This window comes from Paenibacillus puerhi (assembly GCF_009846885.1).
Lineage (GTDB): Bacteria > Bacillota > Bacilli > Paenibacillales > NBRC-103111 > Paenibacillus_G > Paenibacillus_G puerhi.
Window position 1 is genome coordinate 1 of sequence record NZ_WUWM01000043.1, and the last position, 45,211, is coordinate 45,211.

Genomic DNA, 45,211 nt, shown 5'->3' on the forward strand with positions numbered 1-45,211 from the left:
GGCGCGACGGGTGAAACTGGCGCAACGGGTGAAACTGGAGCGACGGGAGCCACAGGCGCGACGGGTGAAACTGGAGCGACAGGTGAAACTGGTGCGACGGGTGAAACTGGAGCGACGGGTGAAACTGGAGCGACGGGTGAAACTGGCGCAACGGGCGACACTGGCGCGACAGGTGCCACAGGCGCGACGGGTGAAACTGGTGCGACAGGCGACACGGGCGCGACGGGTGCCACAGGAGCGACGGGCGACACTGGCGCGACAGGTGAAACTGGCGCAACGGGTGAAACTGGAGCGACAGGTGCCACAGGAGCGACGGGCGAAACTGGCGCAACGGGAGAAACTGGAGCGACGGGTGAAACTGGCGCGACGGGAGAAACTGGAGCGACGGGCGAAACTGGCGCAACGGGTGAAACTGGCGCAACGGGAGAAACTGGAGCGACAGGTGCCACAGGAGCGACAGGTGAAACTGGCGCGACGGGTGCCACTGGAGCGACGGGCGACCCAGGCGCGACAGGTGAAACTGGAGCGACAGGTGAAACTGGTGCGACAGGCGAAACAGGAGCGACAGGTGCCACAGGCGAAACTGGCGCAACTGGAGCAACTGGAGCAACTGGAGCAACTGGAGCAACTGGCCCGACGGGCGATACTGGTTCGATCTCCTCTGCTTATGGCTATGTCTACAGACTTGGAGCAACCGGCGTAACTGGCGATGGGGATGTTATTTTCACCAATAGCGGCCTGGTGACTGGAGGCGTCACGTTTGCCCCTGGCGATACAGAGGTTCATGTTGCAGAAGCGGGGAACTACCATGTTCAATGGAGTGTTACGGTAGACGGAGGGGCCGCTGTCGAAACGGCATTTGGTATTGCATTGAATGACGCCCTGCTTCCACAGACGGTGTTTGGAATGGGCACTATTTCTCCAACCGGCTCCTTCCAAACAACAGGACATTCTATTATAAGCATTCCCGCAGCTTCAACCTTGGCTCTCCGTAATGCAGGAACCGATAAGGCACTGGAGGCTGCTTCAGACGGCCAACCTATTGTAAATGCATCACTAGAGATTATTAAACTAACTCCCTAATCTCAGTTCAAGATTTCAAGTAATAGGGCGTCCGTCATAAGGATGCCCTATTATTTTCGTATCGTCTCAATACTTATAGGAGGTAGCCATGATAACCATTAGCCTCTGTATGATTGTCCGAAATGAAGAGGATACCTTGCAACGCTGTTTGGATTCGATCCGCGGGGTTGCTGACGAGATCATTATTGTCGATACCGGCTCGACGGACCGCACGCGCGAGATAGCTTCGGAATTTACGCCGCATGTCTATGACTTTACGTGGATCGATGATTTTGCCGCCGCGCGCAACTATTCCTTTTCCCAAGCAACTCAGGAATACATCCTGTGGCTGGATGCCGACGATGAGGTGGAGGAGCAGGACAGGGAGAAGCTTCTTCGGTTGAAAGAAACGTTGAATCCCGCCGTCAACAGTGTTTCGATGCTGTATCATTTGGTTTTCGATGGTCAGGGGAACCCCACCTACACGCTGCGCCGAAACCGGCTGGTGCGCAGAGATCAGCATTTTCAATGGATCGGTATGGTCCACGAATATTTGGATGTGCGGGGGCCGTATGTACAATCCGATGTCGCCATACGTCACAAAAAGAAGAAGGCATATACCGACCGCAATCTGCGCATCTATCAGAAGCGGCACGAGGCGGGGGAATGGTTCTCCCCGAGGGACATGTATTATTATGCCAATGAATTAAAGGATCATGGCCGGTACGAAGAGGCTATCGAGCAATACGAGCAATTCTGGGCATGGGGGCAAGGCTGGGTCGAGGACCGTATCGCTTCCTGTCAGAAGCTTGCTTTCTGTTACGCACAAACGGGCGAGCACGAGAAGCGGGCGCAGACGCTGCTGCGATCCTTCCTGCTATCCAACCCGCGGCCTGAGATCAGCTGTCAATTGGGAGCTTTCTTCATGGAAAGACGCCAGTGGGCACAGGCCAAGTATTGGTATGAACAGGCGCTCGTGCCGGCTAATCAGCAGGACGGAGGTGGAATGGTGGACGTTGCCTCACGCACGTGGCTTCCCCATCTTCAACTCTGTGTCTGCTGGGATAGATTAGGGGACAGCGAGCGGGCATTTCTGCACAATGAAAAGGCAGCCGCCTTCAAGCCGGATCATCCCAGCATCCTGTACAATCGGAGTTACTTCGACAAGCTGCGGAATCAAGCCTGAAGCCATGCCCCGGTGTTCGCCAGGGACCTTGCATGGCCTTCGAGGGAATAAAGCTTATAACAAACGTACCGTTTTCTGCTCTTATTTGCTCACGTACACATAAGGAATGCGAATGGTGCTGTACGTGCCCTCCAGCATTTCGCCGGTAATGATGTCCGCTTTGAGCAGAGCCGATATTTTGGCAGGGTCCACTTTGGATATATTTTTCCAGAGCTCGGGATCGGGCAAGGCCTCGAATAACAATTGATCGTTAAACTGTTTTTTCTCCTGATAAATGATCTTCAGGGTGTAGTCGTTGATTTTTACCTCGGACGTCTCTGCATACATGGCCACGATATCTTTGCGAATCGACTCCAGTTCATCTTCCAGACGCTTCTGCTGTTCCTTCAACTCACAGTAACGGGCCAATTTGTTGAAATCCATCTCGAATCACTCCATCTCCCGATTGTATAGGGTTCTCGTTACAGGATATGCCCGAGCGCCAGCGGATAGACTTGGACCACTTGTGCCCGCCCCGGTCCTATGGCAGGAAGCCACCAAGCAGCTTTCTTACGAGCATATGCCCGCATTCTACAATGCCGGATTTCTGGAAGTCCTGGCGTGAGGAGCTTGCCCAGTTGGGGACTGCATGCAGGCTGCATATCGAGGCCACGAGACTCCCGAACAAACCAGGGGAGACTGGGTGGATGCGTGATTCGAGGCAGAGACTCAGGGATGACAGGAGAGGAGGAAGAGATTTGTATACTCAGGTATCGGTGCTGATCCCCTATATGTCGGACGAAGGGGGGCTGAGGGATGCCTCGTTTAACTGGGTATGTCGGTTCTACGAAGCTTTATTTCCCGGTATTCAGCTTTGCATCGGGGAGCTGGCGGATGAACCCTTCAGCCGTTCCAAGGCGATCAATACGGCCGCCCGCCAGGCGAAGAGGGATATTTTTGTTATTGCCGACAGCGACCTTATCTTTGCCCCTTGGCTGCTGGGGAAGTCCATGTCTCTGCTGGATCATTACGGCTGGGTTATTCCGTATAACCGGATACACAGGCTTTCCCGTTCCAGTACGGAGGTGCTGCTGGGGCAGCGTCCGAAGTGGCCGCCGGACATTATGCCCGACCAGGCTCCCGAGAATGCGAGGCGGTACACGGGCGGGTTAACCGTACTAAAGAGAACCGCATTCGAAGCGGTACAGGGATTCGACGAAAGATTCATCGGGTGGGGGGCCGAGGATGATGCATTCGCCTGCTCGCTGGATACGTTAAGCGGCCCCCGTATCCGGCTAGACGAGGCGCTGACGCATCTGTGGCATCCGCCGGGATCGGGAAGCAATCCGAATTATGCTAACAATTATGCGCTCTTTCTCCGGTATTGGGAGGTACGGGGGAATGTGGGGGGAACGAGGCGGCTGATCGCTGAGCGTACCGCGGGCTCTCGTTAAGGCGACGGATGCGACTGAAGGGGCAGGAGGGTGTTTGCTGACAAGCAAGCAGGCGCCCTTGCCGACTTCACGGCGTAAGTCAGGGAGGGCCGCGCTTCCGTGTATGGATGGCCGCAGCCGAGCAACCACTTCAATCCGCTTTGATTCCTTGAATACCCGAGTTAGGCTGTATCTTCCGGCGTTCTTCCTGCAGCTGTCATTTCCGGAACCCGTTTCTCTTGCGGAGATTAGGGGTAATGGGGACAGAACGAATGACAATAACCGGGAGGTAGCAAGGGATGAAAGCAAAGAAAAGGTCAGGTTCGGTAGTAGTCGGGTCATTCCTATGCGGCGCGCTATTTTTTTCTGGTCTGGGCTATGCGGCGTCCACGCAAATTGAGGTGAATTTGGAGAAGCTGTCCTTTTACGTGAAGGGCAAGCAGGTAGAGAATGCCGAAGGCGAGTATTCGAATAACGGCACCGTCGTACCCGAGGCATTCGTCTATCAGGGAACCACTTACGTCACGCTGCGTCAGGCGGCGGAGCTGGTGGAGCAGCCTTTGTACTGGGACGGGCTGAGCCGCTCCGTATCTGTCGGTCATCCGACCGTCGTGCTGTATGATCTGAGAGGGGAACGAATCGGCCATGCCGAGCTCATCCCGGAGAAGGATGGAGTCAAGGTTATCCTCGAAGTAAGCGGCCTTCCTCCGGGTACTCACGGCTTCCATATCCATGAGAAGGCCTTCACGGGGATGGATTTGGCTTCCGCAGGCGGTCACTTCAATCCGGAGGGCAAGCAGCATGGCCACAATAACGAAGCGGGTGCCCATCTGGGGGACCTGCCTAATCTCGAGGTCGGGGCGGACGGAAAGGGACGGGTCGAGTATGTCATTCCCGGAGCTGCGCTTGACGGAGGCAGCCACTCCATTCTTGGGCGGTCGCTGATTATTCATGCGGCAGCCGATGATGGAAAGTCCGACCCGGCCGGTAATTCCGGCGACCGGATCGCAGGCGGCATTATTCCTCAGTAGCGGTGCCAAGGCTACACTTGAAGAGGCGGATGATGAGCAGGCTAAAGCTTTACCAGCAGAGGCTATCCCCGGCAGCAAAGCTGTCCAGGGGATAGCCTTTTTGTGCGCGGGTCATCCGGCAACAATCGAACAGGGAACTAGTCGTTAGTAAAATCGACGTCGTATAAGGTATTCAACTGACGGCGCTGGAGGAAGGGGGGCGTAAGCTTCATCGCGCTGTTGCGCAGCCGGCAGAGCAAGGGACTCTCCAACTGAGCGAGCTTGCCGACGGTCCATGAGAGTCGCGAGACGAGGCTGTTCCTCGCCACCCTTGCGGTCTCATAGGCGCGGAAGGCATCCGGGACGGAAGTGTGACGCGTCAGGCAGCGGCCAAGCTCCACAGCGTCCTCGATGGCTTGGCAGGCGCCTTGTCCCAGATTAGGAGTCAGGGCATGAGCGGCATCCCCGAGCAGTAGCGTTCTGCCGGATACGAACGGGCCGATTCGGTCCAGATCGAAGATGTCGTTGTGAATCATCTGACTGGGCGAGGTGGCGGACAGGATGGAGGCGACCGGCGCATGGTAGCCGCCGAACGTATCCAGCAGTTCGGGAATGCCGTACGCCAGGTAACGCTGGTCGTGAGGAGCGGCATTTTTTACCGCAAACCAGTAGGTCTGTTCATGGGCCAGCGGGATGACGCCGAAGCGCCCCAGCGGTCCCCATGATTCGGTGAACAAGGAGTCGCTGCCTGTACCGGGCCAGCAGTCCGCTACCCCTCGCCAGCATGTATATCCCGCATAGCGAAGCCGGACAGAGGGGAACAGTTTGCCCCGGATGACGGAATGCAGGCCGTCGGCAGCCAGCACATAACTGCCGTGAACCTCTTCGTTATCGGAGAAGCGCACCGTGACGCCCCGATCATCCTGGCGCATATCCAGGCAAGCCTTGCCGAAGCTGACCGTTCCAGGCGGGAGCGAATGGAGCAGTATGCGGTACAGCTCAGCCCGATGAATCGCTACGGTGGCATAGACGTCTCCGCCGGCAGGCATTGCGGACAAGACCGCTCCCTTCTCATCGAGAATCGCCATTCCGCCGGGGCTGCTGAAGCCTTGCTCCCGGATCAGCTTGGTCAACCCGAGCGTCTCCAGCGCCCTCAGCGCATTAGGCGCGAGCATAATTCCGGCTCCCGCCGGGCGTACGGTCGGGTAACGCTCAAACACGCGCACCTCCTTGCCGATTTGCCGAAGGGCGATCGCAGCCGTCAAACCGCCAATCCCTCCGCCGACTATCAAAAACGTGTCATGTCCCGTCATGCTTCATTCCCCCATTAGCAGCGCGGCAACAAAACTCATGCACAACCAGAAACAGAGCGGAGTGAACACATAGTTGTCATGCCGTGCAAAGCGCGAGCCGCGCACCCGCTTGAACATTCCGACATATCGGAAATCCCCGATGCTGCGCAGACCGAACACCGCGGCGCATACCCAGCAGCCTGGCCGCACGATCCCTATAAGCGGGAATGGATGGGAGGAATCCTCCCTGAACAGCCAGCAAGAGCCCTGCGCCGAAGAGGAGCAAGGCAACGAGAAGCGTAACCGCTATGCCCGGCTGGAATACTGGCTGCTCGTTCGGACGGGAGGGCAGGACAGCCTGAGCTCCCCAGGCTCCGCCGAATGCCCAGTACACGTGGACTCCCGCTATGCCGAGCAGCAGAACAACCGATAAAGCGAGGAGTATCGTCATGCTTCTCGCGCCTCCCAGGAGCGGATTCCTTGCCATATCACATCGAATTGACGCATGAAAACCGCTTCCAGTTCTACTCCCCTTTTATCGGAGGAGGCCCAGGTCAGCAGTGAGTTGAAATAGATCGAGACCAAAATCGCGGCTAAATCCGCACTGTCCGCATGCTCCATCAGCAGCCGATCCCGTTTCGCTTGTTCCAGCAGGGCCGCAACAAGCTCCTGGAACCTGTGAACGATCTGTAGCTCTTGCTCCACATGCAGCCTGGAGCGCATCAGCTCTGTGATTGTTAGACGGATCAGCTGAGGCCGTTCCGTATAGCGGGCAAAAAGCTCGCGGAATAGAAGCAGCAGCCGGTCTCTCAGATGTGGAATTTCTCCGCAGCGCGCCGCGATCACACGCACGGTCTCGAGCTGCGAACTGCCCAGATGCAGCAGTATTTCTTCTTTCTTTGCAAAGTAGTTATAAAAGGTGCCTTTCGCAATGCCGCATGCCTTCGTAATTTCCTCCACAGTGACCTGGTCGAAGCCTTTGATCTCAAATAACTGCATAGCTTGAGTAAAGATTTGCTCCTGCAATTCCCGTTTCCTGATTTCGCGTAACAACATGAGAAACGCCGCCTTTTAAGGGAGAATAGTGACCTTGGTCATCGAATGACTACGGTCACTATTTTAGACTAGAAATCCCTTTATGGCAATAGTTTACAATATATAGTAAAGAACAGGAAAAAAGCGACAAATTAAGGAGGATGACGGTGAGGATCGGGAAAAAGATAGGGACATGGTTCGGCATCGCACTATTTTTGGCTCTGGTCAATTCACTGCTCGGCTGGAAGAGCTTTGAATGGGATTTTTTAACTATGATGAAGACTCTTCTTCCGGCGGTATTGATCAGCACGCTTTGTATTTATTTTTTATTCAAGACGAAATGATGCCAATCTAATTGACCGATTAACTCGCATTGCAAAAAAAAGGTCCTGGCGAGCAGATGCTCGCAGGACCTTCTTGGCGTGCTGCAGCGGCGCGCCAACTAAAGGCTAGCGGCCTTGCTTATAAATCCAGACCAGCAGCTCCGGCAGCTTGATCCACAACCGGATATGGGTCGTAACATAGACGACGGCCGCTTCCTCTTCGGCGCTCGTCGTCGTACCGGAGCCGGGTTTGGGCAAGGGCTTGCCTCCGAACAGGAAGTCCAGCACATGCGGATTGTGCTGCATGGCTTGACGATAAGGCGCGTTTAGCTCAGGCGTAACCTTGCCGAGTTTTTTGTAAGCGAAGATCAGCCGGTCGTAGACGAAGGTGACGGACTGGTCGTCGGTGTAGGTCTGCAGCAGCCGCCCGGCTTCCTCCAGCCGGTTCTGTTCCAGGTATGCGGCCAGCAGCAAGTAGCGGGCACCCAGCGGGTCCGCCGGGTCCAGCTTGAGCAGCTCTTCGAGAGGAATCGCTGTCTCCTCGGGCTCCTTCAGCTCCCAGCAAGCTTCGGCATAGGCCAGCTTCGTACGCATGTACGGGCGTGCCTCAGCGCGCAGCCAAACATCCGGTGAGCCGCCCTGAGGACAAGACTCGGCTAGATCGCGCTCGCCCGCCGCGATTCCCTCGGCCAGCAGCCGCTTCTTGTCAGCAGGGTCCTCGGTAAGACCGGCAAGCACTCCATAGGCATCGGCGCTGTGCGTATACAGCTCGAGAGCAGCGTGAGCCAGCTTGGCCGCCTCCTCCGCGCTCCCGGCTTCCATCGCGGCGTACAGCAGCTCCTGAGCCTCTTCCCGTACAGCAGGGGAGGAAGAAGCGGCAGCGACAATAACGGAGCCTGAAGCCTTCTTGCCGGCCGACGTGTCTAGGCCCGCTTCCGCCTCAGCTCCGGGCACGGAGGACGACTGCTTCTCCTGGTTCTGCTGACGACGAAGCGCCCGTTCGGCTTCGATCCCCGGAGGGAGCGTTCTTGAAGGCGAGCTTGTCGCTCCGCCCGATTGAGGATCGAAATAGCCGTCTGCAAACTGCAGCAGCTCCTGATAGCGCTTGGACAGGGTCGAGGACGATACCTCGTATTTGAGCGCCAGGTCATTCTGGGTAACGGGCAGCCCGTACGCCTGAACGACCATATATTCGAGCGCCGCACAGAACGCCCCTTCCTTCTTGAACGAAGGCCGCTTCTCGCGGGAGAAGTTATCCCATACGGAGAGAGCCTCTCCGATATGTCTCGGCTCATAGACATCCGCCATATGTGAGATAAGCTGATGCGCCAGATGGGCGTAAGCTTCGCTTTCCCAGCGGATGCCGGTTTCTGCGATTCTCTTGATTTCTTCGAGCGTCGGTGCGGGGACGGGAGCTTGTACAGCTTCTGTCCTCAGGTCCACTGCTTCCGATGGCGCCTGGGTGTAACCAGTCGAAGCGATGGCCGGCTCCTGGCCTTTGCCCAGACAGCACCGTTTGTATTTTTTACCACTTCCACAGTAACAAGGTTCGTTTCTGCCAATCTTCAACAAGAAAGCTCCTCCTTCAACATGAACACGATCGTTGCTAGTAGTACTAGCATAACCGATTTTGATCCATATTCATAATCATTATCGTATTTTATGTCGTTTTTTTGTAGAAAGAGGAGCCGGAAGCGTCGGAAACGGGCCAAACGGGCTTGTTCGCAGCTTGAATTAAAGGTACAAGGACCCTTGATAAGTCTGCCGAACGCGGAAGGAGGAAGGTAATGGTCGGTTCGTTGTTTCAGAACCCCTTCGGCGAAGTGATACAATAACAAGAGGTAGGCAAGGTAACATGTCCTTTATCCGAAAGATGCTCGGGAAGAGCGCGAGCCTTTTTTGAGAGTCGTCACTTCCTGCGGGATGGTTACACGGGGGCGTTATCGGATAAAATCGAGATAATGGGTATAGCAGTGGGGTTGACAAAAGTTTTTAATATGTCATAATGAAATTATCAAAATGAAAGTATTAATTTTATTTTTGCATACATTCACTCTGAGGAGGCTGTATACGATGAAAGCTTTGATTGTGATTGATTACACGGTGGATTTTATTGTCGGAAAGCTGCCTTGCGGACAACCCGGCATCGATATCGAGACAAGGATAGCCCAGCTGACCCGGGAATTTGCCGAAGCGGGGGAACTGGTGGTGATGGCCGTGGATCTTCATGACGAATCGGATCAGTACCATCCGGAGCATAAGCTGTTCCCGCCCCATAATCTGCGGGGAACGGAGGGGCGGCATCTGTATGGCGCGCTGGATGATGCTTACCGGGAATGGCAGGATGCCATCTACTGGATGGATAAGACGCGCTACAGCGCCTTCTGCGGAACCGATCTGGAGCTCCGGCTGCGGAGCCGGGGGATCGAAGAAGTGCATCTGGTCGGCGTCTGTACCGATATTTGCGTGCTTCATACGGCCGTCGATGCCTACAACAAAGGCTTCGCTATCGTTGTTCATGAGGATGCGGTGGCTTCCTTCAATCCGGCGGGGCATGAGTGGGCGCTAGGACATTTCAAGCATACGCTGGGGGCTGCCGTCGTGCATGGCGGCGATGGGGAGAAGCAGTCGCTGTAAGCGCTCTGGGGCAGCCCCGGTAATCCCTTGAATCATGGAGATATAAAAACTTGCTGCCGAAAACGAGGAGGCGAAGACGATGCATGATCAAGAGCTGACCCTGCATACGGACAAATATCAGATCAATATGATGTACGCCCATTGGAAGCATGGCTCGCAGGATAAGCGCGCGGTGTTCGAAGCGTACTTCCGCAAGCTTCCGTTCGGCAACGGATTTGCGGTAGCGGCCGGGCTGGAACGCATCATTCGCTATATCCGGGCGCTGCGCTTCAGTCCGGCGGAGATCGACTACCTCCGCACGCAGGAGGAGCAATACGAGGAAGGCTTCCTGGAGGCGCTGCGCGAGTTCCGGTTTACCGGAAGCCTGTTCGCATTGCCGGAGGGCACGCTCGTTTTTCCGAATGTTCCGTTGGTCCGGGTAGAGGCGAGGGTGTTCGAGGCGCAGCTGATCGAAACCGCTTTGTTGAATATTTTGAACTACCAGACTCTGATCGCTACCAAGGCAGCCCGCATCAAGCAGGTAACCGGCGACGATACGCTGCTCGAGTTCGGGACGCGGCGGGCCCAGGAGGCGGATGCGGCCGTATGGGGCGCTCGGGCCGCTTACCTGGCGGGCTTTGACGCCACGAGCAATATGCGGGCCGGCATGATGTTCGGCATCCCGACCAAGGGGACGCATGCCCACGCCTGGGTGCAGGGGCATGAGTCCGAGAAGGAGGCGTTCCGGCTGTTTGCCGAGGCGCTGCCGGATCAAGTCACGCTGCTCGTCGATACGTACGACACGCTGCGCAGCGGACTGCCGAATGCCATTGATACGGCCAAGCGTCTGGAGGCGCAGGGCAAGCGCATGCAGGCGATACGGCTGGACAGCGGCGATACGGCCTATTTGTCCAAGAAAGCGCGCGAGATGCTGGATGAGGCCGGACTGCCCTACGTCAAGATCGTTGCGTCGAACGACTTGGATGAGAACATTATTTTCAACCTGAAGGCGCAAGGAGCCCGCGTCGATAGCTGGGGAATCGGCACGCAGCTGATCACGGGCGGCGATCAGCCCGCGCTCGGCGGCGTATATAAGCTGGTGGCCCGGGAGCGTGACGGGGAGCTTGTGCCGGTCATCAAAATATCGGGCAATCCCGAGAAGGTGACGAATCCCGGGCTTAAGGAGGCCTACCGGATCGTCAACAATCAAACCGGGAAGGCCGAAGCGGACTATATCGCCTTGATGCACGAGGAGGATGTTCGGCGTGGAGAGCGGATCAAGCTGTTCGATCCGGTTCACCCGTATATTCACAAATTTATCGATGACTATGAGGCGATCCCGTTGCTTAAGCCGATTTTTGAACAGGGCGAGCTAGTCTATGAGCTGCCGACCCTGGAGGAAATCCGCCGCTATCATCGAAGCCAGCTGGCGCTGTTCTGGCCGGAATATTTGCGCAAGCTGCATCCCGAGGGCTATCCGGTAGACCTCAGCATGGCGGCTTGGCAGCTGAAGATGGATCTGATCGCGAAGCATAAGGCTTAGGCATAGGGAAGCTCGGAAGGTTGGAGGGTTGGAAGGAAAACGGAAAACGGCAAACGCCTGCGAGCGTCTGCCGTTTTTTCATCGTTTAGAACAGCTCCTGATCGAGCCAGGTGCGTGACAGGTTGCGGGGGAGATCGATAATCGTATTCGTGCCGGAACGGATCAGGAATAATTCATGCCCGGAGCCCATGTAAAGCTGTCCGTCGTCCGGATAATTTAATTTGCTCGCGTTCAGCTTCGTGTCGAGTCGGTAGAGGCCCCATTCCTCCTTAGGCAGGCGATTTTGTCCAGGACCCGACCAATTATCCGTCAACTGCACGATTAGACTGCCGTCCGCTGAGGCCGGATTATCCAGCTGTTGGTTCAGCGACCCCAGCGTGACGATATCGGAGCTAAGAAGCGTGTTGTTGACGTCATGCAGCATACCCTTCGTATCCAGCAGGTACAGCATAGCCGGACCGTAGCGCTGCTCGTTGTAGCTCTTGGCGATCCAAACGGTTCCGTCCGGATTCGGGAGCACGCGCTCCGGACGGAAGTACGATAGATCGCTGCTGAATTCCGTCAAGGCTCCGGCATTGTCCATATAATGATGGTAGCTGCCCGGAGGCGGACCGATCTTCGGTACGGACCAGTAGATGTGCAAGGAGACCAAGGACCTCTTGTCATCGATTGGGAAGCGGACTGCTTCATAGATAGGCGGGTACTCACCCAGCGATCGGCTCTCCTCTTCGGTGAGCTTGTGCAGCAGGGTGTCGCTGTCGCCGATATACAGCTCATTTCCCCTTTGCTCCAGCGTAACGGGCTCTGACCCGACGTCTCGTCTGCCGGTATACATCTTCTCCTCCAGAGGCCGGCTCTCAGCTTCGGTCAGCCAGATGGGCTGTCCCTGCAGCGTCTTCGGAATTTTCAAGACCCGATGTGCAGCGTCGAGGGACAACCGGGGATACGCGTACAAGTAATCGGCATCGTCGTAAAATACATACCCGATCAGCTCCTGTCCGCCCGTAATGGCGAGTCCCTTCGCCCCGTCCCATTGAATCTCAAGCCCGAGCAGCTCACGGGAAAACCGCCAAGTCAGCGGCATGTAGGTCACATCGCGAAACTCCAGGAACGGATAGGGCTCGCTTGCCTGGTCCAGACGCCCGACTCTAGGCATACTAACGGGATAGTCCGCGATGGACGCTTGGTACTTGCGATGAGGCGCATGGGAGCCGGATAAATCCTGCTGTACGCCCGCAGGCTTCCAGTCGCCGCCTCCGCCTCCGGAATGCTTTTTGTAGATGGAGAGCCCTTCTGAACCATTCCAATCCGCTTGCAGCCCAAGCGCCTGCGTGTTGTCCCAGGTTAGCGGCAGATAGGTGATGTCCCGATAGACAAGAAACGGGTATCGCTGACGGGCGTTATCGATCAAGACACCGTTCACCTGAACGGTGAATCCCGGTACGGAGACGGCTGCCGCCGTTCTGGCTTCTGCCTGCTGCGCGGGGAGAGAGCTCCACACCAGCGACATGACAAGCCCTGCGCTCAGGATGCGCTTGATGCTTGCCCGATAGAAATAGCTGCTCACGGTTACTTTGGCCTCCTTCGGATGACAGGCTGGCTGTCTTGGTTGACCTCTAGACGATCCGTGGAGGACAGAAGTTGCTTAGAGCGGCGGCAAAGTTAGTCCACTGCCCCGACCCTGCAAGATGCTTGCGGCGTAAGAACCCCGATGACCCGTCTTCCTTCGGGAGGGCATGCATGCAGAAGTTGGAAAGCCTGCGTTCCCGCATGGTATAGTCATCTGGAGAATGGAAATAGAAAGAGGAGAGTGTCGAACGATGTTCATCGAAACGAAGCGGTTTACCGTCAAGGAGGGCACCTCGGATTTGGTCGTGCAGCGCTTCAGCGGCCCAGGGCATATCGAGCAGTCCGAGGGCTTCATCGATATGAGCGTACTGGTGAAGAGAACGCGCAGAGGCGATGAGGAGGTGCTTCTGATGATTCGCTGGGAGTCGGAGGAAGCTTGGAAGAAGTGGGAGACCAGCGAGGTGCATATTCAAGGGCACCGGGACAGCCGGGGGAAGCCGAAGCCGGAGCATATTTTATCGGTGGAGCACGGGGTGTACGACGTGAAGGCATCCAAGGGGGCGTCAGCATCTGCGTCCGTGTCTGCGTCTGCTGGCGAATAGCAGCGGCAGATGGGCCAAGAAGCGGCTCTTCTTGTGTTTACGGCAGGGCCGGCCCGCATGGAGGCCATTGATTGAGGTAGAGGCCCAGCCGCGTTCCGATAGCTTTGCTGGCAGCCGTATCCGACTTGACCGGATACGGTTGTTTGCTTCTGGCATTCGTTGTACCATGAAAGTAGAACAAGCCGGGATGCTCACGCAAACGGCGAGGGAGGAGAGGGCTGCAGGATGAATGCTCGGGGGGAAAACGGGACTCCGGAGGTCGGCGGGACCGGGAAAAGACGGCAGAGACACACTCGGAGACGGTCCGGGCTGCCAATTATCGGCTTGTGCGCAATCGTATTGGGGGCTGGGCTGGCCGCCTATCTCAACTGGCCGGACGCAGATGCCGGTTCCGGCCAGAGCCGGGAGCCCGTCGCCAGTTCACAGCCGCCGGCTCCCCGCTATAAGGAAGCGGTGGACTTCCGAATGCTTGATCTCGATCAAGGCTGGGTGCGCTATACGGATGGCATCCAAATGACGACGGACAGCGGTCTGACGTGGACCGAGACCGACCGGCTGCCGGAGGAGACCATCCCCTACGCTGGGGCGGGCGTTGTGTCCGCACCTTCTCCGGAAGCGGGTTCGCCCCCGAAGGAGCCGGACGGGTACTCGTGGCTTCGGCTGAATACCGAGCCTCCTTCCGTTGTCTCTCTGAGCCATCAGGGGGCGGACTACGCGGTGAAGCGGGCTCAGTTCATGACGGACCGGATCGGCTGGGCGCTCGCTCAGGACAGCGGCGAGCTGGGCGGCAAGCTGCTGGTAACGACCGATGGCGGCGCCACCTGGCAGGCCGAGGTAACCGATGCCGTACGGACGGCCATCGCGGAAGAGAAGGAGCTCGCGCGGAAGCGACAGCTGGAAGCGGCGCAATATGCCTCGGAGGAGCAAGCCAAGCAGGCATTCCGTTCGGATTGGGTGCTTTTGCCGGATCAAGCAAGTCCGGGAGATACGGTGCTGGTCCGGCACAGCCGGGCGGGCGAGGTGCAGTGGCAGGGGAAGTCGTACCCGCTGCAGCCTTATGGCGCCGGGTATTTTACTTATCTGCCGATTGGGATGGGAGTAAAGCCGGGCAGCTATACCATCGGCGACCAGAGTCTGAAGGTCGTGGCCAAAAGCTTCGAGACTCAATATCTGAAGGTCACGGAAGAAATGAACAGCATGCGCCAGGATACAAAGCGGATTGAGGCGGATCAGCAGAAAATCAACGCCGCCCGCAGCAAGTCCGAGCCGGAGTTTCTGTTCGACGCTCCGTTCGTCGTCCCGGTGGAGGGCAGGCTGACTACGCCTTACGGCTATACGCGGTATGTGAACGGCAAGCTGAGCGGCTCGCACATGGCGATTGATCTGGCGGCCAAGGAAGGGACGCCGATCAAGGCTACCAATGACGGAATCGTCGCTTTGGCGGATAGCTTGTACTTGACGGGCGGTTCGATCTATCTGGATCATGGAATGGGCTTGTTCTCACAATACGCCCATCTATCGAAGCTGAACGTTAAGACGGGTGACCGCGTGAAGCGAGGCGACATCATCGGCCTCGTCGGCTCGACGGGCTTTTCCACGGGGCCCCATCTTCACTTTACGTTCTGGGTGCATAATGTACAGGCCAACCCGAATTTGTTCATGGACGCAACTCCGTTCCAGTGGGGTGGGGAAGACAAGCCAAAGCCTTGACGCTGGTCGATGTCGGCGATTCGATTACCCGCAACCGGCGTCATTCACAAGATCACAAAAAACGGCTCTCTTGCGCCCGATAGCGAGAGAGCCGTTTAGCTTTGCGTGGGAATACTCCATCTTGCTTTCCCCCCCCCCCCATCTTCCGGCTTTCAGGGTTGGCGGAGGAGGGATTAACTTTCGTAACCGGCGGCATTTACGATTGCTTCCACACGTCGGCATATTCGGCATGCCTCTTGAATTGAACGGCTGCGTAGGAGCAGGTAGGAACGATTTTCTTTCCTTCGCTCCGGGCCTCCTCCGCGACGCGGCGCAGCAGGCGTTGGGCGATATCGCGGCCTCGGTACTCGGGCGTAACATACGTATGGTTCAGCACCCAGGTGAACGAATCGATAGGCGCATACGTAATTTCCCCGATCCGTTTGCCTGCTTCGCGGATGACAAATCCATTGCCCGCCTTCTCCAGCTCCAGCTCAAGCGTGTTAACCAGTTGATGATCCGGAACGGACGTGGACGCGGCCACCTTGGCCGCAGCCGCAGCCCCTGTGCTTTTCAACTCTTCCTTGGCCTGGGCGACAGAGGCTTTCATCTCCTGAACGGACTCCTTGACCTTGCCGATCTTTTCCTTCATTTCCGCAGCCGTGTCTTTGGCAGCCTCCATCGTGACTTGGGCCTGATCCTTGATCTGATCGATGGACTGCTTGATGCGCTCCATATTCTCCTTAATTCCGTTAACGTTTTCCTTCAGGGTAGCCATATGTGTCTCCTCCTCTGGGTATGAAGTTCTGTTAGTTATTACCCCGATCGAGCCGAGTAGATTCACGAACAAGAGGAGGGCAGGACATAGATGGACCGGCAGGTGTGGAAAATAGGGGCTGGAGCGGCAAAAGACCCGCGCGGGGAGGCGGCTTGCGGGCCGCTTATCCGCGAGTGTCCGGCGAATGTCCGGCAACAGGCTAGTAGAGCGAACTGAAAGAAAGGTAATCATGGAGCAACATAGGAGCGGCGTCGGGGTTACGGTTAACGGACATTTTCTTTATACGATTATTCGTACAAAAATGGCTCATTTTTACCTTAGGCAGGAATGTATGTACGATTTTTCATATAAAACGCAAGCTTCGAGCAACGATATGCGCCTCTTTATACGATTTTTCGCACAAAAACGGCTCACTTTCACCTTAGGCGGGGATATATGTACGGTTTTTCGTATAAAATCGTTAGCGTTGGGATTGACTTGGATATGAGTGCAAGAGACATAATCCGTTAGCCGATCCTGATACCGATGCAGGTATAGGGGACAAGCAACGTTACTTCGGGAACGTTCTACAGGGGCAGCCCAACAAGTCTGGCCGTACCTCTCTCAGAAGTACGGCCAGACTTATGAGTAAAAAGCGTCTTAGGCTACGCGTATGCCCGAATCTCCACGACCTCGGCCCGCGGGGCGCCATGGGTCGATTCGATCACCAGCCGGATTGCCTCGCAGGGTCCTGGATTGCCCAGGAGATGCACCCGTTTGCGTTTACGGTTGCCTTGCTCGTAGACAAGGGTTTGCCAGTGTCCGCCGATCAGGGCTTCGATCCGGTAATCCTTGACCAGCTCGGGGATGATTTCGAAGTCGGTACGGTGATGGTGCAGGTTGATCAGGTCCTCATTCACATCGTCGTTGAAAATGAGCTCTACGCGGCCAAGCTGCTGCGGATCGTCCCAGCGAAGCTCCAGCCACTCGGGCTTGCCCGGCGCCAAGGATTCCGAGCTCCACAGATGCGGTCCGCCGTATGGCCGGTTGTACCCGTCGGTGACGCATTCGGGGCGGAATGCTTGCGTTGGCGCTTCGGCCGCCAGGCGGAAGCAGAACGGCTGCCGGGCCAAGCGGCGCATGCTCCATTTCACAATCGGCTGCTCGGGCGAATGATCCTCAAGCGTCGAAGCCGCGGCATGGGCTTTCTGCTCGTAGAAGGGCAGCACGCCGGACTGAGGCTCGTCGGACAGGTGGACGGCAGCATGGGCATTGGCCCGGATGATGATAAAGGCATTCTGCGCCTGCTCCGGAGCCCACGCGAGGTCGAAGCGCACCCATTGCTCCCGTCCGGCGGAGACGCTCGCGGAAGCGGAGGCTTGCAGGGTATGCGGGACATAATTCTCGCCGCGTCCGGTATCCCAGGCTTCAACGGTCAGCGTGGTATCCTGCTCGGCATCGAGGAGCAGCTCCAGCCCGTTCAGCGCGGGATCGACGGGAAGCAGCAGAGCCACATCGCCGGAAGCGAGCGGATAAGTCCCGGCAGAGCGAGTGACGGCAAGCCGGGTCAGCGTGCTGGAGGCTGACGCTTGGGCCCGCTTCGCCAGATCGAGCGGGTCCTGTCCGGCGATACCGATGAGGGAAGCATCCTGACGGAGCAAGGTTTGCAGCAGCTCCTCCAGATGCTCCGCATGCAGCGTGCGCGGCGAGACTTTCTTTTGTACGCACAGCGCCGCCCCGGTTCCTGCCGCTTCCCCGCCTACTGCGCAGGTAGCCATAACGCGCGTCGTGCCGAAGGCGACATGGGTCGCGCTGATGTTGCGCCCGGCGAACAGCAGGTTGCTCACATTGACCGAGTACAGCGAGCGGAACGGGATATGATAGATGCCGTCGGCATGCAGGTGCTTCGAGCCGCTCTCGGTGGAAAATACCCCTTGCGGCGGATGAAGATCGATCGACCAGCCGCCGAAGCCTATGCGGTCCTCGAACGGACGCTGAGCGAGAATATCATGCTGGTTCAGCACATAATCTCCGACGAAGCGGCGGTATTCCCGTTTGCCCGGCAGCGAGCCGACCCATTCCAGAGTCATATTCTCGGAGTCGAAGTTGCCGGAGTTTTTGATATAATCCCAGATGCCGTAAATCACCGCCCACAGCTCATCGCGGATGCGTTCGTTGTCATGCACCGTGTCGAGCTCGCCGCCCCACTCGATCCACCAGTAGGCGCAGCCGTTGTCGCCGCTTTTGATGATGCGCTTCAATGGAATATTCGTGCTCGCGATATCGATGGCGAAGGAGGGCTTGTGGTACTTGACGGGATGCCCGGCATCCTTCGTATAGAACAGCAGCGTGCTGCCAAGCGTAATGTCGTCAGCGACCTCGGGCGCCCAATCCTCGTTATATTCACTGCGGGCTTCGCGTCCGATCCGGTACTTGGCGCCCGCCAGGAAGCCGACCAGACCGTCGCCCGTGCAGTCGAGGAACACTTCGCTTTCCAGGCGGATACGGCGTTCGGAGCCCATCATCCAGCCCGTTACCGACAGGATACGACGGTCGTCGGCATCGCCCTCCGCTTCCACCTCATGTACATCCGTATTCAGCAGCAGCCGGATATTCGGCTCGGCCCGGACGGCCTCCAGCAGGACGAGGTCCCAGAAATACGGGTTGCCGTCGATATTGCGGAACTGGTTCTCCACAAACAGCTCGCCCATGATGCCGGTCTCCCGCGCGTAGCGGTTTGTTCCGTGAGCGGTTGCTCCGCATACCCAGACGCGCACCTCGCTGCTGGAGTTTCCTCCAAGCACCGGACGGTTATGAACCAGGACGACCGACTGGCCCAGTCTGGCGGCTGCGATGGCTGCGCTGATCCCGGATAGTCCCCCGCCTACTACGGTAATATCGGCTTTTATCGTTTCCTGAAGCATAGTGAACACCTCTTCTGGATTAGTATGATATCTATAATTTCATAATAGAACATTCATAAATCCGATGTAATGCATGGAATTTCAAAATGGTTTATACTTAATTTCAAATAAAGAGGGAGGCGCTGCCTGTGCGAAATGTCCGGCTGATATCCCATATGTATTGGCATCGCAAGCACCAATTCGCCTTAGAGTACGATACGTACCGGTATTGGACGATGTTTGTCCCGGAGGAAGGCCGCTTTGCCTTCCGGATCGGCGGGCATGCGGGCGAGGCGGGCGCAGGGGATGTGGTCCTCTGCCCGCCGAAGGTTCGTTTCCACCGGCAGGTGGTGGAGCCGGTGTCGTTTCATTTCCTCCATCTGGAGCTGGAGGAGCAGGCAAGGGAGGACGCGGATGGATCATCCGGAAGTTCCCGGGCTGTCAGCTCGCTCTCCGGCCGAGCCGCCGATGAGGCGGCAGCATCGCTGCCCGATATGGCGGGCCGGTGGACATTTCGGGACAAGCAGCGGCTGGCCGCCGATTGCATGCTGCTGCACGGCAGAGGAGGGGGGACGCCGGAAGACGTCGAGCTGCTGAAGCGTCATGCCGTAAACGACATATGGCTGTGGACGCTGCTGGAAAAGGCTCCAGAGTCCCCGGAGCAGCCGTCCGGGGATTCCCTGCCGCCATCCGGCGATCCCTTGATGGACCGGGCAAGGAGCTATATGGCCCGTCATGCCTGCGAGACGCTGCAGCTTCGCGAGCTCGCCGAGCTGCTGCACATGACGCCGGTCCAGCTCACGAGGCGGTTCCGGGCCGCTTTCGCCATGACCCCGATCGAGTATGTGACAGAGCTGCGTCTGGCCCGAACTTGCCGTCTGCTGGAAGAAACATCGCTGAGCCTGGAGCAGATGGCTCCCCAATGCGGCTATGAGAACGGCTACTACCTCAGCCGCGTCTTCTCCAAGAAGAAGGGCATGTCTCCTTCCGCTTATCGGAAGCTGCACCGGATATGAGCGGCTGCTAGACTCGCTGGAGGATTTGCACCCGAGTACAAGTCGTCTGTAGTCATGCTTCTGGAGTGGATCCCTTTCAAGAGAAGGTCGTGTTACAATAGGTAAAGTGTGCAAGGCAAAGGCAAAGCAAGCAGAAAATCAGGCGCAAAAGGACGGGTGAAGGATGGACGGGAACAAGGGGAGTAAGATCAGATTCGGGATTATCGGCTGCGGCAATGTCACCGAAGTAAAGAGCGGGCCCGGCTTTCAAAAAGCCGAGGGCTCGGAGCTCGTCGCCGTGATGCGGCGAAGCGGGGAGCTGGCTGAGGATTATGCCCGCAGGCATGGAGTGCCGAGGTGGTATACGGATGCACAGGCGCTGATCGACGACCCGGAGGTGGACGCCGTCTACATAGCGACGCCGCCCGGCTCGCATCTGGCTTACACGCTGGCGGCGGCCAAGGCCGGCAAGCCGGTCTATGTCGAGAAGCCGATGGCGCTGAACGAGGCGGAGTGCCAGCAGATGATCGCCGCTTGCCGCGAGGCGCAGGTGCCGCTCTACGTAGCCTATTACCGCCGGGGACTGCCCCGATTTCTCAAGATCAAGGAGCTGCTGGAAGCCGGGGCCATCGGCGAGGTGCGCTTCGTCTCGACCGTTCAGCTGCAGCCCTCGCCTCAGCTTCAGGACGGCAAGGTTCCGTGGCGTCTGCAGCCCGAGCAGTCGGGCGGCGGCCTGTTCTTCGACCTGGCCAGCCATACGCTGGATGTGCTGGACTTCCTGCTGGGCCCAATCGTGGAGGCCAAGGGGCTGGCTGCCAATCAGGAGGGCCGCTTCGCAGGCGTAGAGGACACCGTGACCGGCACGTACCGGTTCGAGAGCGGCGTTCAGGGCAGCGGAAGCTGGTGCTTTTCCGCCTATGCTTATGAGGACCGCAATGAGATCATAGGGTCCAAGGGCAAGCTCGTATTCTCTACGTTCGGCCATGAGCCGATCCGGCTGGAGACGGCGGAGGGCGTGCAGTCGCTGGCATTCGACGCTCCCGCTCATATCCAGCAGCCGCTCATCCAGACGATGGTGAACGAACTGCTCGGTACCGGGCGCTGTGCCAGCACCGGCGAATCGGCCGCCCGGACCAGCCGGGTACTGGATGAGCTGACCCGCGGATTTTATTCGCGTCCATGACGGGAACCCGCAAGAGGACCACGGCAGCACAGCCTGGCTTGGTAACCACGCAAGCCGGAAAGCTTTTGTAAAACGGTTTTTTCCCGAGCGCTTTTCGGGGCGGCAGGCTATACTGAGTTTACATTCTGATGAAAAGGAGGCCGATCGACATGATTGACGTTTTGCTGAGTACCTTGCATCCTATGGACTTAATCTCATACGCGGGCGCGTCGCATCGGCCTTGCCGGACCACATAGAACCAGGGCTTATCCCGGGGCAGGGGAAGGCCGTGCATCTGCTGCTGCGCCCGCTCCTTACCCGATTCAGCCGCTTGTTCTTTATAACCGTAGGCGATGAGGCTTACGGTTATTTGTGTTATCCGATTACAGAGAGGAATGTATACATTATATGATAGTTCGACCTTACACAGAGCAGGCTGAGGAAGCCTGCTACCGAGAACTGCAGCTGCCTGCGGGCAAGCTGCATGTATATGCGAGCGAGGAAATATTCCGTTCGCTGGATTACCGGGTTTTCGCCATGGCTAATAACAATTTGCAAATTCCAGGCTTGACCTATATGAGCTACACCCCGGACGTGCATGTCGGGGAAGGGACCTGCATCGGCACGACGGCGGTCTGGAATACCGATGGAGGCTATGTATCCCCATCGATCGTCGGCAGCGATATCGGCTGCGGGATGAGGCTGCATCTGACCAATATGCATCGCGACGAGCTGCGGGACATCCGACTGCGCCGCAAGCTGGTGCGGGCCATCGATCACTATTTGCCTGCCGAAGAGCATGCGAGGGGGCATTACTCGGACATTCGGCTGGAGCATGTTCTGATCAAAGGACTGCGCGGTCTTCCGAACAAATACGTGCCGGACCATTACACGCCCAAGCAATCGACGTCGCTTACCCATGTGGAGTGTGCCCGGTATCGCTTCGACGAAGGCGTGCTTGACCGGTTCCCCGACCGGGTATGGCATCGTGCGCATCGCCAGTTGGGGACGCTCGGCGGAGGTAATCACTTTGCCGAGCTGCAGGCAGTAGAGATCGATGAGCGCAGCCGGGAGCTGGCGGAGCGCTGGGGACTTTTTGATGGCCAGGTAGTCGTCATGATCCACTCCGGCTCCCGTGCCTGGGGCGGCGCGGTGAGCCGGTACGGCACGACCGAGCTGCTGAAGGTGATGCGCAGGCTTGGCCTTGGCACGGCCGACCCTAAGCTGGTCTATGCGCCGCTCTCCGACCCATCCGCACAGGCTTATGTGCAGCTGCTGTATTCCGCGTTGAACTATGCGGTCGCAAGCCGCCACCTGATCGCCTACGCGATCCGACAAGCTTGCCGGGAGGTGCTCGGAACGGCGTTCGAGATGCGGACGCTGTACGACCTGATGCACAATTATGCTTGGGAGGAGCAACATGACGGCAGCTCGCGCTTCATCCACCGCAAAGGAGCCACCCGAGCGCTGCCGGCTCAGCATCCCGACAATCCTTCGCCCTATCTGGAGACCGGCCATCCGGCCCTGATCCCCGGCTCGATGGGGACCAGCTCGTATATTATGGTGGGCCAGCCGGGGGGACGCGATAATTATTATTCGATCTGCCATGGCGCCGGCCGTATTCGTTCGCGGAGCGCGACGAAGAAGCTGGTGTCGGTCCGGGACTTTGCGGCCGCTCTGGGCGTAGGGACCGAAGACGAGGTGGTGGTCAATCACCGTTCGTTGGATGCGCTCGTAGATGAATCGCCTCAGGCTTACAAGGATGTGGATCAAATTATCGATAGCGTTGCAGGGGCCGGTCTGGCTGTACCTGTAGCTGCATGCCGCCCGCTGGCGACTATCAAGGGGGTTTCGTCATGAGTCATAAGGAAGTCAATCGCCGTACGGAAGCTTTATTTATAGCAGCTGAGGCGTATGAGGATGTGTTGTACCGGATCCGCTTCGAATTGTCAGAGCTGTACGGATATGCGTTCGATGCCTATGTATGCGATGACGGAAGCGAGGATTACTGGCAGCTGCTGGAGCAGGATATCCGCACCGGGTATGAAGGCGCGGAGCATGTGGCGCGTATCTTCGATTTTGTCGAGTCCCGTGCCTTCGCTGTCGATTCGGATATCGCCGGCGGGGAAGAGGAAGGCGGGCGCTTCCGCGTCTACAGCTCGCTGCGCAACAATGTGTATGCTTATCCGGCCTGGGGCGTGGCGCTCGCCCGGGTGCCGGTGTTCCGCCAGCATGGCCTTAGCTGCGAGGATTTTTTATTTGCCCGCAACGATCAGGCTGTACAAGCGTTCCTCGGTTTCACGGCGAAGCGCCGCAGGGAGCAGGACCGCCGTCAGGTGACGGTGTTCACGGATACGAGGGATGGCATGGAGCGGCAGATCGAGCCGATTACCCGCGCTGTCGAACGGGAAGATGTCATCATGAACGAAGAGCTGAAGACGGAGATTTTTCGGGCCATCGATCAGTTTTTTGCCGGGGACCGGACGTTCTATCAGAAGTACGAGGTGCCTTACAAACGGGGGATTCTGCTGTACGGTAAGCCAGGCAACGGGAAAACGACGCTGGTCAAATCGATTGCGGGCAGCGTGCGCGCGCCTGTCGCCTACTGGCAGCTTACGGAGCATACGAGCAGCGCGTCGATCCAGGAGGTGTTCCAAGCCGCGGTCGCGATGGCGCCGATGGTATTGGTGGCGGAGGATATCGATTCGATGCCGCAGCATGCGCGGTCTTTTTTCCTGAACACGCTGGACGGAGCTACCTCCAAGGAAGGCATCTTCCTGATCGGGACGACCAACTTCCCGGAGCAGATCGATCCGGCCCTGATGAATCGTGCCGGGCGATTCGACCGGGCCTACGAGATTACGCTTCCGGATGAGGAGCTGCGCCTCGTTTATCTGCAGCGCAAGCGGTTCGGCCGCCTGATCGGGGAAGAAGCGCTGCCGGAGGCAGCTTTTCTGACCGAGCAGTTTACTTTCGCTCAATTGAACGAGCTGTATGTATCCGCTGCGCTGCAATGGCATACCGAAGGCCGAGCCGACCTGCCCGCGCTGATCCGCAACATGAGGCAGGAGCTGGATAAGAGCCGGCGGCAAGCCTGGCTGAGGGATAAGCCGGAGGCCGCGGTAGGCTTTCTGGCAAGCGGGCATTAGTCCGAGCGGCGCAGCGTAGTTCATCGATGTTCTTTTTCTTGCATGATCCATTTTTCCATAAGAGTATGATAGAAGTAGAGAGGAAAGATGGAGAGGATGCGAGGTTGATGCAAACAAGGTTTGATGTGAGCTACGCCATGACGATGTCCGAGACAAGAGTTCTTGATCTCTGGCTGCCTGAGGACACCCAAAGGAATGGGGCGGCGATCCTGTTCATTCACGGAGGAGCCTGGATCAAGGGGAACAAGAAACAGTTTCAAGAGGTGGCTGAGTGGTTCTGCCAACGGGGGTTTGTGTGTGCTTCCATGAAATACCGGTTCAGCGACCAGTATAACTACCCGGCCGCGGTAGAGGATGCCAGGCTCGCGATGCAATTTCTGCGCAGCCAAGCGTCTGATCTTGGATTTGATCCGGAGCGGCTCGCAGCGGTCGGCTCCTCGGCCGGGGGTTATCTGGCTGCGATGCTGGCCTTGATCGGGCTCGAGGATGAGCTGGGCCATACCGAGGAACTGCAATCACGGCATACGCAGCCCAATGCAGTGGCGTTGTACTGTCCGGTCACGACTCTTCATGGAGGCCAGGACTTTGTTCGTGACTTTATGGGCGTATCGGAGGCCGAGGCGCCGGAGCTTTATCGCGAGGCGTCGCCGGTGGATCGTATCCAAGGCGGGGAGCCGCCATTCCTGATCGTACAGGGCGATGCGGATACTCTGACGCCGCTGGAGGAAGCGGTCGTGTTCACCCGGAAGCTTCAGGCTGCAGGCTCGCACGCCGAGCTGACGATATTGCCCGGTGTCGGACACGGCTTCGGCTACGGGATCGGTACAGAAGCGCAGAAGGCGGCTTGCGAGGCGATCTTGGCTTTCTTCGAATCGACGCTGGTGCGCTAGCTAAGAAATAAGCTGCAAAAAAAGGAGTGACGGACCTGTGAATCGAAGGTCCGCACTCCTTTTTCAATAGCTTTCCGCGCTGCCTGTTCTTCCGGCTGCTTACAGGCTGACGCTCCACTCATGCACCATATGTCCGTCGAGGAATTTCTCGGCCTCGAGCGCGGCCATGCAGCCGCTACCGGCTGCGGTAATCGCTTGGCGGTACTTGCTGTCCTGCACGTCCCCGCAGGCGAACACGCCTTCGATATTGGTCTGCGCGGTACCCGGCTGAACCAAGATGTAGCCGACGTCGTCGGTCCGGATCTGGCCGTTCAGGAAGCCGGTATTCGGCTTGTGGCCGATGGCCACGAAGATGCCGTCGGTTTCGATCACTTCCTCGGCCCCGGTCTCGTTGTTGCGCACCTTCAGGCCGGTTACGCCTCTATCGCCGGAGATGACCTCAAGCGGGGTCCGATTCAGATTCCATTTGATCTTCTCGTTTTCTCTGGCACGGTCCTGCATGATCTTGGAGGCGCGCAGCTCATTGCGCCGATTGACGATGGTGACTTCGGAAGCGAAGCGGGTCAGGAAGTTCGCTTCCTCCATGGCCGAGTCGCCGCCGCCGACTACAATAATTTTTTTGCCGCGGAAGAAGAACCCGTCACAGGTCGCGCATGTGCTGACGCCCCGCCCGATGCTTTCCTTCTCGTTCGCAATGCCGAGCAGCTTAGCTGAAGCGCCTGTCGAAATAATAAGGCTGTCGGCGATCAGCTCGCCCATGCCCTCTACGTTCAGCTTGAACGGACGCTGGGACAGATCCGCGCTGTTCACCCAGCCGGTTTTGAATTCGGCGCCGAACCGCTCCGCCTGCTTGCGCATATTGGCCATCAGCTCAGGGCCCAGGATGCCTTCGGGGAAGCCGGGGAAGTTCTCCACCTCCGTAGTGGTGGTCAGCTGGCCGCCGGGCTCGGGTCCTTCGATAACGAGGGGGTTCAGGCCCGCGCGCGCCAGGTAAATAGCCGTCGTCAATCCGGCCGGACCGGTGCCGATGATGATCGATTTATACATATAAATTTCCTCCGCTTCCTAAGTTATGTAGAGCTTATGTTCTTCAGTATACCATTCTCCTATTTCTCGGTCATGAGTGCTGCATGAGAATTTGATGAAGATCGGATGAAGAAGGGAAGGTGTGCGGACGGATTGCGTAAAAAATGTTAAACGTCTTCGAAAGATCGGTCAACATCCTTGCCGGTAAAGTTGCTATAGTAAGAAAAAAGCGACGGTCAGGCGCATGCTGGGAAGGTGATGGCAGCCCTTCGACCGCTCAAGGAGGCCTCTCTTCATGAAATTCGCGGCATTCAGCGGTGTATTCATCGATTACAGTATACAGGAAGCGCTTCGGATGACCCGGCAGCTCGGTCTGGACGGGCTGGAAATCGCAGCTCGCGAGCCCCATCTGTCGGCGACGATGAGCGCGCAGCGCGTCAAGGAAATTCGCTCCGTTGCCGACGGCTACGGACTTGAGCTTCCCGCGATCGCCGGCTACATGGGCGGCTTCTCCACGGGCAGCGATAAGGAATGCGAGCAGGCGTACGAGGAATTCTGCCGCTTCCTGCCGATCGCGGGAGAGCTGGGGGCTTCGATGCTGCGGGTAGGCGCAGGCGGTCCGAATGCCTTCCTGGCTAAGGACTATCACTACGCCAAAGCGGCCTACTGGTTAAGTCGTTGTGCCGAGGAGGCGGCCAAGCAGCAGGTTCGCGTCATTCTGGAGATTCATAACATTTCGCTGGTCGAGACGGCAGAGGACAGTCTCCGGCTGGCGGAGCTGATCGGCCAGCCGAATCTCGGCTTCATTCATGATGCGGGCAATATGTATATCACGGATACCGATTACGGGCGGGACTCTGTGCTGGCGCTTGGCAAGCATCTCTTCCACGTTCATGTGAAGGACGAGAAGCGCGTAGACAAAGCCGGAGCGCCGGGCACGTTCGTCAACCGGACGAAGCATGGCGAGGAGAGCTTCCTTCAGTGCCGGATGGGCGAAGGAGGGGCCGATCATGGACCGTTGTTCGAGGCTCTGCATGAGATCGGCTATAACGAATGGATCACGCTGGAGTGCAATGCCCCGTTCCCGGCTTATGAGCGTTTGGAGCATGATTTCCGCTTCGTGAAGGACCTGATCGCCTCCACGAAGGCCAATTAAGTCATATTCGTGTATAAACCGTAAAAAAAGTCGATTGTCTCCCGCCCTTCCTTCTATTATCGTTAAGCCATATCCTATGGGCAGGAGGCAATGGCATGGGCATTCTTTTGTTTCACAGCAAGGACAACCTGAAGGAGGAATTCCCTTTCAGCCTTGTCCGTCATCATTCCCGGGAACTCAAGCAGCCGCTGCATACGCATGATTATATCCAGATTGCCTATGTGCTGCGCGGGACATGCAACCATCAGTTCCGCAACAAATCGCTGACGGTCGGCCGAGGCGACCTGTTTATCATCTCGCCTGGCGTGGAGCATAGTCTGAACTCTATCGAGGACAAGGAGTTCGAGCTGATCCTGCTCGATTTCCTGCCGCTTCTTGTGCATGAGCAGGTGGCGGCGTTCTCCGAGTCGCTCTGGCGGTATGTGCAGCATGCCGAGCCGTCGGAAGCGCTGCAGCCTTGGCTGCATATCGGCAAGAGCAAGCAGCCGCTGGTTGAGCAGTTGATCCAGGATATTCAGGACGAAATCGACCGCAGAGAGCCGGGCTACGAATTTTCGATCCGGATTAACTTGATCAAGCTGCTCATCCTGATCGACCGCGAATACCGGCGCACGCTCCGGCGTCCTGCTGTGCGGACGGCGCTTGGCGAGGCGGAGGAAAGTCCGATTCAGGATGTGGTCCGGTATATTTACGACAATTACAGTCAGGATATTCCACTGGAACAGGGGGCGCATATCGCGAGGATGGCGCCGGCTTATTTCTGCTCCATGTTCAAGAAGGAAACCGGTCAGACGTTCGTCGATTTTCTGCATGAGGTACGGATCGAGCGCGCGAAGGAGCTGATTCGCCGGGATACGCATACGGTGACTCAGATCTGCTTCCAGGTCGGCTTCCATCACCTCAGCCACTTCATCCGCACGTTCAAGAAGCGCACGGGCTTGACGCCGACGGAGTACAAGAAAGCTTTCGGAAACAACTGAAAATAAAGCAACTGGCCGATGAAAATAGCGCAAGAAGACGAATGCCGTTACAGGGTATAGTACCCGTAACGGCATTTATTTTGGGGAAAGAGGGTCGAATGGAATGGAAGAGAAGCGCATTGTAAAGCTGGGCATTATCGGTCAAGGACGGAGCGGACGGGATATTCATGGCCAGCTGCTGGCGCAGATGACGGAGCATTACCGGATCGTGGCCATCGCCGATTCCATCCCTGAGCGTCAGGAGCTGGCCAAGCAGGAGTACGGCTGCAACGTCTATAGCGGGTGGAAAGAGATGGTGGAGCAGGAGGAGCTGGATCTGGTAGTCAACGCGTCGCCCAGCCATCTTCACTTCGAGATTACGCTGGAGCTGCTGAACCGGGGCGTGAACGTTCTGTGCGAGAAGCCGCTGGCCAAAACCCCGGAGGAGGTCGACGAGCTGATCGCCGCTTCGCAGAAATCGGGAGCGGTGCTCGCGGTATTCCAGAACTCCCGCTTCCAGCCGGCTTTCATGCAGATCCGCAAGGTTATCGAATCCGGCGTGCTCGGCCGCATCGTACAGATCGATTTCACCAACAACAACTTTGCCCGCCGATGGGACTGGCAAACGCTGCAGTCGAATAACGGCGGCAACCTGATGAACACAGGCCCGCATCCCGTCGACCAGGCGCTGCAATTTTTCGGGAACGACGCAATGCCGGAGATCACATGTATCATGGACCGCGCGAACACGTTCGGCGATGCGGAGGATTATGTAAAGCTGCTCATGCGCGGACCGGGACGTCCGACGATCGATCTGGAGATTTCCTCCTGCAGCGCCTATCCTCGCGATACGTTTATCGTGCAAGGGACACGCGGGGGACTTCATGGCAGCATGCAGAAGCTGGAGTGGAAGTATTTCAAAGAAGAGGAAGCACCGAGGCAGCAGCTGGTCACCCAGCCGCTCGTCACTGCCGAGGGCAGGCCCGCTTACTGCTCCGAGACGCTGAACTGGCACACCGGCGAATGGACGATGGACCTGCCGGGGGGGCGCAACCTGATGGATTACATGACGGAGCAGCTGTACCTTATGCTCCATCGGCATCTGGTGAACGGCGCTCCGCTCGAGGTTACCCCGCAGCAGGTGCGTCAGCAGATGATGGTGATGGAGGAATGCCGCAGGCAGAATCCTCAGGTTTATGAGGCTTAAATGAAACGAGAATCAAGCAGTCCAGACCCGGATTACTCGGGGAGGGCTGCTTGTTTTTTTGTGTCGGACAGCGGGAAGGCCGGGCTTCTCCATTTCCATTTCATAGGTTCGGCATCGGTCGCAATTCTAAAAAAATCTTAATAAATATCAATTTTTCATTATTTTACCTAAATAACTAGTGTGTTTGTCTATGTATCGACCTATAATGTAGCTTGTTGGATATGTTTAGTAATAACAAATACAACTGTTAACAAAAATGCAGAATATGCAGTCGCCTTGTGAAAGAATAATATTATACATAAGAATAGGAGCGAGTGGGGCATGAGAAAGACTAACCAAACGGTTCTTCCCGCATGTTTACTTCTACTGATACTACGCTTGGCTATAACAACATGACCTATGCGGAAACGGAAGACAGGAAGCCGTTGTATACATTTAACAAAGGTTTTCACTCCACACCATCGCAGGCCAAGAATAGTAGGACGGAAGAAAGTATTCAGGAAATCAACATGAAGTATACAGGCGGTGACAAACGATGAGGGCTTATCGACAATGGATTGCTGTGGTCGTAACAGTCATTCTAGCCATGTCCTTTAGCAATGATCACTCCTCCGCTTCAGCTGAAGAACAAGCATACAAGCTAAAGCCTAAATATCTGATAAACAACTTTAATTTTGATATGATGGCCGCGACCGTCACGGAAGATGAGCATAATTTTGAAACTATCGGTCATTTTCGGACGAGCAAGGATTTTGACGTTATGTATTGGGAGGCGGAAGATGTTCATAGTCATCCGGAGCTCAAATACCCAACAGATCCGGATTATACGAATATCGTACTGGAATATGAGTACGAGATTAGTGGGGATGCCGTGTCTATGGACCAAACTCCCGCGCCCACGCTCACAGTCGTCACAACTGAAGACCGAGCCTACTATGTTCGCTTATGGAACTATGTGGTAAACCGTCCACAGGAGATTTGGGAGCAGGCTATGAGCGAGGAGCTTGAAGTAGACTATGCCTTTCCCGTTGGCCGAGCTGCCGGCACTGCCACTGGCAGCAGGGGGCAAATAAAAATAGATTTTAACAACTTATATGCAGGGTGGGAGCCGTTCATACAGGAGGAGCTTGATGGCGAGGGAACTGTCTGGACGCCTAATCCCGAATGGGTCAAAGTTCCTGTTAATCAGATTAAACGGCTGGAGTGGGCTTTTGTTCCGCAAGAGTACGATTATGACGAGGAAGAGACCATTTATTTCACAGAGTCCAAGCCGTTTAAGGTGAGATTTGAAAATTGGCATGTATCTGGTAATACTTTCTTAATAAACGAGAAACCTGTTGCTCCGGTAGGTAAGGTCAGGATCAGCGATGGTTACGATGACTCGTATAATTTAACCCCCGAGCGCATTGTCAGTGACTATAGCAGACTGGGCTTCGGAGGAATTGTAGATTTTTATGTGGGGGCGTCCCATTACTATGATAAGCGCTACAACGGGCAGGATGGTATGGAGCTCATTCAGGAACATCCGTTCAACCAAGCTTTTGCAAGCTGGTATGGCAGCTATGTAAAGTTATTGGCTGAGCGTAATACCCAGGTGGTTGCTTCTATATCTATGGAGAGTGTAGACGCTCCCGCGTCCTGGTGGCAGAGGACTTGGGATGGCATGGCCGCAGAGACACTCTGGTCGCCAACACCGAAGCTATTGAGTTTTGCGAATGCCGAAGTAAAGGCCTTTTATCAAAAATATGTACTGGGCTTGGCGGAAATTCATGAAAAGCATCAACAAGTACCAATCATACAACTCGGAGAGCCGTGGTGGTGGTATATGGACAGTCTGCCGGGGAGTCCGCCGACCTTCTACGACCAGGCCACCAGGAACATGTACGAGCAGCAATTCGGCCATCCTATGCACGAGTTCCATTCGGTCTATGATTCCAAGTCGGGTCATGAATCGATGTTGAATTGGTTAAGTGCGCAGAATGGGAATTTCTCACTTATGCTGCGGGACACGTTGAAGGGAGCCTATCCTACAGGTCAGTTTACCGTTCTATTATTTATACCCACTGTAGTGGATCCAGAGTTAGCCCCACCGATGATGGGTATTGTGAATTTACCTATCGAACAATGGAAATATCCCAATCTAGATTTTTTTATGATCGAGGACTATGACTATATTATTGCCAATAACATGGAGAAGCATCGGCAAGCCTTGACCGTTGCTCAGCGTAGATTAAATTACCCTCCGGGCAGTATTCATTACCTTGCAGGAGCGGACTCCACTAATAATGACTCCATCTGGAAAAATATCGATCAAGCCATTAGTGACGGCATCAGTATGAACTTTGCGGAAGTTTACTTATGGGCCTATCCTCAGGTAAAGCAGCGTGGCTGGAAGCAACCCACTATCATCAAATCCAGCTTGCCACCCGGCTTGCAAAAAGAAGCGGCACAAGTCAGTCTCAGCTCCGAACAGGCGGATTCCATCATTTATACGATAGATGGCAGAGAACCATCCCTGACCTGGGGCCAGCTGTATGACGGGACGCCTATCCCGATAACAAAGGACACTCGCGTCAGGGCTGCAGCTGTGAAGGGTGGAGAGGTCAGCGCTCCGGTTTATTTCGATTACCTGCTTGATCGCACGCACTATAAATATGATCATTCCAACAGACTGCAATGGCAGACCTTCTTTCAGGATGATCAGAAATACCGGCTATCCTATACCTATGATACCAATGGCAACGAAATGAAAAGCACTGCTAATAAAATTTATAACATGTGGGGCGATCAGAATATTATTCCGGTTATGTCGGACAACATCTCGCCCGACGGAATGGCTAGTGCTAGCAGTTATTTTGGCGACAACTACGCACCCTATAAAGCGTTTGATCACTTGGATCTGGAACAGTCCTGGGTAACCAATGGTGTCGTAGAAGGATGGATCGCTTTTAAATTTCCATCGCCCAAGCAGGTTATTTCCTACAAAATACTGCCTCGGAACGAGATCACCGCCATCAGTGCCTCCCCTAAGTCTTGGACCTTCGAAGGGTTTGACGGCACTCGCTGGAACGTACTATCTGCCGAAACGAATGTGACGGACTGGAAGCTCAGGGACTTCAAAACATTTAATGTCCAGACCGCGGGCAGCTATTCGGAATACAGGATTAACATCACGCAAAATAACGGATATTGGTATACCAGCATAGGTGAAGTCGAAATGACGGAAGGTGACGAGATCGGAACGATCGAGCATAACATTATTCCTGCGATGAACAGCAACGAAAGCGTTTATGGTACAGCGAGCGCGAGCAGCGAATTTGGTCCGAGCTATGCCGCCTATAAAGCATTCGATCATTTCGATTCCGAGCAAAGTTGGATTACTAACGGCTCCATACAAGGCTGGTTGTCCTATCAATTCCCTCTGCCCAAGCTGGTACGCTCCTACAAGATAACGCCTAGATATGACTCGTCTACGTTAGCCTCTGCTCCCAGAAGCTGGACTCTCGAAGGGTTCAATGGCACTAACTGGCGCGTTCTGTCTACGGAGACGGATGTAAGCAACTGGCAGGTTAGCGAGCCGAGAACGTTTACGGTACAAAGTCCGGGCATTTTCAGCAAATATCGTCTGAACATTATCGATAATAACGGGCATTGGTGGACGAGTATCGGGGAACTGGAGATGATGCAGTGAGCTGGATTCAAAGATTACGAAAAATTAATGAAGCAACATCCACTGTAATTGTTACGCCTTTAGCATACGAATTTCGAAGAGAAGTCGGAAGCGATTGTGAAAACAGTTGCAAATTGAGTAACTGGTTAGAGTTGAAAAAACAGGTGAGAAAAAGTATCACTACCAATCCAGTCGAGGAGATGGGCCATGTTAAAAGTATGGAAATTAAAAGTATGGCGATTCACTTTATTAATCTGCTTGCTACTCAGTCAGCTAGCTACTTTCGCACAGGCAACGGCCGCAAAGCCTTTATATGTAAATGCGCTTCAGACTTATTCATCAAAGGTCCTGGCTTCTGCTGCTGAACTTCGCTCCGGCTTGGCCATGGTTGATGGTGAAAGTATCAACAAGACCTTGCCGACGAATGAAACAGTACAGAATGACGTATACGGCTCGGTTACAGAGCAAGTCTATGGTTTGGCACGAGGTAGTCTTCAAGCCTTAACAGCACCAATGGCGCCCGTGGTATGGAGAAAGGTGAGCACGAATAGCACGCTTATTGAGAATGTATCCCATCTGTTTCCTGACTTAACTCACGCAAAGTCAATTGCTGCTGATTATCATCAATTTACCTCGCCACCATATTTTCATTATTATTATGTCCTCTACGAAAATAACACGGTTGTATATGTATCCAGAAGGGATCAAACCGATCCTGGTTTCTCGGAAGTTAGTACAAAATTTCCGAAATTGGAGAATTCCAAGTCGATAGCTGTAGATGGTTATTCATCTTATTACGTATTGTATAACGACAATAGGGTGTTAAAGAAAAATGGAACTACTGTAACGGATGTCACGGATAAATTTCCAAGCCTTATTAATGCAAAATCAATTGCTATTGACGATGACTTTTGGCCAACTCGTACCGAGTATTATGTCTTGTATCATGATAATACAGTAAAAATGAAACATGGTTCTACTATTAAAGATGTAACTCACTTATTTCCACCCTTAACGAGTGAAATTAAAGCCATATCGTTAAGTGACATGGGGGTAGGTAAGGCTTATTATGCAGCCATTTTAAATCAACTTCCTAGGATTAGCATCGTTCAAGGAAATCAGGTTGTCATTAAAGGAAGTACGAGTAATTCAATCACGCTGAGCGGAACTGTCCACGACTCCGATAACGATCCGGTTACAGTAACCGCAACCCTACATGGCATAACGAAATCAGTTACCGTTACTAGCACGAACACAAGCCCCACATGGTTTTTAACATGGAATACGGAAGCAGATAACATTCCAGCGGGGATCTACAGGAATTTACAAGTACAGGTTTCAGATGGAAAAGGAGGAGCAGATAGCACTATCTATCGGGGTATTATCAACGTCTCCCATCTGCCGTCCGTGCCCATAAATCTTACAGCTGCTCGTACAGGATTTACAACGGCATCTTCGACAACCCCGACATTGAGATGGTCTTTTCAAGATCCCGATGCAGGCGACGGACAAACTGCTTTTGAAGTGACTGTACATACAACCACTGGTACCGTTATTCATAGTTCCGGTTGGCAATTATCCAGAAACACCTCCTATACGGTGCCAACTGGTTATCTTCAACGAGGACAAGCTTATATGTGGAAGGTTCGGACCAAGGACAGTCAAGGAGAAATCTCGCCATACTCCGGTTTGCATACATTTTCGGTCAATCAGCTTCCCGTGACCAGCGTCACTTCCTATACGGAGGGACAATCTTTGCCGGTGAACGCACCGAAACTAACCTGGAGCTACAATGATGCTAATCATCAGTCACAGGTAGCATTCCAGATTTGGGGATCCAAGGACAATTGGAAGACAGTAGGTTACCAGTCGGGAATCATAAAATCGATTTCGAAAGAACATCAAATTACCGCGCTGCCTGGAGGAACTTGGACATTTAAAGTCGTTACATTTGATGGACAAGAATGGTCGCTCCCTTCACAGCGAACGGTGGTTTTGCCAGCGGGTGTTCCAGAGCCGATCCAACCATCTTTTCATCCGATAGGAACACAGTATCAATACGATGTCAGAGGCAATATCGAGAGCAAAATTTCGATCCCATAATTGAATCCTAACGGGAGGAACGTATTGTGAAGAACATTTATCGAATCGTTATTCTGACATTGATTTGTTTACTGGTACAACCTGTGTTGCCGTGGGAAGAGATCGTGCGTGCGACAGCAACTATATCTCCTGCAAGGGAGGCTCTACAAGAAGATAAGATCGATACATGGAAGCAAGCACTTGATGTTTCCGAAGAAGATCTTCAGACGATTCTTCACGAGGGCTACTCTTTGGAAGAAGCGAAAGAAGCGTTCAAGAGAAAAAAGGAGACGGGCGCCGACCTGATAGAGAGTCTTAACCAACTTAGCCCACAATTTGTTAATCGATCTCAAGAAGTTGAGAGCACTGTCATAGGTGAGGTATACGCCCCATTGATGCAGCAGTCTAACTTATTGGCGGCTCCTCTGAATATCGTTCAAGAGGTTCATACCAAGCCGGAAGAGGCCCCTTATTTGATAAGCTCCAAATACGAGTCGGTCTCCAGCGTATCTGGTGAGCTCTCCTTGGAAGCTACCGACATGGTGATTTCAAGCAGAAACGGGCTTTCTTTCCCATTAACCCGGACCTACGGAAGTAATAAGTCTGCAATTGATTCAGGATCTAATGGATTGAAGTCGATTGGGGTAGGCTGGAACTGGGAAATCCCTTATATTATAGAGAATTATGAGCATTACTACTTATATTTAAAAGGTGAACTTGGCTCAGGTGCTTATGAAATTGAAAGTACAAGTAGAGGCTATTACTTAAAGGGTTATCCTAACGGTGACTTGGTTATCACGAAGGAAAATAATGGGTTTATTGTACAGACGCTTGAAGGTACGAAATATTACTTTGAGCCCGGTAATATGGGGATAAAGAGATTAAAAAAAATAACAGATATGTATAATAACACAATCAGCTTCGACTATAATGATCGAGGATATGAGTCGCATGGAGCTCTTCCCTCCATGATTACAAGTGATACTGGGGAATCTATTACAATTCACACTGATGCACTGGGCCTGTTGCTCACCAAAGGTGACCAACAGGTAAGATATGTATCAACAAGGAAAGATGGGGTCCGTTTCCTAGGCAAAGTCATTGATGCCGAAGGAAGGACAACGACGTATGACTACAAAATCGGACCGGCGAACCGCTATAATTACTACACTAGTGATAGCTACAGCCCTTTCGGCTTGCTCATCGGAGTTACTCATCCCACTGGAGCTAGAAGTGATTACGTATATGAAGACGCCCCTTTAAGAAGATGTAGGCCTGGTCATCAACAAGAAGAATACCGGCTAAAAGAAAAATATATCTCAATGCAAGCAACTAATGGCGCAATTAAAAGAATCCAAGAACATACTTATTCTTATGTGGGAGATGCCGAGAGTTGTGACAACAATAGTTCTTTTTCGGTTAAAGTAAACAACGGGCTGTTACAAACACAGTTCAATAGCGAGAGAGTCATTAGCGGCAGCGGAGATGTTCCAACCGTATTCTTTACTAATAACATGACGCAAACGTCAACTTGGAACGGTGTTCAGCAAACCATTTCAACCGATTACACCTATGAAAGGGCAAGAAGGCTGACTAAACCAACCCAGGAGAAGATGACGTATTCGTCACAAGGTCAGAATCGCGTATATACGAGTTCAAGACATTATGATGCTTACGGTAATATTGAGTGGTCTATAGACCCGATGAATGTCAAAACCGAGTATGGGTATGACCCTCATACACACCTGCTTAGAAGCATTACACAACCTGTCTCCGCTACGCAAACACGCTATACCTTGTTCACGCGTAACGCACAAAATAAGATTGAGGTTGAACAAGTGTTTGACGGCAGCGATGCTGGGGCGCTTTTACTTGAGAAGCGATATGAACTTATTGACGCATATGGCAATCCAACACGAATTCAAACCAAGCAAGGAAATGCTAAGAGCACCATAACAGATATCGAATATTCGGGTACGTACCGAAACAAATTTCCAACGAAAACCACAACCCAAGTGACAGCAGTCAATGGATCTGTATCGCAAGTCATTCAGGAATACGAGTATGATGCCAATACTGGCAACATAACAAAGCGCAAGGACAGTCGGCAAAAGGTTACTACTTACCAGTATGATCGATTAGGGCGGTTGCTTCAAGCAAACCAGCCGGATGGTAGTGCGATCATCATTCAATATAACGATACCGACAACTCCCTGCTTATCATAGATGAAACAGGGGGGCAAACCTATTCGAAATGGAATCCTGCTGGCTTAAAAGAATTTACGGGGATCAATGAAAGGCTGATCACGAATAAATACCAGTATGATGATTACGGTCGGTTATCCCGTTCCGAAGATGCTAAGGGAAATCCGACAACGTACGAGTATGATTCATGGAATCGTCTGTACAAAACCACATATCCAGATCTTTCTTACAGTATGGTTGAATACAATGATCTCCTACTGTCGAAGACATCTACCGATCAAGAAGGTTATAAAATTACGGTTACCTCTGACAAACTGGGCAGACCCATTGAAACCAAAGAAACAAAAACGGTCGTCGTGAATGGTCAGCCTTCCGTTCAGACCCGTACATTGTCCAGCTTGCTTTACGACTACGAGGGGCGAGTGCTGGAAGCTACGGATGCACGAGGTTACAAAACCATATATACCTATGATTTATTGAATAGATTGAAGAGCGTTACTAACGCAAAGCAGGAAACGACCCGTTACGACTACAACCCTTCTTCAGATCTCTTTCAGCAAATGAAAATCATTTACGCGGATGGAAAAGAACGTATAAAAAAAATGGACGAGCTAGGCCGTCCGATATTGTTAGTTACTCCCGGAGATCAAAGGGAAACATATGGGTATGATGGTAATGGGAATCGAACCAGCTACACCAATCGCAAAGGAGATACGTTCCGACAAACCTTTAACGATCGAAATTGGCTTGAGAGGCAAGAAGTGCTAGATCCGAGCGGCCAGCCGATAGCAGGTGAAACTATCTCGTATCAGTACGACAAAAGCGGTAGACGTCTGGCGATGAACGATGCCACAGGTCCAACCTCATACACGTACGACCGACTTACGGGCCATCTAGCTAAAATTACGTATCCGGACGGGAAAACCATCCAATATAATTACGATGCCACAGGAAAACTTATTGACTACAAGGATCCGTTCGATATTAACGTCTATTTTAAGTATGACTCACGCGATCGCTTGCAGTCTGTGGCACCTACAAGTAACGGACTCCCTTACGTTCAATATTCGTATTGGAAAAATAACAAGCTCAAGCAAATTGCTCAAGCTAACGGAGTGGTCTCAGATTTTACATACGATGGACTTCATCTAAGCACCCTGGTCCAGAAGAAGCCTGGAGGTCAAGCACTGAGCAATTATGCATACAGTTATGATGCTGATGGTAACCAGACTTCGATCTCAACGAATGGGGAACAATCAACGTTTACGTATGATGAGCTGAATCGTATCTCTACTTCGAGAAGTAAAGAAAGCGGAGGCTTGTTATTGCCGGATGTGGCATACACTTATGATAAGCGGGATCGATTAACGAGTGTTACGAGGAATGGCCAAACAACAACATACCGTTATAACGGTGATGGCTTGTTATGGGAACGAACAAGTCAAGGAGAAGCATCCAGATATTATTACAACGGGGGTCAGGTAATTGCTGAGGGGAGCCTTATTCAAGGCCAAGCAGAATGGAAAGCAAGGTACATCCGTGGTTTAGGTCTAGTGGCTATGGACGATGGCCAAGCGTTATCTTATTATCTTCATAACGGGCATGGGGATGTAACGGAACTACGAGACAGCACCGGGCAAACCCAATTGAATGAGTACTCTTACGATATATGGGGCAATCCCTTGATCGTGAAGGAGAGTGTGCCAAATCCATTTCGTTACAGTGGGGAATTATGGGACTCCAAGTCCGAGCTCCAGTATCTGCGTGCGCGTTGGTACGATCCAAGTATGCATAGGTTTATTAATGAGGATACGTATGAAGGGGATATTAAAAATCCGCTGACGTTGAATCTTTATACGTATGTGCATAATAATCCGTTGAGGTATACTGATCCGAGTGGAAATCAGGTTTGTGACTTTGGAGCTGAAAATTCTGTCTGTGAAGCAATTGTTGAGTACATGAGTCCTGAAAACAATCAATTTGTTGCCGATGTACTTAATTATGGTGGATCGGGGGTAGCGGCAGGGGCAAAGACTACACTAGCTAATGCAGCAAAGAATGGGAAGAACATTGTGGCATCTGTGAAAGCGGCAGCGAGCTCGGCAGCAAATAAAGTCAAGGGATGGTTTACCAAAGCTGATGAAGTAATAGAGGGGACGGGTAAAACTGGAACTGTGTGGGATAGTATTAAAGCTACTCAACCTGCATATGAAGGGACATCGCTTCCGAAATCTTTTAATATTAAAGTCGGTGACCAGGATTTTTGGGTTAATCCGAATGGTACAAAACATATGAACGAATATTTAACAAGCGAAGGAAAAAATATTGGTACAATGACCTCATCAGTAAGTAGTCAAGGGATGTTGACAGAATTCCAAAGTGAGTTTAATCAAGCAATTAAAAATAACGGGGTAGTATTGGATAAAATGATTCGTGGCGGTGACTGGGAATTTATGCTTTCAGCCCCACGAGAGACCGGAATGAATGTTGTAGTGAAACATGCTAGATATAATCCTCAATAATACATTGGGATTGGAGGAAAATATGAATTTACTGAAATTATGCAGGCTAGAAGAAATTAATGAGTGCCAAATTGAGTTTGATTACTATATTCCTTTTAGTGTCCAAATAGGCAATAATCAGAATTCATTAGCAAGCGAAAGAACTGTGTATTGGAGAACAGGAGATATTGAAAGGTCGTTGGTTGAGATTGGAATAGGCTCAAGAACTGGGATGCTTAGGAATCTCACATTAACGGCTGTTAAGAATGCATTATTAAGTGACGTAATCATTAAAAATAATAAATCAGTGGAAGGTACTCCTGTTTTTGATTTAAGTATCATTCCTGAGAAAGGTATATATGATTACATCAACGATTTTCAAGTTTGTTTGGGCAAAGATGCAATAACAACTATCATTGGTAAAGTAGATAAATGCAAAACCTTAGTCAGATTTGGAAGAATAAATATTGGTTTTGATTATGAGAATTTTATCACTCATGTGACCGTAAATGATTTAACGACAGATGAGTATAGGGAATTGAAGGATTCATTAAAATTGTAATTCTATAGTAGGCACATTGCTTAGTGCCCTTCTTGACCATTGGAGAGGGCTACCCAGTGTATTATCGACTGTTGGGATAAAGTGATAGGTGAAATCAAGTTCGACAATAAGCCGACAGCGTTCTCACAGCTTAAGAAGGAAGTCAAGAAAGATGATTATGAATGTTGTAAAGAGGTATAAATTTAAAATAAGTAAATTAATGCCACAATGCGACTTGTATTGTGGTTTTTTTATATCAGCTGAACTAATCCAGGAAACTACGACGTGATTAACCTTCGCGTTGTAGTTTCTTTCTGCCGCGATATCGCTCAAGCAAAAATAGCCAAAGAAAGTCGTAGGGGTTATCGATCGCCGAGCCGTTGATTAAGTACAAACACAATCAATCCTTAGTTAATCCCGTCTGTTTCTATTATTTACTATGTTTAGGTGGCTAAGACTATTTTCCTTAAAATCTCTTTAGAATGGTTAAAAATAACATAATTTTACTTCTATGTCTTAATTCTACTGTAAAGGTAATTGTATTTTTTGTATGTTTTGTGTGATACGTACTACTTACACAGAAAAGAAGAATTATCAGACCAAGGCAGGGGCGCGTTAGCGCTCCATACCTCTACTTTCTGTCTAGAATAGATTGCTTTTAAGTCTGGGGAGAGGAAACCGGAGTTTGCAAAGACATCATAAAGCAAAATGGATGTATTCTTCAAGGCTACATATTTGGCCTATGTACTTGATCTTGAAGTGAATCGCATGCATGAAGCCGATGATGTAGATGGCCAGCAGCTGACAAGTGTTCTTAGCAATCTAGTGACCTATGAGAGGAGAGCTTAAAAATTCACAAGATGAGACGACTATTAATCATTTTTTGTGTGGTACTATCTTTTTTACCTTGTAATTTAGCTGGGGCAATGTATTACGAATACAATTCTAAGGGCCAACTTATTTCTGAACGATCCCCTGCGGGTGATGAACTTATTTACAGTTATGATAACAATGGAAATACGTTGGAGAAAATATACTCGGATCAAGGTAATTTACTAATCAATGCAGATTTTGAGCATAAACGTTCAGATGATTCCCCGGACCATTGGATCAAGCGTGTAGTGGGAGAACAAGTGGATATTAGTCTGGTTCAAAATCCGATTTCTTCAGGAAAGCATTCGCTTAAAATATCAGCTTCCGGAGTTCCTGCTGGGGACTATACGGGTATTAAGCAAGAGTTTCCTGCTATAGCTGGAAGACAATTCACCGTAAATGGTAGATTCAATGTGCAAAGTCTGAATCATGCCAAGGCACAGCTTTATGTAGATTTTTTATCTGGGCCTGAACAATACGTAGGAGCCTGGATATCTGATGTCCAAGAAATTACAAACGGGGCGTATATGACGGTGTCCAATTCAGGAACTGTTCCAGCAAATGCTGTTATGGCTCATGTGTATGTGATTTTACGTGCAACTGATGGCAATGGTTCGGGGATATTTTATGCGGATTCACTAAACATGTTTTATGGGCCATCTAATATGTTATCAAATGGGGATTTTGAACAATATGAAACAGAGGATATCGTAGGTGCCAGCTGGGAAAAGGCTACTTTTAGTGGAGTTACCGAAAATATGCAGGTGGTCCAGGGGCACGCGTCTTCAGGACGTAAATCTCAACATATAACCGCTTCCAATATTCCCCCAGGCTATTACGCAGGAGTTATGCAACAAATCCAAGTATCTCCAGGACGCTCGTTTACAGTGACTGGTCGATTTCATGTAGAGCGTTTATATCATGCCAAAGTTCAGTTGCACGTAGATTTCTTGTCAGCACCCGGCCACTATTTGGGCTCTAAAGTGAGCGAAATTTTGGAGACGACGAATAACGAATATATAACTGTTTCAAACAGCGGCGCCGTTCCAGCAGGAGCCAAATATGCGCTAGTCTATCTCCTTGTAAGGTCTCTAGATTCAATGGGTGAAGGAAGTTTTTATGCAGATTCGTTGGTGATGAATGAGGAAGCACCAAATCTGTTATCCGATGGTGGATTTGAGTATGGATTTAAGGAAACGAGAAATGCAGAAGGAAGCTGGAAGAGCAGAGCTGCTAACGGAGCACATGCATCTTTCTCAGTTGTTCAATCCCCAGTCTTTTCGGGTGGTAAGGCGTATCGTGTTTCTGGGAGTAACATCGCCAGTCACGACTATATTGGATTAAAGCAGAGAGTTCAAGTTATGGCAGGGAAATCCTTGAAGATTAGTGGTCAATTTAATGTGAGCAGCTTGAACGATTCCAAAGTTCAACTCTATATAGATTTCATGGGCGGTCCTGAACAATACTTAGGCGCGGCCATATCTGAAATAGAAGCTCCCACGAATGGGAATTTCATCAAGCTAACAAACGAGGCGACGATACCTGCCGGTACAAAATTTATCCAGGTGTATGTTTTGCTTAGATCGAAGGACGGCGTGGGAAGTGGAATGTTCTATGTTGATTCTCTGGATGTTCATTATACAGATTAGTGCAGTCTGAATTGTCAATAATAAATCACCAACTTTTTTGAGGTCTGCATAGCGATACTAACATAGGTAAATATGGGGACTCACACTATGGTCGATGATCTTTCGATAAACAAATCCACCAGCACGCGATTGGAGTGCCTCCGGTTCTGGACTTTGATCTGGGCTTTTACATAAGTCAAATCGCTGACGGGAATTGTCGGAAATATCCACAAAAGCTTTAACCACGTCATCTTCCTTCTCCTGTTCTTTAGCTTTGTAGTAGTTTGTGCTCGATTGGTCTATCCGAAGCAGTCATAAGTGAAGTGTAACCAAAATAGTGGGAACGCAAATAAGTAAAGATTTAAATCAAATGTTGAGATTAACAGGAGGTATTTTATGCGATCACAAAAGTTGATCCATAAAAGAGTAAGATATTTACTACTTTTAGCCATAATTATTACATTGCAAGCTTTTTTTACGAAAACATCTTTTTCTTCTTCATCAAACTATTACTATGATAGTAACAATAGATTGTTATACAGTGGTCCGGGAGAAAGTTATAAGTATGACAGAAATGGGAACCTATTATTCAAATTTTTGTCTAAAGAATTTAATCATGACAACTATGTAACCCTTGATATGTTGTTCATTAATACAGAAGAAGGTGCAAAAAATACAGTAGAGTTCTGGATGTATTGGGACGGAACCAATTCGGTAATGCCCATGTCTTGGGAGAACTACTATACTTTATGGTTTGCAAACGGCTATTTTGGATTTAATACGGGTGAAAGCAACATTCTAGGGATTTCCTCCGATAATTTAGCGAATCGCTGGTTGCATGTAGCAGCAGTATTCTATAATGGAGTACCTAATGCAGGGCAAAATGAACTGTATATTGACGGAGAAAAACAGCTCTTGGAGCCGAAAATGGGAACTACAACTCGTGCGGTGGCAGCGACAAAAAAGGCATATATTTCAGGGACCGGAGGAACCGAACTGTACAGAATGGGTGGAAGAATCGGTGAAGTGAGAATATGGAACTATGCTTTGACGGAAACAGAAGTAAAGTCGAACATGTACAGGGTACTGCAGGGGAATGAGACTGGACTCGCAAGTTATTGGAGACTAAGTGATGCGCCTGCCCCGAGTAAATCTGTAAGCTTTAATGGAAGCGAGCAAATAACTGTAAACAACCTCACAGTCAATACAGAAGAAGGTGCGAAGAATACAGTAGAGTTCTGGATGTACTGGGACGGAACCAATTCGGTAATGCCAGTGTCTTGGGAGAACTACTATACCTTATGGTTTGCAAACGGTTATTTTGGATTTAATACGGGTGAGAGCAACATACTGGGTATATCATCAACTAACCTAGCGAATCGATGGGTGCATGTAGTAACGGTATTCTATAATGGGGTACCTAATGCAGTGCAAAATGAACTATATATTGACGGAGAAAAACAGAACTTGGAGCCGAAAATGGGAATAACAACTCGTTCGGTGACAGCGACAGAAAAGGCATATATCTCAGGGACGGGAGGAACCGAACTGTACAGAATGGGCGGAAAAATCGGTGAAGTGCGAGTATGGAACTACGCTTTGTCAGAAAAAGAGGTGAAGTCGAACATGTACAAGGTACTGCGGGGGAACGAGTCTGGATTAGTAGGTTATTGGGTACCGTAAGAATCCTTATACAGGACGAGCGATGTAGTCCCATCCATCAGCTCTTTCAGTTATTCAGGAACTAATGAATAGAAATGGAGTTTCTACGGGTGTCAGTGAATCTGCTATGAAGAATGTCATATCACAGATATCAACTGAAGAACTAACAGATGTTTCAAAATTGCTGAGGCTTGAAGAAAATAATCGATCCCCGAAATTTTTCTGTTCTAGCACATCAATCCCTAGGAAACGCTTTAATTCAGCTAAACTGTTTTGAATATCAGACCCATTATTCACTTTAAAACTCCCCTAGATTTCACCGAAATATCAGTTGTTTATTAAAACAGCTGCTTTATGAATTGTTAACCCGGGTGAGTAATTAGGGCTTGCTGAACAACTCAATTTATAAAGCGCAATGTGTTAAATCGAAAAAGGGTGAAAAAAACGAAAAAGAGACTCCGAAGTCGCTTCTCCAGATTCATGACTAAGAATTGGATGGCGATTAC

General features: G+C 52.4%; 34 protein-coding genes. 24 read left to right on the forward strand and 10 right to left on the reverse strand.

Annotated elements, in window-relative coordinates; genetic code table 11:
- Together GSF01_RS29915 and GSF01_RS26600 are read left to right on the forward strand one after the other, a co-directional pair.
- The coding region (locus GSF01_RS29915; protein WP_235941753.1) for a hypothetical protein at positions 1–703 on the forward strand (703 nt) is incomplete at its 5' end.
- Positions 704–1,171: 468 nt separating this feature from the next.
- Positions 1,172–2,248: a glycosyltransferase family 2 protein gene (locus tag GSF01_RS26600; protein ID WP_159888299.1), complete on the forward strand. Its 1,077-nt coding sequence runs from the start codon at positions 1,172–1,174 to the stop codon at positions 2,246–2,248.
- Positions 2,249–2,329: 81 nt separating this feature from the next.
- Here GSF01_RS26600 and GSF01_RS26605 read toward each other — a convergent pair whose 3' ends face one another.
- Positions 2,330–2,671 (reverse strand): hypothetical protein, encoded by a 342-nt coding sequence (locus GSF01_RS26605; protein WP_159888300.1) that lies wholly within the window; start codon positions 2,669–2,671, stop codon positions 2,330–2,332.
- Positions 2,672–2,985: 314 nt separating this feature from the next.
- On the opposite strand from GSF01_RS26605, the gene GSF01_RS26610 reads away from it, so the two are divergent.
- Together GSF01_RS26610 and GSF01_RS26615 are read left to right on the forward strand one after the other, a co-directional pair.
- Positions 2,986–3,681 carry a galactosyltransferase-related protein gene (locus GSF01_RS26610; protein ID WP_159888301.1) on the forward strand — a complete coding sequence of 232 codons (696 nt, stop codon included), beginning with the start codon at positions 2,986–2,988 and terminating at the stop codon, positions 3,679–3,681.
- A gap of 278 nt (positions 3,682–3,959) precedes the next feature.
- Positions 3,960–4,691: a superoxide dismutase family protein gene (locus GSF01_RS26615; protein WP_159888302.1), complete on the forward strand. Its 732-nt coding sequence runs from the start codon at positions 3,960–3,962 to the stop codon at positions 4,689–4,691.
- A 137-nt stretch (positions 4,692–4,828) separates the two neighbouring features.
- Here GSF01_RS26615 and GSF01_RS26620 read toward each other — a convergent pair whose 3' ends face one another.
- From GSF01_RS26620 to GSF01_RS26630, 4 genes are read right to left on the reverse strand one after another with little or no spacing between them, the layout of a single operon-like run.
- On the reverse strand, positions 4,829–5,983 hold the full coding sequence (locus GSF01_RS26620) for an FAD-dependent monooxygenase (RefSeq protein WP_159888303.1): 1,155 nt from the start codon (positions 5,981–5,983) through the stop codon (positions 4,829–4,831).
- A 3-nt stretch (positions 5,984–5,986) separates the two neighbouring features.
- The gene (locus GSF01_RS30120; RefSeq protein WP_268893745.1) at positions 5,987–6,124 is read right to left on the reverse strand and encodes a DUF3995 domain-containing protein; all 138 of its coding nucleotides are present in this window, start codon (positions 6,122–6,124) and stop codon (positions 5,987–5,989) included.
- Entirely contained in the window at positions 6,060–6,413 is a 354-nt protein-coding gene (locus GSF01_RS26625) for a DUF3995 domain-containing protein (RefSeq protein ID WP_268893743.1), read from the reverse strand. Before GSF01_RS26625 ends, GSF01_RS30120 begins: the two co-directional genes overlap by 65 nt.
- Positions 6,410–7,015, reverse strand: a complete 606-nt coding sequence (locus GSF01_RS26630) for a TetR/AcrR family transcriptional regulator (protein ID WP_159888326.1) — start codon at positions 7,013–7,015, stop codon at positions 6,410–6,412. Before GSF01_RS26630 ends, GSF01_RS26625 begins: the two co-directional genes overlap by 4 nt.
- Before the next feature lie 149 nt (positions 7,016–7,164).
- Here GSF01_RS26630 and GSF01_RS26635 point away from each other — a divergent pair, with 149 nt between their 5' ends.
- The gene (locus GSF01_RS26635; protein WP_159888304.1) at positions 7,165–7,341 is read left to right on the forward strand and encodes a hypothetical protein; all 177 of its coding nucleotides are present in this window, start codon (positions 7,165–7,167) and stop codon (positions 7,339–7,341) included.
- Positions 7,342–7,446: 105 nt separating this feature from the next.
- On the opposite strand, the gene GSF01_RS26640 is transcribed toward GSF01_RS26635, so the two are convergent.
- Positions 7,447–8,889 (reverse strand): SEC-C metal-binding domain-containing protein, encoded by a 1,443-nt coding sequence (locus GSF01_RS26640; RefSeq protein ID WP_201305493.1) that lies wholly within the window; start codon positions 8,887–8,889, stop codon positions 7,447–7,449.
- 504 nt (positions 8,890–9,393) lie between these two features.
- Here GSF01_RS26640 and GSF01_RS26645 point away from each other — a divergent pair.
- The gene (locus tag GSF01_RS26645) at positions 9,394–9,957 is read left to right on the forward strand and encodes a cysteine hydrolase family protein (protein WP_159888306.1); all 564 of its coding nucleotides are present in this window, start codon (positions 9,394–9,396) and stop codon (positions 9,955–9,957) included.
- Between the two features lie 79 nt (positions 9,958–10,036).
- A complete protein-coding gene (locus tag GSF01_RS26650) occupies positions 10,037–11,479 on the forward strand; it encodes a nicotinate phosphoribosyltransferase (protein ID WP_159888307.1) in 1,443 nt (480 codons plus the stop codon).
- Between the two features lie 85 nt (positions 11,480–11,564).
- Here GSF01_RS26650 and GSF01_RS26655 read toward each other — a convergent pair whose 3' ends face one another.
- Complete coding sequence (locus tag GSF01_RS26655) at positions 11,565–13,046, reverse strand: hypothetical protein (RefSeq protein WP_159888308.1); 1,482 nt, start codon at positions 13,044–13,046, stop codon at positions 11,565–11,567.
- Positions 13,047–13,299: 253 nt separating this feature from the next.
- Between GSF01_RS26655 and GSF01_RS26660 the strand changes: the two genes are divergently transcribed.
- Both GSF01_RS26660 and GSF01_RS26665 read left to right on the forward strand, forming a co-directional pair.
- Entirely contained in the window at positions 13,300–13,650 is a 351-nt protein-coding gene (locus GSF01_RS26660; RefSeq protein ID WP_159888309.1) for an antibiotic biosynthesis monooxygenase family protein, read from the forward strand.
- Between the two features lie 225 nt (positions 13,651–13,875).
- A complete protein-coding gene (locus GSF01_RS26665) occupies positions 13,876–15,360 on the forward strand; it encodes a peptidoglycan DD-metalloendopeptidase family protein (RefSeq protein ID WP_328803710.1) in 1,485 nt (494 codons plus the stop codon).
- A gap of 196 nt (positions 15,361–15,556) precedes the next feature.
- Here GSF01_RS26665 and GSF01_RS26670 read toward each other — a convergent pair whose 3' ends face one another.
- Positions 15,557–16,117 carry a GNAT family N-acetyltransferase gene (locus GSF01_RS26670; RefSeq protein WP_235941755.1) on the reverse strand — a complete coding sequence of 187 codons (561 nt, stop codon included), beginning with the start codon at positions 16,115–16,117 and terminating at the stop codon, positions 15,557–15,559.
- 90 nt (positions 16,118–16,207) lie between these two features.
- Between GSF01_RS26670 and GSF01_RS30125 the strand changes: the two genes are divergently transcribed.
- Complete coding sequence (locus GSF01_RS30125; protein ID WP_268893744.1) at positions 16,208–16,333, forward strand: hypothetical protein; 126 nt, start codon at positions 16,208–16,210, stop codon at positions 16,331–16,333.
- A gap of 428 nt (positions 16,334–16,761) precedes the next feature.
- Here the strand turns inward: GSF01_RS30125 and GSF01_RS26675 are convergent, their stop codons facing one another.
- Positions 16,762–19,020, reverse strand: coding sequence for an FAD-dependent oxidoreductase (locus tag GSF01_RS26675; RefSeq protein ID WP_159888310.1), 2,259 nt, complete (start codon positions 19,018–19,020; stop codon positions 16,762–16,764).
- A 128-nt stretch (positions 19,021–19,148) separates the two neighbouring features.
- Here GSF01_RS26675 and GSF01_RS26680 point away from each other — a divergent pair, with 128 nt between their 5' ends.
- The 5 genes from GSF01_RS26680 (at position 19,149) to GSF01_RS26700 (ending at position 25,195) form a co-directional block, all read left to right on the forward strand.
- Positions 19,149–20,015, forward strand: coding sequence for a helix-turn-helix domain-containing protein (locus GSF01_RS26680; protein WP_159888311.1), 867 nt, complete (start codon positions 19,149–19,151; stop codon positions 20,013–20,015).
- A 163-nt stretch (positions 20,016–20,178) separates the two neighbouring features.
- Positions 20,179–21,177 (forward strand): Gfo/Idh/MocA family protein, encoded by a 999-nt coding sequence (locus GSF01_RS26685; RefSeq protein ID WP_159888312.1) that lies wholly within the window; start codon positions 20,179–20,181, stop codon positions 21,175–21,177.
- Positions 21,178–21,564: 387 nt separating this feature from the next.
- Positions 21,565–23,016, forward strand: coding sequence for an RtcB family protein (locus GSF01_RS26690; protein WP_159888313.1), 1,452 nt, complete (start codon positions 21,565–21,567; stop codon positions 23,014–23,016).
- A complete protein-coding gene (locus GSF01_RS26695; protein WP_159888314.1) occupies positions 23,013–24,305 on the forward strand; it encodes an AAA family ATPase in 1,293 nt (430 codons plus the stop codon). The genes GSF01_RS26690 and GSF01_RS26695 overlap by 4 nt, the downstream gene beginning before the upstream one ends.
- Positions 24,306–24,412: 107 nt before the next feature.
- Positions 24,413–25,195, forward strand: a complete 783-nt coding sequence (locus GSF01_RS26700) for an alpha/beta hydrolase (RefSeq protein ID WP_159888315.1) — start codon at positions 24,413–24,415, stop codon at positions 25,193–25,195.
- A gap of 99 nt (positions 25,196–25,294) precedes the next feature.
- Here the strand turns inward: GSF01_RS26700 and trxB are convergent, their stop codons facing one another.
- Positions 25,295–26,242 carry a thioredoxin-disulfide reductase gene (gene trxB / locus GSF01_RS26705; protein ID WP_159888316.1) on the reverse strand — a complete coding sequence of 316 codons (948 nt, stop codon included), beginning with the start codon at positions 26,240–26,242 and terminating at the stop codon, positions 25,295–25,297.
- 274 nt (positions 26,243–26,516) lie between these two features.
- On the opposite strand from trxB, the gene GSF01_RS26710 reads away from it, so the two are divergent.
- The 9 genes from GSF01_RS26710 to GSF01_RS26750 all read left to right on the forward strand — a co-directional run bounded on the left by GSF01_RS26710 (position 26,517) and on the right by GSF01_RS26750 (position 44,726).
- Positions 26,517–27,377, forward strand: a complete 861-nt coding sequence (locus GSF01_RS26710; protein WP_159888317.1) for a sugar phosphate isomerase/epimerase family protein — start codon at positions 26,517–26,519, stop codon at positions 27,375–27,377.
- Positions 27,378–27,472: 95 nt separating this feature from the next.
- The gene (locus tag GSF01_RS26715; protein ID WP_159888318.1) at positions 27,473–28,357 is read left to right on the forward strand and encodes an AraC family transcriptional regulator; all 885 of its coding nucleotides are present in this window, start codon (positions 27,473–27,475) and stop codon (positions 28,355–28,357) included.
- A gap of 103 nt (positions 28,358–28,460) precedes the next feature.
- Positions 28,461–29,543 carry a Gfo/Idh/MocA family protein gene (locus tag GSF01_RS26720; protein ID WP_159888319.1) on the forward strand — a complete coding sequence of 361 codons (1,083 nt, stop codon included), beginning with the start codon at positions 28,461–28,463 and terminating at the stop codon, positions 29,541–29,543.
- Positions 29,544–30,078: 535 nt separating this feature from the next.
- Positions 30,079–33,234: a non-contractile tail sheath protein gene (locus GSF01_RS26725; RefSeq protein WP_159888320.1), complete on the forward strand. Its 3,156-nt coding sequence runs from the start codon at positions 30,079–30,081 to the stop codon at positions 33,232–33,234.
- 186 nt (positions 33,235–33,420) lie between these two features.
- The gene (locus tag GSF01_RS26730; protein ID WP_159888321.1) at positions 33,421–35,316 is read left to right on the forward strand and encodes a glycoside hydrolase family 78 protein; all 1,896 of its coding nucleotides are present in this window, start codon (positions 33,421–33,423) and stop codon (positions 35,314–35,316) included.
- Positions 35,317–35,342: 26 nt separating this feature from the next.
- A complete protein-coding gene (locus GSF01_RS26735) occupies positions 35,343–40,022 on the forward strand; it encodes an RHS repeat domain-containing protein (RefSeq protein ID WP_159888322.1) in 4,680 nt (1,559 codons plus the stop codon).
- Positions 40,023–40,044: 22 nt separating this feature from the next.
- A complete protein-coding gene (locus GSF01_RS26740) occupies positions 40,045–40,563 on the forward strand; it encodes a hypothetical protein (protein ID WP_159888323.1) in 519 nt (172 codons plus the stop codon).
- Positions 40,564–41,402: 839 nt separating this feature from the next.
- The gene (locus GSF01_RS26745) at positions 41,403–43,064 is read left to right on the forward strand and encodes an RHS repeat domain-containing protein (RefSeq protein WP_159888324.1); all 1,662 of its coding nucleotides are present in this window, start codon (positions 41,403–41,405) and stop codon (positions 43,062–43,064) included.
- 375 nt (positions 43,065–43,439) lie between these two features.
- Entirely contained in the window at positions 43,440–44,726 is a 1,287-nt protein-coding gene (locus GSF01_RS26750) for a LamG domain-containing protein (RefSeq protein WP_159888325.1), read from the forward strand.
- Positions 44,727–45,211: the final 485 nt, after the last annotated feature.

Excerpts from the sequence above, each read along its gene's own strand:
- GSF01_RS26600 (WP_159888299.1), top strand. The coding sequence starts at position 1,172 with ATGATAACCATTAGCCTCTGTATGATTGTCCGAAATGAAGAGGATACC.
- GSF01_RS26605 (WP_159888300.1), bottom strand. The coding sequence starts at position 2,671 with ATGGATTTCAACAAATTGGCCCGTTACTGTGAGTTGAAGGAACAGCAG.
- GSF01_RS26615 (WP_159888302.1), top strand. The coding sequence starts at position 3,960 with ATGAAAGCAAAGAAAAGGTCAGGTTCGGTAGTAGTCGGGTCATTCCTA.
- GSF01_RS26620 (WP_159888303.1), bottom strand. The coding sequence starts at position 5,983 with ATGACGGGACATGACACGTTTTTGATAGTCGGCGGAGGGATTGGCGGT.
- GSF01_RS26625 (WP_268893743.1), bottom strand. The coding sequence starts at position 6,413 with ATGACGATACTCCTCGCTTTATCGGTTGTTCTGCTGCTCGGCATAGCG.
- GSF01_RS26645 (WP_159888306.1), top strand. The coding sequence starts at position 9,394 with ATGAAAGCTTTGATTGTGATTGATTACACGGTGGATTTTATTGTCGGA.
- GSF01_RS26650 (WP_159888307.1), top strand. The coding sequence starts at position 10,037 with ATGCATGATCAAGAGCTGACCCTGCATACGGACAAATATCAGATCAAT.
- GSF01_RS26660 (WP_159888309.1), top strand. The coding sequence starts at position 13,300 with ATGTTCATCGAAACGAAGCGGTTTACCGTCAAGGAGGGCACCTCGGAT.
- GSF01_RS26665 (WP_328803710.1), top strand. The coding sequence starts at position 13,876 with ATGAATGCTCGGGGGGAAAACGGGACTCCGGAGGTCGGCGGGACCGGG.
- GSF01_RS26670 (WP_235941755.1), bottom strand. The coding sequence starts at position 16,117 with ATGGCTACCCTGAAGGAAAACGTTAACGGAATTAAGGAGAATATGGAG.
- GSF01_RS30125 (WP_268893744.1), top strand. The coding sequence starts at position 16,208 with ATGGACCGGCAGGTGTGGAAAATAGGGGCTGGAGCGGCAAAAGACCCG.
- GSF01_RS26675 (WP_159888310.1), bottom strand. The coding sequence starts at position 19,020 with ATGCTTCAGGAAACGATAAAAGCCGATATTACCGTAGTAGGCGGGGGA.
- GSF01_RS26685 (WP_159888312.1), top strand. The coding sequence starts at position 20,179 with ATGGACGGGAACAAGGGGAGTAAGATCAGATTCGGGATTATCGGCTGC.
- GSF01_RS26690 (WP_159888313.1), top strand. The coding sequence starts at position 21,565 with ATGATAGTTCGACCTTACACAGAGCAGGCTGAGGAAGCCTGCTACCGA.
- GSF01_RS26695 (WP_159888314.1), top strand. The coding sequence starts at position 23,013 with ATGAGTCATAAGGAAGTCAATCGCCGTACGGAAGCTTTATTTATAGCA.
- GSF01_RS26700 (WP_159888315.1), top strand. The coding sequence starts at position 24,413 with ATGCAAACAAGGTTTGATGTGAGCTACGCCATGACGATGTCCGAGACA.
- trxB (WP_159888316.1), bottom strand. The coding sequence starts at position 26,242 with ATGTATAAATCGATCATCATCGGCACCGGTCCGGCCGGATTGACGACG.
- GSF01_RS26710 (WP_159888317.1), top strand. The coding sequence starts at position 26,517 with ATGAAATTCGCGGCATTCAGCGGTGTATTCATCGATTACAGTATACAG.
- GSF01_RS26715 (WP_159888318.1), top strand. The coding sequence starts at position 27,473 with ATGGGCATTCTTTTGTTTCACAGCAAGGACAACCTGAAGGAGGAATTC.
- GSF01_RS26720 (WP_159888319.1), top strand. The coding sequence starts at position 28,461 with ATGGAAGAGAAGCGCATTGTAAAGCTGGGCATTATCGGTCAAGGACGG.
- GSF01_RS26725 (WP_159888320.1), top strand. The coding sequence starts at position 30,079 with ATGAGGGCTTATCGACAATGGATTGCTGTGGTCGTAACAGTCATTCTA.
- GSF01_RS26730 (WP_159888321.1), top strand. The coding sequence starts at position 33,421 with ATGTTAAAAGTATGGAAATTAAAAGTATGGCGATTCACTTTATTAATC.
- GSF01_RS26740 (WP_159888323.1), top strand. The coding sequence starts at position 40,045 with ATGAATTTACTGAAATTATGCAGGCTAGAAGAAATTAATGAGTGCCAA.
- GSF01_RS26745 (WP_159888324.1), top strand. The coding sequence starts at position 41,403 with ATGAGACGACTATTAATCATTTTTTGTGTGGTACTATCTTTTTTACCT.
- GSF01_RS26750 (WP_159888325.1), top strand. The coding sequence starts at position 43,440 with ATGCGATCACAAAAGTTGATCCATAAAAGAGTAAGATATTTACTACTT.